The organism is Burkholderia sp. HI4860 (assembly GCF_002223045.2).
Lineage (GTDB): Bacteria > Pseudomonadota > Gammaproteobacteria > Burkholderiales > Burkholderiaceae > Burkholderia.
The window spans coordinates 168,970-226,640 of the sequence record NZ_NKFO02000003.1; the positions used below are offsets into that span (position 1 = coordinate 168,970).

The following is a 57,671-nucleotide window of genomic DNA, read 5'->3' on the forward strand; positions in this document are numbered from 1 at the left end:
TCGTGTACGTCGCGCAGGAAGCTCCTTCGCCGAAAGCGCAGGCGATCGTCGTGAAGCAGGACAGCGCGCTGCGCACGCTCGCCGACCTCAAAGGCAAGCGCATCGCGGTCACGAAGGCGGCTGGCAGCCACTACCTGCTGCTTGCCGCACTCGCACGCGCGAAGCTCACGCCCGCCGATGTGGCGATCCATTACCTGACGCCGGCGGACGGCCGTGCTGCATTCGAGCGCGGCAGCGTGGACACATGGATCACATGGGATCCCTATGTCGCATCGGTCGACCGGAATCCCGACGTGCGAATTCTGGCCGACGGCGACGGACTCGCGTCGTACCAGCGCTACTACCTCGCCTCGAGCAGCTTCGCCGTCGCGCGACCCGACGTCGTTCAGATCCTGTTCGACCAGTTGTCTCAAGCCGGCACGTGGCTGCGCGACCACCCGCAGGAAGCCGCGAACACGCTCGCGCCCATCTGGGGACTCGACGCGGCAACGATCGCACGCGCGAATGCGCGACGCAGCTATCTCGTCCGCGCCGTGGTCGCGCAAAACTTCGGCGAACAACAGAAGATCGCCGACACCTTCCTCGCGGCCGGACTGCTGCCCGCTCGCGTCGATACGGGACAGGCTCAGCGCTGGAATTTCACGGCAAGGCGCGCGGAGCCGGTCGGCGCGTGAGGGCCTGCCACGCGAGGGGCGAATATTTTTATCACTTCGGATGAAATTGTGTTGACAGACTCCGCCGACACGCTAGAATAGCGGTCTTCGCACTGCAGCAAGCGAAACGTGCCCAGGTGGCGGAATTGGTAGACGCACTAGGTTCAGGTCCTAGCGGTGGCAACATCGTGGAGGTTCGAGTCCTCTCCTGGGCACCATCTGTTTTATAAAAAGGTCGGCTTCTAGCCGGCCTTTTTTCATTTCCGGCGCCGGAATCGATACGCAAGCGCGTACACCGATATCAATGAGTCACGTTCACTGCAACGAGAGTTCGTGCGCTCTGCCCGCCCCACCCGAACGAACACGCCAGACCAATTATTTTCGTTCGCGACCTCAAATAGTGTTGACAGCCCCGAAAGACGCGCTATAATTTTCCTTCTTTGCAGCAAGCAGCTCACTGCAAAACGTGCCCAGGTGGCGGAATTGGTAGACGCACTAGGTTCAGGTCCTAGCGGTGGCAACATCGTGGAGGTTCGAGTCCTCTCCTGGGCACCATCTGTTTTATAAAAAGGTCGGCTTCTAGCCGGCCTTTTTTCATTTCCGGTTCCGGAAGCGCAACTCACCCTGCTCCCATCACGCGCACCGAGTGCCGAATGCCATCTCTTGCCATCTTCGCGTACGGACATACCGCTTCGGTTTCCGCGACCAATATGCGCACGTCATCGAGATCGACACCCGGCATGCGGACCTCGACCTCCAGTTCGAGCGCAAACAGGCCATCCGACGGATCGCGCTGAAACGTCGCGCTCGCCGAGATCGCCAGGTCCGTCGGCAAGCGAACCCGGCGCCTCATCGCAACCAGCGTCAGCGCACCGTGAAAACACGCCGCGAACCCGGCGGCAAACAACTGCTCCGGATTCGTTCCACCACCCGCGCCACCCAGTTCCACCGGCAAACGCAACGGCAGATCAAGTTCGCCGGTTGCCGAGCGCGCATGCCCTGACGATCGGCCGTGCGCCGATTCGCCGCCGGTGACGGCCACGGTCGTCGTGTAAAGCGGCAGCGGCTCGCTGCCGGTATATGGGTCGAGCAGCGACACCGAAGGCCGCGTCGTGCGTTGCATACATTTCTCCCGAAAGAAGACACGGCGCCATGCCGATTGCGCCATGCCGGATGTCCAATGAGCGATTCCGTGCCGTGCGAAAGAGCACCGTCGGGCTTCACCTCGTGCGGGCTACGCCGACACGTGCAATCCCGCGGGCAATCGTGACGCGTATGCGCATCCCGGTCCATCAGACGAATTCCAAATTTCCCGATTTCAGCGTGTTCGCGATTCGCCCCCAATTCTCCTGGCGACACCAAGTCCTCGTCACCCTCAACCGGGATTTCCCTAGGCTGACACGCCGGCGTGCGCGCGGTTAAATAAATCAACGTGATTTATTTAATGCGCTGCCCGACAGCGCACCATGGAAGGAGACGCCATGAGAAGCCCGCACTTCGGCCAGGGAAGCAACTCGGCCAACGTGCGCCGTTACAACGAGCGCCTGCTGCTGAAGACGCTGCGCCGCGCAGGCAGCGCGTCGAAGGCCGACCTCGCCCGCCTCGCGAGCATGACGGGAACGGCAGTCGGCAGCATCATCGCGTCGCTCGCCGATGCGAAACTGATCGAATTCGCCGGCCGCACCGAAGGCCAGCGCGGCCAGCCGGCCTCGCTGATCCGCCTCGACCCGCGCGGCGCGTTCGGCATCGGCGTCCATCTCGACCGCATGCGCATCGAAACGGCGCTCGTCAACTTCGCCGGCGACGTGCTCGGCCGCCGCTCGCACGACACGCTGCTGCCGCCGCCCGCCGACGTGCTCGAGATCGTCCGCCACGACATCGACGCGATGCAGGCGCTGCTCCCCGACCACGAGCGCGCCCGCCTGACCGGTATCGGCGTCGCCCAGCCCTACAACCTCGGCGCGTGGATGCGCGAACTCGGCCTCGCACCCGACACGTTCCGCGCGTGGGAAGACGTCGATTTCGCGGCCGACCTCGGTCGCACGTTGTCGCTTCCGGTGTTCGGCGAAAACGACGGCAACGCAGCCGCGATCGCCGAGCTGTTCTACGGATACGGCCGGCAATGCGACGACTTCGTCTACCTGTTCATCGGGCCGGCCATCGGCGGCGGCATCGCGATCGACGGCGATTGCCTGCGCGGCGTGACCGGCAACGCGGGCGACATCGCCGTGATTCCCGTGCCGCCGAGCCGGCTGGCTTCCGCGCCGCCGCCACGCGGCCCGTGGGACATCCTGCTCGCGCGCGCGTCGCTGCATGCGCTGGTGCGCCATCTGCGCCATCACGGCGAAACGGTCGACAACCGGGCCGATCTCGAAGCGTGCATCGCCCGCGGCCTGCCCGCCGTCGACGAATGGATCGACGATTGCGTCGACGCGCTGGCGCCGGCATTGCGCGCGGTGCTGTGCGTGGTCGACGCGCCGGTGGTCGTGCTCGACGCCGATACCGACGCGGGGCTGCTCGACGCGGTCACGACGCGTCTGCGCGCCGCGCTCGTGGCCACCGCGCCCGAAGCGCGCGGCACGCCGGTGCTCGTACGCGGCACGTTCGGCGCCGACGCCGGTGCGATCGGCGCGGCCACGCTGCCGATGTTCTTCAACTTCTCCCCGCGGGCCGGCATCCTCAAGGGCGCCCGCATCGACTCGCAGGAGGTCAACCATGTCGCGATCTGAGTCGCCCCGTCCGTTGCTCGAGATGCGCGGGATCAGCAAGACGTTCCCGGCCGTGCGCGCGCTCGACAACGTCAGCCTGACCGTCTATCCCGGCGAGATCCATTCGCTGATGGGCGAAAACGGCGCGGGCAAATCGACGCTGATGAAGATCCTGTCGGGCGCATACCGCGCGGACGCCGGCGGCGAGATCCTGATCGACGGCGCCCGCATCGACATCGACGGCCCGCTCGCCGCGCGCGATGCTGGCGTCGCGGTGATCTACCAGGAACTGTGCCTGTCGCCGAACCTCACCGTCGCGGAAAATATCTACATCGGCCGCGAACTGCGGCGCGGCAACCGGCGCTGGGGCACGATCGACCGCGCGGCGATGGCGCGCGGCTGCGAGGACGTGCTCACGCGCCTGGGCGCATCGTTCGGGCCCGACACGCTCGTCGACACGCTGTCGATCGCGGAGCAGCAGCTCGTCGAGATCGCACGCGCCGTGCACACCCGGGCGCGTATCCTCGTGATGGACGAGCCGACCACGCCGCTGTCGTCGCGCGAAACCGAGCACCTGTTCCGCCTGATCCGCCAGTTGCGCGAGGAAGGTCTCGCGATCATCTACATCAGCCACCGGATGGCGGAGATCTACGAGCTGTCCGACCGCGTGTCGGTGTTGCGCGACGGCGCGTACGTCGGCACGCTCGAACGCGCGTCGCTGTCGGCCGAGCGCCTCGTCGCAATGATGGTCGGCCGCGACATCTCCGGTTTCTACAAGAAGGAACACGCACCGTACGACCCCGGCCACCTGCTGCTGTCGGTCCGCGACATCGCCGACGGCGCACGCGTGCGCGGCTGCAGTCTCGACCTGCACGCCGGTGAAGTACTCGGCATCGCGGGGCTGGTCGGCGCAGGCCGCACCGAACTCGCGCGGCTGATCTTCGGCGCCGAACCGCGCGTGCGCGGCGACGTGAAGGTGGGCGAACGCACGTTCGGCGCGCACTCGCCGCGCGACGCGATCGACGCGGGCCTCGTCTACCTGACCGAAGACCGCAAGCGCCAGGGCCTGTTCCTTGACATGAGCGTGCGCGACAACATCAACATCTCGGTCTGCAACCGCGACGCGCGGCTCGGTGCACTCGATCTCGCGCGCGGTGCCGAGCGCGCGCAGGACGCCATTGCGTCGCTGTCGATCCGCGTGCCGAACGCGAACGTCAACGTCGGCGCGCTGTCCGGCGGCAACCAGCAGAAAGTGTTGCTGTCGCGCCTGCTCGAGACGAAGCCGCGCGTGCTGATCCTCGACGAACCGACCCGCGGCGTCGACATCGGCGCGAAATCCGAGATCTACCGGATCATCAACGAACTGGCCCGGGCCGGCGTGGGCGTGATCGTGATCTCGAGCGAACTGCCGGAGATCATCGGTGTCGCCGACCGCGTGCTCGTGATGCGCGAAGGCGAGATCGCCGGCGAACTCGGCGGCTACACGCCTACGCCCATCACGCAGGAAGCCATCATCGCGCTCGCCACCGGCTCGCAAGCCGAGCTCGCCGACGCGCACTGAGGCTCGCCCCTTTTCATTTCCTTCTTACATCCAGGTTACCGAAATGATCAACCCGACCAAGCAGCGGAACCTCGCTTCCGCGACGGCCCAGCCGGTGGCCACCCGCACGCCGCTGTTGCGCGGCGCCGATCAACGCGCCCGCATGCAGTCGCTGATCCGCACGGCCGGCATGCTGCCGGTGCTGCTGGTTCTGTGCATCGGCTTCGGCTTTCTGACCGACGGCTTCTTCACGCTGCAGAACCTGTCGATCGTCACGCAGCAGGCGTCGATCAACATCGTGCTGGCCGCCGGCATGACCTTCGTGATCCTGACGGGCGGCATCGACCTGTCGGTCGGCTCGGTGCTCGCCGCCGCGGCCGTCGCGGCACTCCTCGCGTCGACCATCCCCGGCTGGGGCTGGCTCGGCGTGCCGTTCGCGCTCGTCGTCGGCCTCGTGTTCGGCGCGATCAACGGCGGCCTGATCTCGTTCCTGCGCCTGCCGCCGTTCATCGTCACGCTCGGCGCGATGACCGCCGTGCGCGGCGTCGCGCGCCTGATCGGCAACGACACGACCGTGTTCAATCCGCAGTTGCCGTTCGCGTTCATCGGCAACGGCACGATCCTCGGCGTGCCGTGGCTCGTCGTGATCGCGTGCGCGGTGATCGCGATCTCGTGGTTCATCCTGCGCCGCACGGTGCTCGGGATGCGCATCTATTCGGTCGGCGGCAATCCGGAAGCCGCCCGCCTGTCGGGCATCAACGTGCGGGCGATCCAGCTGTTCGTGTACGCGGCGTCGGGGCTGCTCGCCGGCCTCGGTGCGGTGATGTCGGCCGCGCGGCTCTACGCGGCCAACGGCCTGCAGCTCGGCCAGTCGTACGAACTCGACGCGATCGCCGCGGTGATCCTCGGCGGCACGAGCTTCGTCGGCGGCGTCGGCTCGATCGTCGGCACGCTGATCGGTGCGCTGATCATCGCGGTGCTGACCAACGGGCTCGTGCTGCTCGGCGTGTCCGACATCTGGCAGTACATCATCAAGGGGCTCGTGATCATCGGCGCCGTCGCGCTCGACCGCTACCGCCAGCGCGATTCGGCCCGCACCTGAGCCCCTGCCCGTCCATTCAACCTGGCGGCGCAGGCCGATCCCTGCGCCCGCCCGCCAAGCCACTTCACGGAGACACCACGACATGTTCAAGCACAAAGCCGCCCTGACCGCCGTCGCCTGCGCACTCGCGTTCGGCGCTTCCGCCGCGCACGCGGCCGACAAGCCGCTCAAATCGATCGGCGTCACGGTCGGGTCGCTCGGCAACCCGTACTTCGTCACGATCGTCAAGGGCGCCGAGGCGCGCGCCAGGCAGATCAACCCGAATGCGAAGGTCACGGCCGTGTCGGCCGACTACGACCTGAACAAGCAGTTCACGCAGATCGACAACTTCATCTCCGCGCACGTCGACATGATCCTGCTCAACGCGACCGATCCGAAGGCGATCGAGCCGGCGGTGAAGAAGGCGCAGGCGGCCGGCATCACGGTCGTCGCGGTCGACGTCGCGGCCGCCGGCGCGAACGCGACCGTGCAGACCAACAACGTGAAGGCCGGCGAGCTGGCATGCGACTACATCGCGAAGAAACTCAACGGCAAGGGCAACGTGATCATCGAGAACGGCCCGCAGGTGTCGGCCGTGATCGATCGCGTCAACGGCTGCAAGACCGTGCTCGCGAAAAGCGCCGGCATCAAGGTGCTATCGAGCGACCAGGACGGCAAGGGCTCGCGTGAAGGCGGGATGAACGCGATGCAAGGCTACCTGACGCGCTTTCCGAAGCTCGACGCGGTGTTCACGATCAACGACCCGCAGGCGATCGGCAGCGATCTCGCGGCGAAGCAGCTGAACCGCCCGAACATCGTGATCACGTCGGTCGACGGCGCGCCCGATATCGAGGTCGCGCTCAAGTCGAATACGCTCGTGCAGGCGTCGTCGAGCCAGGACCCTTGGGCGATGGCGCAGCAGGCCGTCAACGTCGGCTACGGCATCATGAACGGCCAGAAGCCGGCCAACCCGATGATCCTGATCGAGCCGACACTCATCACGCGCGACAACGTGAAGAGCTACAAGGGCTGGAGCACCCCGCGCTGATCGCGCCACCTGTCCGCCCGAGCAACCGGGCGGTGCCGGGCCGCGCCGCGACGTGCGACGACCCGCACTGCCCGTCCTTTCAGATCAACCGCTGCATGGCTGCGTGCAACGCCGCCGCACAAGGTTTCGACATGACGACGACGTTTCCCCGCCTGATCGTATTCGGCGAAGCATTGACCGATTTCATCCGCGACGACGACCAGCACTGGCACAGCGTCGCCGGCGGCTCATGCTGGAACGTCGCGCGCGTCGGTGCGCGACTTGGCGTGCCGACGGCCTTCGCCGGCACGGTCAGCCGCGACACCTTCGGTGACGAGCTGATGCGCAAGAGCGCCGAGGCGGGGCTCGACCTGCGCTTCATCCGGCAGGTCGATCGCGCGCCGCTGCTCGCGATGGTCGTGTCGAAGCAGCCGCCCCACTACTTCTTCATCGGCGAGAACAGCGCCGATCTCGCGTTCGATCCGGCGGACCTGCCCGCCGGCGCACTCGACGCGGCCGAGATCGTGCACGTCGGTTCGCTCGGCGTCGTGCGCGAGCCGCTCGCGTCGCGCCTGATCGATGTGGCGCAAGCGGCGCAGGCGGCCGGCAAGCGGATCTCGTTCGACCCGAACTTCCGCGCACCGATGGCCGCGCCGTCGTATCGCGACACGCTGCGCCGGCTGGCCGGGCTCGCCGACTGGATCAAGGTATCCGACGAGGATCTGCGCGGGCTGTTTCCCGAACTCGACGAAGCCGCCGCGCTCGCGCAGCTGCGCACGTGGGCGCCGGACGCCGCGATGCTCGTCACGCGCGGCGCATCCGGCATGCAGCTCCTGCATCGCGACCTCGTGCTGTTCCAGCCCGCGTTCCCGACCGACGTGGCCGACACCGTCGGTTGCGGCGATGCGAGCATCGGCGGCTGGCTTGCGAGCCAGCTCGCGCGTCCCGACGCATCCGCCGCCGAACATCTGCGCTACGCAGCCGCGTGCGCGGCCGTCGCCTGTGCGCATGCAGGCGCTTATGCGCCGACGGCGGCCGAAGTGACCGACATGATCGATCGCTCCGCCGACGCCGTGGTGTCGCCATAGCACTCACCGGCGCGGCGCCCCCGCGCCGCCCCGTCACGCGGCGGTCGTGCCGTCGCTGCCGTCCGGCGGCATCCGGGCCTGCAGCAGTTGCAGGCTCTCGTCGACGCTCAGTTCGGACATCGCATCGTCGTGCAGCGTGTCGTCGGCCGCGCGACGCAACGCATGCAGCGCGTGCACCTTGAGCCGCACGATCGCGAGCCGCAACCCGCGCGCCGTGCATTCGGCCGCGAACGTGCGCAACGATTCGATCGTCGTGCTGTCGACATCCGGCGTTTCCTCGAGGCTCAGCATCACGGTATGCGCGTCCGGCGCGGCCTTCATCAACGCACGCACGCGGTTCAGCATCCGGTCCGCATTCGCGAAGAACAGTTGCGCCTCGGGCCGCACGATCAGCACGCCCGGCACCGGCTTCGCGTCGGCATGGCTCGCCACGTCGACGAAATCGTGACTGTCGCGCAGCCTGCCGAGCACGCTGACGTTCGGTTCGGACAGCTTGCGCAGCGTCAGCAGCAGGCTCACGCCGATGGCCGCGAGCAGCCCGTGCAGCACGCCGAGCACGAGCACCGCAAGCAGCGCGGCGATCACGACCAGGCGGTCGCGATGCCAGGCCCAGTAAGGCCGGAATACCGACGGATGCAGCGAGTGGCTGACCGCGAAGATCACGATCGCCGCGAGCACGGGCTCCGGCGTGCGCGCGAGCTGCGGCAGCAGCAGCCAGACGATCAGCGCGACCACGCCCGCCGCCCACAGGCCGGCAAAGCGCGACTGCGCGCCGGCCGCTTCGTTCGCCGAGGTCGCCGAATAGCCGGCGCCGACCGGCATGCCGTGCAGCAGGCCCGACACGAGGTTCGCGCAGCCGAGCGCGACGAGGTCGCGGTTCGGCGACACGTTGTCGCCATGCTTCAGCGCGAAGTTGCGGATCGATCCGTACGATTCCGCGTACAGGATCAGCATCAGCGCGAACGCAAGCTCGATGGTCTGCATCCACGCGTTGCGGTCGAGAGTCGGCAGGCCGAACTCGATATGCTTGAAATCGATATGGCCGACGATCGCGATCCCGTATCGCTGCCAGTCGATCGCATAGCCGGCCGCGATCGACAGCACGATCACGACGAGCGTCGCGGGCACGCGCGAGCTGCGCCCGAGCGTGAACAGCAACGCCAGCGCAATGGCGCCGAGCACGACGCTCGCGAGATTCGCGTGCGGCACGCCGGTGATCAGGTCGAGCGCGACATGCGGCGCATCGCTGTGCTGCACGGAAATCGCGAGGATCTTCGGCAACTGCTTGATGACGATCGTCAGCGCGAGGCCGAACGTGAAGCCGCGCAACACCGGCCGCGCGACGAAATCCGACATGCCGCCGAGCCGCGCGGCACCGGCCAGGATGAACAGCACGCCCGTCATCGCGACGAGTGCCGCCGCGAGCGCGAGTTGCGCGGCGAGCGCCATCCCCGACTCCGCGAGCACGGTGGCCGCGAGCACGGCGGCCGACGACGACGTCGACGACACGATCGCGAAGCGGCTGCTGCCGGTGAGCGCATAGACGACGAGCCCCGACAGCAACGCGATGAGACCGGCCTGCGGCGGCAGGTTCGCCAGCCCCGCGTACGCCACCGCCTCGGGGATCAGCAGCCCCGCGATCGACAGGCCGGCCAGCGCATCGAGGCCGATGCGTCGCGTAGGCGGCGGCGCGGCCGCGTCGAGCGCGGCGAAATGGTCGGCATGCTGCGGGCCGGCATCGGGGCGGATCGGGGCGCTCGTCATGAGGCGGTCAGGGCTTGACGGCAATGACGCCCGACCAGCCGGGCAGATAGCGTGCATCCTGCTCGTGCGCGCGATGCAGAGCGATGTCGAGCGCCTTCGCGAAGTTCTTGCGGATCTGGTCGAGCGACACGTGCTGGCGCAGGTAGTCGGCCCACAGGAATTCGCTGAACGGCGTCGCATCCTTCGCATAGCCGCCCGCCGTGCGCAGCTCGCCGGCGAGGCTGCGGTACGGATCGTCAACGAGCCCGGTCAGCGCCTTCGGCAGATTCGCGTAGTCGCGACGCGTGCCGTCCGCGCCGAACGGATGCACCCACTGGTTGTGTTCCATCATCCGCCAGAAGATCGTCTCGTCGAGCCATGACAGATCCTTCAGCAGCATCGCGTTCACGCGTGCCTCACCTTCCTCGATCAGCGCGAGGCCGAGGTGGTGGTGGTCGGTGATGTAGTGCAGCCCGTCCGGGCCGAGCACCGCCGGGAACCAGTGCGATTCGATCGCGGCCTTGCGCGCGCGCTTGCTGAGCGCCTTCCAGTGCTTGCGCTTCGCCTTGACTTCGCGATAGCCGACCGTCATCTGCGTGGGACGCAGTTCTTCAAGCTTGACGGGAATCAGGTGAACATCGTTGCCGAGAGCCATGGTCGTACCCCATGTTGCGAAATTCCGGCAACGATACTCCTGATCGCGCGAGCCGTTAATACGTCATGACCTCGATACGCGTCCGGTTGACGATCTCTGACAACCGCGCGACGCCCGCCCGCGCACGGCGCCGCGCTACGCGCGCAGATCGTTGCGCTCGAGACGATGCCGAATGTAAGGAATGCCATCGTGCACGACGCTCACGCGACGCATCCCGAGCTTGCGCGCAACATTCAGCGAGCCGCTGTTGGCCTGGGCGATATCGGCGATCACGCGCGGCAGGCGCACGGTGTCGAACGCGTGGCGCACGACGGCTGCCGCGGCTTCGCTCGCGATGCCGCGCCCCCAGGTCGCACGCACCAGCCGCCAGCCGATCTCGACGTCGCGCGCGCCATCCGCATAGTCGGGAATCAGCAGGATCCAGCCGATGAACGCATCGGGCGCGGCCTTCTCGAAGATCGACCAGTAGCCGAGGCCCGGCGGATAGTCGCACGTGATCCGGTGCGTGACGAAACGCCGATGCTCGACGGGATCGTGCCACGGGCCCGCGATATGGCGCGTGACCTCGGGATCGCGATCCATCGCGAGGCATGCGTCGAGATCGGCCAGCACACGCGGACGCAGCCACAGCCGCGCCGTCTCGAGCACGGGCAGCGTGGCGGCGGAACGTTCGGTCATCGGGACTCCTGATTCGGTGACGATGTGCATCGGGCGCATTACAAAACAGATACAAACAGCCTTCCAGAATGATACAGATGCCTGTCGCCGGTTTCGTGCGACGGCATTGCCATTTCCGAAACAGTTCATTTCCTAGGGATTATTCCCGATTCGACGTTATCGCGCCCCACATCGTCGGGCGCCGCCGCCTACACTCGATCCATGCCCCCGCACCGCGCGCAAGCCGGGCCGGCATCCGCATCCACAACGTGAGCGCGCAAGCCAACGAGGAGACCTCGGACATGAGCTGGACCCGCGAACAACGCAACGTCACGATCGCCGCCTACCTCGGCTGGACACTCGATGCGTTCGATTTCTTCCTGATGGTGTTCGTGCTGAAGGACATCGCCGCCGAATTCGGGTCGACGATTCCCGCCGTCGCGTTCGCGCTCACCCTGACGCTCGCGATGCGCCCGCTCGGCGCCCTGATCTTCGGCCGGCTCGCCGATCGCTTCGGCCGCCGCCCGACGCTGATGGTCAACATCGCATGCTACTCGCTGCTCGAACTCGCTTCGGGTTTCGCACCGAGCCTGACCGCGCTGCTCGTGCTGCGCGCGTTGTTCGGCATCGCGATGGGCGGCGAATGGGGAGTCGGCTCGGCTCTGACGATGGAAACCGTGCCGACCCATGCGCGCGGCTTCGTTTCAGGGCTGCTGCAGGCCGGCTATCCGAGCGGCTACCTGCTCGCGTCCGTCGTGTTCGGCCTGTTCTACCAGTACATCGGCTGGCGCGGCATGTTCATGGTGGGCGTGCTGCCCGCGCTGCTCGTGCTGTACGTGCGTGCACACGTACCCGAATCGCCGGCATGGAAGCAGATGGAAAAGCGCCCGCGCCCGAGCCTTGGCTCCACGTTGAAGCAGAACTGGAAGCTCACGATCTACGCGATCGTGCTGATGACCGCGTTCAACTTCTTCTCGCACGGCACGCAGGATCTGTATCCGACGTTCCTGCGCGAACAGCATCACTTCGATCCGCATACCGTGTCGTGGATCACGATCGTGCTGAACATCGGCGCCATCGTCGGCGGCCTGTCGTTCGGCGCGATCTCGGAACGGACCGGCCGGCGTCGCGCCATCTTCATCGCCGCGTTGATCGCCCTGCCCGTGCTGCCGCTGTGGGCGTTCTCGAGCGGCCCGGTTGCCCTCGCCGCGGGGGCGTTCCTGATGCAGATCTCGGTGCAGGGTGCGTGGGGGGTGATCCCGGTTCACCTGAACGAGATCTCGCCCGACGAGATCCGCGCGACCTTCCCCGGCGTCGTCTACCAGCTCGGCAACCTGCTCGCGTCGGGCAACGCGACGATGCAGGCGTCGCTCGCCGTGTCGAACAACAACAATTACGGCTTCGCGCTCGCGCTCGTGGCCGGCATCGTCGCCGTCGTGATCGCCGTGCTGATCCTGTTCAGCCGCGAGCGGCGCGGCATCGACATGACGCAATCGGTCAATACGCGTAGCACGGTCGGCTGATCCCGCGCATTGCCGCACCGCATCATCACGCGTGCCCCGTCCCGTCGAGGGCACGCTCGATACTTTCCGCATTCGCACATCGAACTAGAGGAATTTGTCCAGATTCCCCGCTTGCCCGCTCCGTGCGCGATTTTTTATCTTAATAAAAACGGCTGTTTGAATCAGACAAACAAATCACCAGTTCGCGGCCGGGCGACCGGCATGGGAGGCGGGACATGGCAGTAAGTCAGGAGGGGCGGCCATCCGCGGGACGGCCGTCCGGGGCACGGTCATCCGGCACGCGGCAGACCGGCGGGACGAAGGCGCGCATCCTCGATGCGGCCGAGGACCTGTTCATCGAGCATGGCTTCGAGGCGATGTCGATGCGCCAGATCACCTCGCGCGCGGCGGTCAATCTCGCCGCGGTCAACTACCACTTCGGCAGCAAGGAAGCGCTGATCCACGCGATGCTGTCGCGCCGGCTCGACCAGCTCAACCAGGAACGCCTCGGCATCCTCGACCGCTTCGATGCGCAACTCGGCACGCACATCACCTGCGAGCACGTGCTCGGCGCGATGTTCATTCCGGCGCTGAAGGCCTCGCGCAATCCCGAACGCGGCGGGCCCGGCTTCCTGCGCCTGATCGGCCGTGCGTACACCGATCCGTCGCCGTTCGTGCGCAACTTCCTGACCGCGCACTACGCGAGCGTCGCGGGCCGCTTCTTCGACGCGTTCCAGCGCGCGTTGCCGCACCTGCCGCGCACGGAGCTCGGCTGGCGGCTGCACTTCGCGATCGGCGCGCTGTCCGGCGCGCTCGCGGGCGCCGAAACGGAAAGCCTGATCGACGAGTTCTCGCAAGGCCGCACGATGAACGACGTGCAGATGATCGCGCGACTGTCGTCGCTGATCGTCGCCGCGCTGAAAGCGCCGATGCCCGACAGCGCGCAGTTGTCGATCTTCGCGGCCGTGCTCGACGATGCGGGAGCCAGCGAAGCATTCGGGCTGCCGCAGTCGGCGGCGCCCCTCGTCGACACAGCGACGCTGCATTCCACGAACTGAGCGCGCGAGGCCACGCGCGGCTTCCTGTTCACGATTTGATTGAAACGCGCGGTCGTGCGGGGCGTCGAAGCGCCCTGTCGATCGACCGTGCGGCACGGGGCACGGGCCGGCGCCGAAGCGCCCGCCCTCGCCGAGAGCAAAGACCGGAGACTCGTCATGTCATCTTCCGCAGCAACCGCAGCGGCCCAGGTTCCGCCGAACACCGACGGCATCTGGTACGCGTCGTACCCGCCCGGCGTCCCGCACGAGATCGACGTCACGCAATACGCGTCGCTCGTGCAGTTCTTCGACGAATGCACGAGCCGCTTCGCCGAGCGCGTCGCCTACGTGAGCGCAGGCGCATCGATGACCTATCGCACGCTCGCGCAGAAAGTCGACGCGTTCGCGTCGTACCTGCAAGGCATCGGCATCAAGCCCGGCGACCGCGTCGCGATCATGCTGCCGAACACGTTCCAGTACCCGGTCGCGCTGTTCGGCACGCTGAAGGCCGGCGCGATCGTCGTCAACGTCAATCCGCTCTACACCGTGCGCGAACTCGCGCATCAGCTGAAGGACAGCGGCGCGCAGACGATCGTCGTGTTCGAGAACTTCGCGCGCACGCTGCAGGACGCGCTGCCGGAAACGCAGGTGAAGAACATCGTCGTCACCGCGCTCGGCGACCTGCTCGCCGACGGCTTCAACGCGAAAGGACGCCTGATCAATTTCGTGCTGAAGCACGTGAAGAAGCTCGTGCCGGCCTACCACCTGCCGCAGGCCATCCGGTTGCGCTCGGCGCTGGCGCTCGGGGCGCGCGGCAAGCCGCAACCGGTGCAGACCACGCGCGACGACCTCGCGTTCCTGCAATACACGGGCGGCACGACCGGCGTCGCGAAAGGCGCGATGCTCACGCACGGCAACCTGATCGCGAACCTGCTGCAGGCGAAGGCCTGGATCGCCGACCAGGTCTCGGGCGACGTCGAAACCGTACTCACGCCGCTGCCGCTGTATCACATCTATTCGTTGACGGTGAACGCATTCATCTTCATGGGGCTCGGCGGGCGCAACATCCTGATCGCGAACCCGCGCGACATGACGATGGTGATGAAGATCATCCGCAACGAGACGTTCACCGGGATCACCGGCATCAACACGCTGTACAACGCGTTCCTCGACAACGAGGAATTCCGCAAGCGCGATTTCTCGAAGCTGAAGCTCGCGATGGCCGGCGGGATGGCGATGCAGCGCGCGGTGGCGGAGCGCTTCCAGCAGGTGACGGGCCGGCCGGTCGTCGAAGGCTACGGCCTGACCGAGTGCTCGCCGATCGTCACGATGAACCCCGTGGACCTGAACGACATGGCCGCGTTCAGCGGTTCGATCGGCCTGCCCGCGCCGTCCACCCTCGTGCGCTTTCGTCGCGAGGACGGCACTTGGGCGCCCGTCGGCGAACCGGGCGAGCTGTGCGTGCGTGGCCCGCAGGTGATGCGCGGCTACTGGCAGCGCCCCGACGAGACGGCCAAGGTGATCGACGCCGACGGCTGGCTCGGCACCGGCGACATCGGCGTGATGGACGAACGCGGCTTCATCCGCCTGATCGACCGCAAGAAGGACATGATCCTCGTGTCGGGCTTCAACGTGTATCCGAACGAGATCGAGGAAGTGCTGGTGATGCATCCGGGCATCAGCGAAGCCGCGGCGATCGGCATTCCTGACGAGATACAGGGCGAACGGATCAAGGTGTTCGTCGTGCGCCGCGACCCGGCGCTGACGGTCGACGACGTGCTCGCGCACTGCCGCAAGAACCTGACCGGCTACAAGATGCCGAAATTCGTCGAGTTCCGCGACGCGCTGCCGCAGACGAACGTCGGCAAGATCCTGCGCCGTGCGTTGCGCGACGAGGAACTCGCCAAAATCAAGGCCGCGAAGCAAAGCTGAACACACCATCGCCCCGGGAGACGCCGTCGATGAACGAAGGAAAGAAGCGCCACGCGCGGCATGCCGCCGCTATGGCAGTCGCGTGCATGCTGTCGCTCGCCCAGACTGGCCTGCATGCGCAGGAAGCCGCCAGTGCCGTGAGCGCGGCGCAGGAGGTCGCCCTGCCGCCCGATCTCGCGAAAGTCACCCGCGAGCCGGTCGCGCAACAGGCACGCTGGCTGCGCACGGCCGCGCAGCGCGGCACGCTCGCGCAACTCGATGACGCCACGCTCACGGCGCTCTTCAAGGCGCTCGATCCGCTCGCCGTGCCGCTCTATATCCGGAATGGCCCCAACGGCTATCCGTCCTACCAGTTCACGATGGTGCGCCAGGAACGCATCAGCGGAAAATGGTCCGATACGCCCGACCGCATGCTGGTGAAGACCACCCGCGAGCCGCTGCGCGTCTATGCGAAATGGCTGCCGGGCGGCGCGCACGCCGGGCAGGAAACCATCTACGACACGACGCAGCGCAAGGACGAGATGTACGGCCACCTCGGCGGCCTGCTCGGCAAGATTCCGCTGTGGACGGCTATCGACGGTACACTCGCGCGCGCCCAGTCGAATCACCAGGTGAAGGATCTCGGCACCGAATTCATCACGAACCTGTACCTGACCGAAGGGAAGAAATACCTGGAAGCCGGCGTGCAGCGGCCGACCGATGTGGAAGCCAGAACCATCAACGGCGTGCGCGTCGTTGCGCTCACCTACGAAACACCGACCGGCCGGCCGCAGTTCTACGCGAAGAAGGAAGTCCTCGGGCTCGACCTGCACGCACCCTATTTCCGGACCGTCGAGTCCTATGACAACGACGGCAAGATCTTCGAGCGGATCGTCATCGAGAAAATCGCCCCGACGACGCTCGACGACACCGCATTCGACCCGAAAAACCCCGACTACGCGTTCTGATGCGCGCCGGCGGGGCTGGCCTGGGGCTCAATCGTCATCGTCGTCGCCGTGGTGCCGGTGCCAATGCTTGTCATAGTGCCTGCGCCACTTGCGATAGCGATCGTCGTCGTCATCGCCGTAGTAGCCATATCCGTAGCCCGGATAGGCGACCACGGCCGGTTGCGGCGCCACATAGACCGGGGCCGGCTCGACATAGACCGGTGCGACCGGTGCGACCGGTACGCCGATGCCGACCGACAGGTCGACATGCCCCGCCATCGCACTGCCCGAAGCCAGCAACGCCACGCTCCCGACCCACCCTGCCCATCGTCTCTTGTTCATGTTCTGAATCCCTGATATGCCGGCCCGCCCGGCTCGCGCGACTAAAGTAAACGTTCGCGCGCGAACCCAGGTGATACGGCCTTGCGAGAGTCGTAACGCGACGTAACGAAATGGCATTAGCCGTTTGGCCGAATCGCGAAATCGCGCTGGAACGTCTATAGTGGGTTACGGTTCGACACAATCACGACTACGCGCTCCCCGATTGAACAGGGTAGAATCCCGCCAAACACCTTGTGGACGAACACGCCACACACACGCACAACATATTCTCTGACGCAGGCTCCTGCCGCACCTCAATGGCCAATCCCGCAGAATCCCATCCGCAAAACGACTTCATCAATTCGGCGCGCAAGGAACGTAAGCGCGTTGAAATCTATCTCGTCAACGGCATTCGTCTGACGGGGTGCATCGAGTCGTTCGACCAGTACCTGGTGATGCTGCGCACCCCCGTGGGTCTGCAAGGCATCTACAAGCGCGCGATTTCCACGATCCAGCTCGACACGGGCGGCTCGCGCCCGGGCGGCAGCGGCCCCCGCGGGCCGCGCACCGGCGGGCGCCCCGGCGGCCGTGAAGGCGGCGGTCACAGCCCGTACGGCTCGCACGGCGGCTCGCGTGAATCGCGCGGCGACGGCGGCTACGGCTCCCGCGAACCACGTGAAGGCTATGGCTCGCGCGAACCGCGCGAAGGCTACGGTGCCCCGCGCGAACCCCGTGAACCGCGCGAAAGCTACGGCGCACCGCGCGACACCGGCGACGCATCCGGCAACGCCTCGTCGTCGGATTCCCGCGGCGGCAGCGGGCCGGTCATCGTGACGCGCCGCCGGCGAATCGTGCCGGACGGCCAGTAAAGCAAAAGGGCAAGCCAACCGGCTTGCCCTTTTTACTTGTGCGGCCGGCGCGGCATGTCGCCGCACCGCCGCCGGGTTCAGCGTGCCGTCGTCGGCAGGCCCGCATCGGCCTCACGCTGCAACGAACGCACCTGCTGCTGCAACGCGCGCAGTTGCGACTGAAGCTCGGCCTGCTGCGCCTGCAATGCGGCCGTCTCGTTGCGTACGCTCTTCTGGCGATCCGCGACCGCCGCCTGCTGCTGGCGGGCGATCGAGATATCGGCCTGCAGACGCCGCGCGCGATCCTGCGTGACCTCGATCTGCTTGTCCATCTGCGCCTTCTGCGATTCCAGCTTCGCCGCCCGCAGTTCGTTCACGGCCAGCCGCTCCGCCTGGCGCGAGAAATCGCGATAGATCGCTTCCGCACGCGTTTCGTCGTAAGTCTTGATGACGCGCCAGAACGCCTTCTGCTGGAACAACGCGACGAAGTACGCCCCGTCCTTCACGTTGAACAGCAGGCTCGCGCCGTAGCTGCCGTTGTAGCTCGTGCGCATTTCGGTCAGCGAGTGCGCCTGGATCTGGCGCTGCAAGTCGTCGACCGTGCTCGGCCCCGTCGACTCGCCCGCCTGCGGCTGCAACGACGTCTGCGAATCGATCACCGGAATCGCCGCCACCGGCGCCGATGCCTGCTGTACGGCCGGCGAACCGCTGTCCGCCAGACTTTGCGCGTATGCGCCCTGAATGCCTCCCGCCAGGGCGAACAATACGCACGCCCTTCCCAACCCCGTCATATGGCTCATGAAGTTCTATTCCCGCCCGAGTCGTTGTAATTCAGCGCGATTTTATCTCATTAATTACTCGCTTTCGCGGGTCTCGGGTTCCTCGTCGAAGATCTGGTATTTGCGCATTTTTTCCCACAGTACCTTGCGGCTGATGCCGAGCTGCTGCGCCGTATCCTGACGCCGCCAGCCGTTTGCGTCGAGCGCCGCAATGACGCGGTTGCGCTCGTTCATGTCCCACTTGCTGCGATCGACGAACACCTCGGCCGCACTCTCTGCCGGGACCGGCTGGGCCGAACTGCGCGCGTGCGCGATCAGCCGCTGCAGCCGCGCGGCATCCCACCCGCCCGTCTGCCGCACCGTCACGCCGACACGCTCGGCGAGGTTGCGCAGTTCACGCACGTTGCCGGGGAAATAGCTGTCCGCGACGGAATCCGTCAGCCAGTACGGCAGATCGGACAACTGAGCGAGCCGCTCCTCGCCGACGACCTGTGCGACGAACGACTTGAACAGCGCGATCTTGTCGACGGCGCCGCGCTCTTCCAGCGACGGAATGCTCAGCTCGATCACCGCGAGCCGGTAGTAGAGATCGGCGCGGAACAGGCCATCCTTCACGAGCTGCGGCAGCTTCTTGTTGCTCGCCGCGACCAGCCGGAAATCGACCTTGACCGGCGACGTCGCGCCGACGCGCAGCACCGCGCCATCCTCGAGCACGCGCAGCAGCTTGACCTGCTGGTACAGCGGCAGATCGCCGACTTCGTCGAGGAACAGCGTGCCGCCGGCCGCCTGCTCGAAATAGCCTTTATGCGCAACAACCGCGCCCGTGAACGAACCCTTCGCGTGACCGAAGAACAGCGACTCGAACAGGCCGTCGGGAATCGCGCCGCAGTTCACGGGCACGAATTCGCCATGCCGGTAGCGCGAATGTTTTTCGTGCAGCAGTTGCGCGATGCGCTCCTTGCCGACGCCGGTTTCGCCGTGCAGCAACACGTTGGTGTCGCAATCGGCGAACGTATCGACTTCGTGCAGCAGGGCCTGCATCGATTCCGAGTGCGCGACGAGTTCGGTCGGATGCGACGTTTCGGCCGTATGCGCCCGCAGCTGCGTGACGAGCTTGCCGATCATGCCGCGCAGCTCGGCACACGTGAAGTCGAGCGGCAGGATGTGCGAATACTCGGGCGGATACTGCGACGCGTCGTGATCGCGCGCCGCGCCGACCCAGACGACCGGCATGCCGATGTTGGCCTGCCAGTCGCGCAGGAACGCGGCGCCGATTTCGATCATCGTCACGCTGATGATTGCCAGCGACGGCCGCAAGGCGGCGCGCTCGGGCGAGATCTCCGCGTTGTCGGCGCGGATCACTTCGACGTCGAAGCTCGCCATGCACCGGGCGACGCGGTCGACAATGTCCGCCTTGCCTTCCCAGACGTACAGGTCGAGCTCTTCGATTGCGGGCGTGGTTCTCATGATTCGGGTGCGGCTTCAGTGATTGACGAGTTGCTTTGCATTGCAGATCAGCGATCTGTCGCAGGCAGCAGCGACGCTGCCCGCATTGATGACTGAACGTTCAGGCATTTATTGAACCAGCATGGGGTTGCCGCATTTGATCGAGTCCGGTGTGTTCGTGACATAGGCGTTCCCCAGGCTCAATCCGAGCAGGCCCGTGACGGAGGTCAGCAGCGAGTCGATTGGTTGCAGGAGCAGCGGAACGAGTGTGCTTCCGAGCGCGGTCAGAAGCGGCCCGGTCAGGATATCCAGCAAGGGATTCAGGATGCCGGCCAGCACCCCCACCAACCCGCCGCTCGCCGACACCGAAACCGACAGGCCGCTACCGACGATACCCTGAACCGCGGGCGCCAGGAATTGGTCCGTTCCCGTGCCCAGGGTGTACGGTGACGCCGGGCTCGGCGAAGCGGATGACCCGGGGCCGGGATACGTGAACGTCAGCGCAGTCGGCGTTTGATTAGCCACGGGAACCGTCAGTTGTCCGGGCTTCAGGCTGATATTGACGGATATCTGATTCAGGTTGATCAACCCCAGCGTCAGCACATTGAGCGCTGAAATCACGGTATTGAGCCCCAGTAGACTGAGCAGGCTCTGCAGGTTGACGGCTACCAGCGTGATCGGGGTTCCACTGCCGGGGGTGTACCCGGATGGCGCGTTCAGGTTGATCGGTGTATTCGCCGAACCGCCGATGTACACGGCTACCACTCCAGTCTGCACGTTCACCTGAGCGGTCTTCGTGCCGTTCGCGGTACAGGTGACCGATGCGAGGCCCGCCGTCGCGGGTGCCACATAGGCGGTAATCGGCAGTTGCACCGCGGCAAGCGGCGTGGGACTACCCGACGGGCACGTACCTCCCGGATAGACCAGCCCGCCGGTCGGACAGGTCGACAGCAACGATATCGACGTATTGAGGAACACGTTCCCCTGCGCAGTCGACGTGTTGGTCGTGCAATTGGAGGTTCCGCAATTCGTCGGCCCGGCCGGACCGCTCGCGGTGGACGGCGGCGTCCCCGCGAGCGACACCGAGCCCGATACGGTTGCGTTCAGCAGCGGCGCCAGCGCGGTCGGCGTCTGAACCGTGATGCTGGGAATGGCGACCGAATTCGTGCCGTTCGCGATCTGCAATGCCGTCGACAGCAGTCCGAGAGCATTGACGCTGGCGTTGACGGCGGAGGTTCCGGTAGCGGTAGCGGCAGAAACCAGCTGACCAAGCGCGATCTGCGGACCGCCGCAGACGGTGCCGGAACAGAGCGAGGCAACGATCGCGTTCAGCACGTTCAGGTTGGCTCCGACCAGATTCTGCTGCGTCGCTGCCTGAACTGCGGCGTAGGCCAGTTGCCCGAGCGTCACGGTACCGTTCAATACGCCCGTGGTCGTGCCGACCGGCAGATTGGCAAGAATACCTGCCAGTTTCAGGTTAACTTGCGCCAGCCCCTGGTAGTCGAGGACCTGCAGGCTCAACGCGTTGGGCGACCCCGTCAGCACCTGGAGCAACTGATTGGCCAACCCGCCGTTCAACGCCGCCAGCGACGTGGTCAGCGTAAAGGTATCGGTCGGCACGCTCTTGGCGATAGCCGACGCACTGATCGTTACGTCGTTGATAAAAATCCCGCTCACCGGCTCCGAAACGGTCACGCACACGGCGTTGACCGATTGCCCGGCGCCGACCGCGCCGCCTGACAAGCCGGCGCACTGGTTATTGGCCGGCAGCGCTGCTCCCGAGGTGCGTGTGAACTGGGCACTCGCGCCGCTGGTTGCCGGTGGGCTCCAGATCCCGCACGTCACGGCTGCCGTGGCCTTTCCCGACAGCAGGCTTGCCGGCACGTTCGTGACTTGATTAACCGCAGTCGTTGCGGCCGCACAAGTGGCATCGCTGGCGACCTGCGTCACGGCAGACAGCGCGGCCGTATCGGCGGCCGCCTGCATATGGCGTCGTTCGGCATAGAAGCGACCTATATCAGTCGCGCCCAACACGATGACCGCGATCGCCAGGAAGATCGTCGCCATGATCGCTGCACCACCACGCTGGCGACGCCCCCCCGGGCAGCCGACGCGGCGCCGCCGAGCCACGTGTGATTGATCTGTGCGCATCGCCGTCTCGCTTACTGCGCGCTTAGACCGCCACCCGACATACCGCTGGCAGAGCCGAGCTGCGAATTCATCGTGTCGGGAATCTTGTTCTTGAACGAGTCGAGATAGCGTTGATAGACCAGCGACGCAACGTCGCCGAGCACCGGTTGCGCCGGCGCTGCAGCACGATTGTCGCGCTGCATGGCGAGCCATTCCTTCGCGGAGCGCTCGACGTCGGACGCGCGCGGCGCACCGGCATCCTGTGCATAGGTGACAGCCGAGCCGACCGCGATCCACACGATCGCACCGAGTACCGCGATCCGGCCCACGCGCACGTTTCGATGATATTTATTGTTCATGTCGTTTTCCCGATGTCTGTTCATTGTGCGAAGCGCTGCAACAGTGGCACGGTCTGGTCATAACCGAAATTGTTCGCCATCGGTGTAATCGGCGCTGCAGCAGCGCGACGCGACACCACCGATGGTGTCGCGACCGCACGCTGCTGCGCACGTGCCGCCGCGACGATCTTCGCCGCGTCGCCGGCGATGTCCTTGCGGATATCCGCCGGCAGATGTTGCTGATTCATCAACCGTTGAGCATCCTGTGTACGCCCCGCCGCGATCAGGTAAAGCGCAAGATTGCTGACGATCTTGGGATTGCGCTGATCCAATTCGGCCGCCTTCATCAACGGCACCCGCGCACCGACGACGTCGCCGCTGCGCAACTTCGCATATGCGAGATCGGACAACAGCGACGCATCGGTCGGCGCAAGATCCGACGCCTGCGCAAGTACCTGCGCCGCACGATCGAAATCGCCTGCCGCGCCCGCGATCAACCCGAGCCCGCGATAGCCTCGCGCGGCAAGCGGTGTTTTCAGCAGTTGCGTATAGACGGCCGCACTGGCCACCGGCTGGTCGGTCATCCGCAGTGCGTCCGCGCGCAACAGGATCGACTCCGGAATCGCGCCGAAGGTCTTGTCGTACGCATCGATGTGCGCAAGCGAAGCAAAGTAAAGCCCCTGCCCCTGCATCCGCTGGATCAGGCCGAGGTACATCCCGGGCGTATCCGGAACGGACTGCTTCTGATCGGCCGCCTGCATCAGCGCCGCACGCTCGGTCTGCGCGCTGACGCCATACCCGTTTTCCTTGGTTGCGCACGCACCAAGCAGCAGCACCACTGCCGCAGCCACACCCATTTGCGATGCCATCCCGCTGATCCGCTTCATCGTCTTTCCTTCCACCGTCAATGGCGCGCCGACAATGCGTGCGTCACCGCCAGCAAACCCGGCCCGGCTGTCACGATCAGCAAGGCGGGCAGCAACGTCAACACCATCACGCCTGTCATCTTCACGGTCAATCGGCCAATCCGTTCACGCAACATCGCACGGCGCGTCTCGCGCAACCGGTCGCCGAACTGCTTGAGCGGCTCCTGCACCGCACCGCCATGTTTGTCGACCTGGACCATCAATCGCACGATTGCGCGCAGATCCTCGTTGTCGAATCCACCGGACAGACGCTGCAACGACTGCTCGCGCGTCCGGCCTGCCGCGAACTGGCGCTGCGCGATCCCCATTTCCGAGGACAGTACCGGCATCATTCCGCGAAAATCGTTTGTCACGACCTGCAGGCTCTGATCGAGCGACAACCCGACGCCTTGCAGCAGACGCAGCATGTCGACGAGCAACGGCAGTTCGTCGATCACGCTTTGACGCCGCGCCGCCGCGCGGCGCTGTACGTATAGCTTCGGCAACATGAAGCCGAGCCCGAAAGCGGCAAACATGCCGACCATCCACATGCTGCCCTTCATATGCCCGCTCGCGAAAATCGCGAACAGCAGCGGCAGCCCAATCCCACACGCGACCCGCGCGCTCAGGAACAGCCCGCGCGTGCGCGTGTCGACGTAACCGCATTGCTCGAGCAAGCGGCGATCCTCTTCCGCGACAGCGTATTTGCCGAGCCCGGTATCGAGCCAGCGCACACCGGCCGCCGACAGACGATCGAGAATACGTTCGACGCGCTGCCCCCGCCGGACGTCGGGCTTGGCTGGCGCATCGCCGCCGTCCGGCGCGGTCCGCGCTTTCGCTGCTTCGAGCGTGGCCATGCGCCGGTCGAGCGCATCGACAAGCGCGCGCTCGGCACGCGTCGCGGCACTTGCGCGTAACAATGCGATCACGCCGAACAGCAGCACGCCGAGTGCGCCGCTCGCCAGGGCAATCGCTCCGATCTGAGTCGCTGTCATAGCATCACCTGAGCCGAGCCATTCGATACAGCCACACACTGCCGGCCAATTGCAACAGGAACGCGAACATCAGGAGCGTCCGCCCGCCCGGGTCGTTCCACATCCCGTGCAGATACTTCGGATTGGTCACGACGATAAAGCTGCCGATCCCGATCGGCAACATCACGAGCACGAACGCCGACAACCGCGTTTCTGCCGACATTGCTGTCAACTCGCGCTCCGCCTGTTCGAGGTCGCGCATGAACACGGCCATGCGCTCGAGCATCACGTCCGCGCGGCCGCCGTACTTGACCGACAGTCGCAACACGGAACCGACGAGTTCGAACTCCTCGGTTCGGTAGATTTTCGCGATGTGCACCATTGCGCGATCGATTTCGACACCGCCTCGCAGCATCCTCGACACGTGGTCGAGACAGCCGCGAAGCGGCTCCTCGGTCGTCAGCAGCGCGGACTGGAATGCCGCCGGCACGCTATTGCCAAGCGTCACGAGACGCACGATGCCGTCGAGGAACGACGGGATCTGCCGGACAATCTTCAGCCTGCGCCGCTGGATTCGCGACGCGAGCCAGACGCCGAAAATCGAGCATCCGCACGCAAGCGCGGCAAAGCACGCGAGCGCGCCACCGCGGTTGCCCGCGAACGTCGCGACCGCAACCAGCACGGCGAGCGCGACGAGCGTCTTGCCGCGCGCATCCTCGATCCCCGCGCGACTCGCAAGGTTCGTCAGATATTCGGATGCGACCGCATACTGGTGCTTCCAGAACGTAACGGACGATGCGCTCCGTGCAGTGCCCGGTTGCGGCGACACCGCACGCGCGGCGCCTGCCGTGGACGGCCGTGCTGCCTGCGTGGCAACCCCGGCACGTGCACCCAGTTCGAGCCGGCTGTCGATAAATCGCTTCGCATCGGTCCGTATGCGCCGGTTCTCCGCGTGACGCCACAGCATCACCGCTGCCGCAACGCACAGCATCGCGAAAGCCAGCACCCACGCCATCGCGCTATACATTGAAGCCCCCGCCGCCGCGGCCGAACCCGCCGCCGAAGCCCCCGCCAAACCCGCCATCGCCGAACCCACCGCTCGTCAGCGTCTGACGGAAGCGCGCTAGCTTCGGCGAATGCGGATGAATGCCCAGCGTCTCCCAATGGTCGACTTCCTCGCCCTCAGGCGTCACGCGCGCTTCATAGCGGTAAAGTTCCTGCGTCGCGATGATGTTGTCGGACAACCCGGTCACTTCCGTGATCGACAGGATCCGCCGCCGTCCGTTCGACAGGCGCCCGATCTGCACGATGAAGTCAATCGCGTTCGCGATTTGCCGACGCAGGCTCGACTCAGTGCCCTGGAAGCCGGCAAAGCCGGCAAGCATCTCGAGACGGTACAGACACTCACGCGGCGAACTCGCATGCACGGTGCCCATTGAGCCGTCGTGACCGGTATTCATCGCCTGCAGCATTTCCAGCACTTCGCCGCCCCGCACTTCGCCGACGATGATCCGGTCCGGACGCATCCGCAGCGTATTGCGCAACAGGTCCCGAATCGACACGACCCCGGTGCCGTCGAAACCGCCCGGTCGGCTCTCGAGCCGTACGACGTGCGGGTGGTTCAGCGACAGTTCCGCCGTGTCCTCGATCGTTACGACACGCTCGATCTCGGGAATGTGGAATGCGAGCGCGTTGAGCAACGACGTCTTGCCGGAACTCGTGCCGCCCGACACGAGAATGTTGCAGCGCGCCTCGACCGCAGCCTGCAGGAGCGTGTTGATCTCTTCGTTGAAGGTCCCGTTGCCGAGCAGGTCGGACGGTTTCAACGGATCCTTGCGGAATTTCCGGATCGATACCACCGGGCCGTCGATCGACAGCGGTTCGATCACGACGTTCACGCGGCCACCGTCGGGCAGCCGCGCGTCGACCATCGGGTTCGACTCGTCGAGACGTCGGCCGATCGGTGCGAGGATCCGGCGCACGATTCGCAGCAGGTGCGCGTTGTCGGTAAAACGCACCGGCAGCTTCGCGAGTATCCCGTGACGCGACACATACACGTCGTTGTACCCGTTGATCAGGATGTCCTCGACGGCCGGGTCCGCAAGCAGGTCCTCGATCGGCCCGAAGCCCGCAAGCTCCTTGGTAAGAGCCTCGGCGATCGCACGCACCTCGTTCTCGTTGAGCGGAATGCGGCGCAGGCGCACGAAGCTGTCGATCTCGAGATCGACGAACTGGTTGATCGCCTGGCGAGACCATCGGCCGAACTCGGCGCCCAGTTCTTCGATGCGCGTCAGCAGATGTTCATGCGCGGCATTCTTGATATCGTGGAATTGCTGCGTCTGGGAGAACGGCGCTGCGCCGTCGGCGAATTGAATGTCGTGTGCCATCGCTTACGACCGCTTGGACGAGGGTTGAATGAAGCGCTTCAGCGCAGACAGGCCGGATGCCGGTCGCGTGACGGTCGACCTGACCGACACACCCGGCAGCCGCGCGGCAAGCGACTCGAGCGCGCGCACGTACGGGTCGCGCTCCGTCATGTCGACGATGAGCCGGCCCTGGTTTGCCGCATGACCGATCGCGACGCGGCGCGACGGCAACGTCCCCACCAGCGCCAGACCGAGACGCTCGGCAATCTGCGCAGGCGTCAGGTCGAGTGCGGGATCGTACTGGTTGACGACGAGCCGTACGCGATCGGTGTCGACACCCGCGTCGCGCAGCCCGGTGAGCAGATCGGCTGCGGACACGATCGACGCGACGCCCTGATCGCAGACGAGCCACGCCTCATCGGCCGAAGTCGTCATCTGGGCAACGAACTCGCGATTCGAAAAACCACCGAGATCGACGATCTGCTGATCGAAGAAGGCACGAAATCGGTTCAGCAATCCCGCACACGACGCATACGAGACATCGCGCAGCCCGCCGAGATCGGCTGGAAGCGTCGTCAATGCGACACCGCTCTCATGCCGGGTCAGTGCGGTATTCACAAAGGTTCGGTCGATGCGGCGCAGGTTGTGAACCGCATCGATGAAATGGAATTCGCAGCGGGTATTCAGGAACAACGCGCCATCGCCTGCCGGCAGCCCCAGGTCGACCAGCGCTGTCTGGCGGCCGGCCGGCGTGCCGCCATTCGACTCACCGCTCCCCCCGGGACTCACTGCGTGCTTCTGCAGCCATACGGCGAGATTCGCAGCGAGCGTGCTCACGCCCATGCCGGCGCGCGCGCCAAGCAACGCGACCACCTTGCCATGGCGGCTCGCCGGCTCGCCGACGTTCGCAAGCAGTCCGCGTGTCGTCCGCAATGCCTCCTCTGCCGGCGCCGATACGTCGATGAAATCGCGCACGCCGGCACGCAATGCGGCAAGCGTGCTTTCCGGCTGGGCAAGTGAGCCGAGCGCGACAATCGGCAGGCCCGGATGGGATGCGCGTACCGCTGCAGCCGCCACGCTCGCCGCCGGGCTACCACCGGAAAAATCAATGAATACGAGCGCAGGGTTGAGACCCGTAATGCGCTGCGCGAGCACGCCCGGCTCAAGGGACGCAGCCTCGACCGCACCGGCCGATACGAGCGTATCGGCCAGCCAGCGGACATGCGCCTCCTGTCGCGATGCGCAAACGAAATAGTCGGTCACGGCGGGTTCACACAATGATTGGATTCGCGCGTTCATGCTGAACACCCCCGATTACACAAGGCGTGGCGAGGCGTCGCAATCCGCGATGCATCGCACTCATTTCGAGAAACCCGGAGCTGCATCTGGTGATGCCGCTCCGCCCAGATACGATTTCCAGACCGGCCCGTCACGCTGCTCCGACAGTTCGCCAGGCGTCGCGGGCAATACCGCGCCCTTCGCGATCGGTGCGACGAGATGCGGCGTCACGATGAACAGCAATTCCTTGTCGTTCTGCTGATAGTTCAGATTCTTGAAGAACGTCCCGATGATCGGCAAATCGCCGAGCAGCGGCACCTTGTTGACGTTGGACATCGTCTGGCGATCGATCAGGCCACCGATCACGAAGCTCTCGCCGTCGCCGAGCTCGACCGTCGTGTCGGCTCGGCGCGTCGTGATCCCCGGCACCGCAACACCGCTGATCGTCACGCTGTTCACGTAATCGAGCTGGCTCGATTCGGGCGCAACCTTCAACGCGATCCGCTGCGGGCTCAGCACCGTGGGCGTCAGCGACAGTCCGACACCGTACTGCTTCCACTGGATCGCGGTCGAGCCGAGCCCTTGCGGCGACGGCACCGGAATCTCACCGCCAGCGAGGAAGCTCGCGCTCTGGCCCGACAACGCAACGAGCGTCGGCTCCGCAAGCACACGGGCGAGATTGTTCGCCTCGAGCAGCGATAGGTCGGCGAAGATCCCACGGCCCGCGGCATTCACGACCAGATTGAACGCGGACGAGACAGGCGAGCCGAGCGTCGGAACGTACCCCGCGGTGCCGGGTGACCCACCGCTATACGATTGCACGCCGCCGGGCGAAAACGAGCCGAACGAAAAGCCGTTGCTCTGCTTGAAGAAATTGAACCCGACCTGCTTGAGCACCGATCGGCTGAATTCGACGACCCGCACATCGACCTGCACGACGCTCTTGCCCGCGACCGTCGAGCGATCGATCACGGCGCCCTTCCCGCTCATGTTTTTGCCGACTGCCGCCGCACGAGCATGCGCATCGAGCGACGTCGACGAGCCCTGCAGCACCGCGGTGCCACCGTATGCATTCACGCGCGGCGTGGAGTTGTCGAGCACCGCTTGCGCAGCTGCGTCGACGACTTCGACGTTCCAGACCGTCGGTTCCTCGTGACCGCGCTCCCACAGCATCACATTTGTCGCGCCAGGCGCCTTCGCCGTCAGCAACACGGAACCCGAGCGGCTGCCCTTCATGATCAGGACGTCGGCGATGGCCGGATCGCCGACCGCAACACGCTGCAGCGCGCGGCCCGCCGAAAGCTGCCGCTGCGCGCCAACCGCCAGTTCGATCGTGCCGCTCGCGCTCGCAAACGATGCGAAAGTCATGGTGCAGATAGCAATCGCGAATGCAATCAGTGTGTTTTTCATTGTTTGGTAGACCGTCACGCGGCCCTTTATTTGTCGTCGCTGAAATCGATAGCCTTCGATGTCGTTCAATAGGCAACCGTTTCCGACCGGCCGCCGCGGATCACTTCGATGCCGCCGCCGCCCCCGCCGCCCGCCCGCACCACCGGCGGCAGATGCGATGGCAGTGGCGGCACGTTCGGGTTGGCCACCGGGGTTCTCGGTGTGCCGGACAGTTGTTGCAGCGAGACGCCCGCGGCGGCGAGCGCCGACGGCGACAGCTTGTTGTCCGTCCGCACCGCGACCGTCTGGATCGCAAGCTCGTCATCGCGCGGGTTACGCAACGCGAAAGTCAGGCGACCACTCGACTCGCCAAGCGTCAGCGCATCGACTTGCGCGGTCGGCACCGCAAGCACCGCGATGCGGACACTGGACGGTTGACCGTTGTTGCCATTGGTGGTGTTGCCGCTGTCTCGATCGGGTGTCGCGTCGCCAAACGACAACACACGCACCTTCGACAACAACAGCCGCGCCTGAGTCTGCGAAATTTCGCCGTCAAGCATCGTGCCCCCGCCTTCGCGCTTCAGATTGAGAAATATGTCGACGTAGTTGCCGGGCCGCAACCGGTTGCCGACCGCATTGGTTTCGTCGACTCGGACAGCGACCGCACGCTCGCCCGGCTGGACATCCTCGGCAAGCCCCGACACCAGCGCCCCCGCGACAACCGGCGACGAAGCCGGAATATCCGCTGCCGGCACCCGGCCAACGAGCACGGACGGATCGGCAAATGCGCCAGTCGGCACCGGCGCGGTCTGCCGGACCTTCAGTGCGTCGGCCGTGATCGGCTGGCCGGCCGGCAACACGCGCGTCGCAATCACGACCGGAACCGGGTTTGCCGCAACGGTTTGCTGGACTGGCACGGCATTCTGCGTGCTGCGCCCGAGCATCCACGCATAAATTCCGAGCAATACGGCGATTGCAATCAGCAGTCCCGCGATGATCTTCGTCAAATTGTTGGCCATGTTGTCGTGTGGATGCCGGATTGAAAGTCCGATAGGTTTCTGCCCGATTCGCGCGCCAGCTTGCTGGTCGCGTCACGATACGCACTTCAAAGGATCGACTGCGGAATCTGCACGACCGCCGTACTCGTCAATGGTTGACTCAGTATGCTTCCCAGAAATGGCATGGTCGTAATCCAGTCTTTGGGGGTGTAGTTCACCGTGACGGACAGGCAGTACAGCGACGGTGGAACCGACGTGTCGTAACTGCACTGCGGCGCCGCAACTTGCGGCGTACCGACATTCAGCCAGGCGACGACGCTCTGCGCGGTCGTTGTTGCGTTCGTAATACGCGCAGCGAGGCTGGGGGCGTAAGCCAGCCCGGCCCGTGCACCTTCGCTGGCGGCAAACGTCAGGCTCTGCTGAATCGCGAATATCATCCCGAAAGTGACGATGCCGTAGAAAATCACGAACAATAACGGAAACACGATCGCAAACTCGACGGCCGTCGCGCCGCGCTGCCGGCGGCGTTCACGCCGCTGCATCTGTCGTTTCATCGCAAGCTCCCCGTGGCGACAAGAAAGACAACCCATGCGGCAGCCGGTGCCGCGAGGCATGCCGCATAGGGTGTTGCCCGGTATTTCCCGAGCGCCATCGCCGGCTGGCCCGGTTGCCGCAACGCGCCGATCGACGTGCGCGACAGCAGCATCACGGCCAGTGCATGAATACCGGCGGCAAGACTGGCGGCAATCCAGATCCACAGCAGCGCATATGCGCCGCACCACACGCCGATCACGGCAAAGATCTTGACGTCCGCCGCGCCCATGACGCGCAGCAAAAAGAGCGGGAAAAAGGCGGCCAGCCCGACCAGCAGGCCGATCATCGCCTGCGCCGGGAGAATGCCAAACGGACCGGCGTTGAAATACGCTCCGCCTAGGCCACTGACCAACCCGGCCAGGACGAGCGAATTCGAAACACGCCGAAAACGGATGTCGCTGGTCGCGACGAACGCAGCCCAGACCAGGAACATCCCGCTGAATATGAAATGTGCCATCGCAACACAACCTGCCGCAAATGTCGCAGAGAGCGGACTGCCAAAGGCAATCCGCTCGCCGCAACATCAAGACGACTCAATGTTTCGAGGTCGTACCAACTAACGTCAGGTGTATTACGTAAAGATCTTGGCAGCCGAGCAGTTCGCGCCGCCCGGGGTGGTGAGACACGTCCCGAGATTCGTGAACATATTGCCGAGATTAGTGCCGAGCGTTGAGGCACCCGCCAAGATCGCGACAGCGATAAGACCCGCAATCAGCCCATACTCGATCGCGGTAACCCCGTCATTTTCCCGAAGGAAACGCTTGATGATTGCTTTCATTTTATTCCTCGTGCCTGTATTTACGTTCTTTGGCCTTTTATACGTATACGTCCCCGCATATCTGGCCGGTTGCCCCACGCTGTTCGCCACATCTGCTGTAACGACAACCGGGTGCGCTTTCTTTATAGGTCGCCCCGAGGGGCATGGCTCAACATTTGATGCAAGTTAACATTCGCGATAGTCACCTCCTCGAACGTTGTGTACCGAACCGTACATTTGCTTACATCTGCTGCCGATTCTATATCCGATCCCATTTAAATTCCAACCTCTTTTAACAACACGGATCGAAAAAATGACCAGGAGCACCATGTATTTGTACGGCGTTTCGGTACGACTTACACATAGGATTTACGATAGGTTAGATGTGCACACCTAATCCACCAGTAAAACAATTGCCTCGTCCACCAAGCCTGCGCGGCCCCACGTTACGCCGCACGCGTAACGCCAATGTTGTGACGTTACGTTACGAAACGCGCGAAACCGTTCTCATTCGCCTGCCCTTAAACAGATTCAACAATCTTTCAATTTCCATAACTTCCTTTTCCGACAAGGAATTGCCTCGTTTAAAACCTGTTGTCGAACCGTCGAGCATCGAAATGGCACGACAGTTGCAGAGTAGTGCGCGCACCACTCAACACAACGAAGTTCACAACACATTTTTAATGCGAGGACAAAATGGACATTAAGGTTATCCCTCATGGCGTGTTCCGGACGACTCTGATCGCGGCCACCGTTGCAGCCATGCTTTCCCTCTCCGCGTGCGGCGGTTCCGGCTCCATCAGCCAGGGGCTCGGCGGCGGTTCGAGCTCGGGCGGCGGCGATACGATCTCCACCTCCGGCACGAGCGGTACTTCGGGCACGAGCGGCACCAGCGGTACCTCGGGCACCAGCGGTACGTCCGGTACGAGCGGTACATCCGGCACCAGCGGCACCTCGGGCACGAGCGGCACCTCCGGCACCAGCGGCACCAGCGGTACGTCGGGCACGAGCGGCACCTCGGGGGTGTCGTCGAACCCAGTGGGAACTGTCCTCGCAAGCAGCAGCAACATCATCACGAGCGCCGGTGGGACCGTCTCGGGCCTCGGCTCCGTCATCGCCAACCAGTCGCTGCCGGGCGTCAACCCGGCCACCACGCAAGCCGCGGGCGGCATCGTGCAGAGCGTTGGCGGCGCCGTGACCGCACTCGGCAACGGCCTTGGCAACGGTCTCGGCCAGCTTGGCGCGACGAAGGATCCGCTCGGCACCACGCTCGCCAGCACGGGCGGCGTGGTCAACCAGCTCGGCGGCGCGGTCACGCAGACGGGCAACCTGGTCTCGAGCCTCGGCAGCGGTCCGCTGACGCCGCTCGCACCGGTCACGGGCGCCGTCGGCGGCCTCGTGTCGACGCTCGGCGGCGCCGTATCGAACGGCGGCACCACCCTCACCAATGCACTGTCGACCGGCCCGATCCAGCAAGTCACGCAGACGGTCAGCTCGGCCATCACGCCGATCACGACGATGGTCGGCCAGACGACCCAGACGATCGGCACCGCGACCGGCCTCGGCGCGCCCGTCAACACGCTGCTCGGCACGGTCGGCAACGGCCTGAACCAGGCCGGCGCCCTGCTCGCGTCGGCGGGCGGCAACCCTGTCACGACCGGTCTTGGCAACACGGTCTCGTCGACGGGCAACACCGTGAAGGCCGTCGGCGGCCTGCTCACGGGCGGCACCGGCGGCGTGACCAACCCGCTCGCCCCGCTCACGGGCCTCCTAACGACGGTCACGGGTACGCTCGGCGGCGCAACGGGCGGCGCCAGCAGCCCGCTCGCCCCGGTCACCGGCCTCGTCTCGACGGTCACGGGTGCGCTCGGCGGCGCAGCCGGCGGCGGCAGCGGCCCGCTCGCTCCGGTCACCGGCCTCGTCTCGACGGTCACGGGCGCACTCGGCGGCGCAGCGGGCGGCGGCAGCGGCCCGCTCGCCCCGGTTACCGGCCTCGTCTCGACGGTCACGGGTGCGCTCGGCGGCGCAGCAGGCGGCAGCGGCGGCCCGCTCGCCCCGGTTACCGGCCTCGTCTCGACGGTCACGGGTGCGCTCGGCGGCGCAGCAGGCGGCAGCGGAGGCCCGCTCGCGCCGGTTACCGGCCTCGTCTCGACGGTCACGGGCGCGCTCGGCGGCGCAACGGGCGGCACGAGCGGTGGCCCGCTCGCCCCGGTCACGGGTCTCCTCGGCGCGGTCACGGGCGCACTCGGCGGCGCGACGGGCGGTGCAGGCGGCAGCAGCCCGCTCGCTCCGGTGACGAACGTCGTGTCCACGGTGACCAGCACGGTCGGCGCACCGGCATTGACCGGCGGTACGGGCGCCGTCACGAACTCGGGTTCGTCGTCGAATCCGCTCGCGCCCGTCACGTCGCTGATCGGCGGCCTGCTCGGCGGCACGCACGGCAAGTAAACCAACATCCATCAATCGACAAGACAGCGAGGAGTCCATCATGTCCCAGCAACGTTCTCTCACGACAGCCGCCCTGCGCCAGTGGCGCGCGCCCCTCACGGCCTTCGCCGCCGCCTGCCTGCTGGCCGCCTGCGGCGGCGGTGGCGTCAGCTCGCCGCCGACCAGCAGCAACAACAATAACAACCCGAGCACGAGCGGTACGCCAAGCACGAGCGGCACCAGCGGTACGTCCACCGGCACCAAGGGCGTAGTCAGCACGGTCGGCCAGACGGCCACCGACCTCGGCAGCACGGTCGGCAACATCAGCTTGCCGGGCCTCGGCGACGGCGTGACGAAGGGTGTCGGCAGCACGCTCTCGAGCACCGGCACGATCGTCGGCGCCGCCGCCGACGCGGTGAGCAACGGGCTGGGGCAGATCGGCACGGCGAAGGATCCGGTCGGCACGACCGTCGCGGGCCTCGGCAACGTGGTCGGCGCGACGAGCAACACGGTGTCCGGCCTGAGCTCGACGGTCAAGGCGCTCGGCACCGGCCAGCTCGCACCGCTCGCGCCCGTCACGACGCCGGTCGGCACCGTCCTCGACACGGTGGCCAACGGCTTGACGGCCGCCGGCACGACGATCGGCTCGACGCTGTCGTCGGGCGCCGTGCAGCAGGTCACGCAACCGCTCAGCTCGGCAATCACGCCGCTCGTGATCACCGCCGGCCAGGTCACGCAACAGGTCGGCACGACGACCGGCCTCGGCCAACCCGTCTCGGGCCTGCTCGGCCAGGTCGGCGGCGCGATCAGCTCGGCCGGCAAGCAGGTGGGCGGCACGTCGAGCCAGCCGCTCGTCGGCGACGTCGGTCAGCTCGTCACGGCGGTCGGCAACACCGTCACCAACGCCGGCGGCCTCGTCAACCCGAACGGCCCGAACGGCGCGGCACCGATCCCCGGCCTGATCACGAGCCTCGTCGGCGGCTCGACGGCGACCGTACAGAACGGCACGTCGTCGGGTTCCGGCTCGACGAATCCGCTCAGCGGCCTGCTGTCGGGTCTCGGCTCGACGCCGCTCGGCTCGCTCACGGGCGCACTCGGCGGCGCGACCGGCGGCTCGGGCAGCAGCCCGCTCGCGCCCGTCACCGGCCTCGTCTCCACCGTCACCGGCGCACTGAGCGGTGCGGCGGGCGGCAGCGGCGGCCCGCTCGCCCCCGTCACGAATCTCGTGTCGACGGTCACGGGCACGCTCGGTGGCGCGACGGGTGGCGCAGGCAGTGCAAACCCTCTCGCGCCTGTCACCGGTTTGCTGAATACTGTCACCGGAGCAGTCGGCGGCGCAGCAGGATCCGGGGGATCGAGCCCGCTCGCACCGGTCACGTCGCTGGTTGGCGGCGTCACGGGTACGGCAACGTCGGGCGGCAGCTCGACGGGGCTGCTGGCACCGGTAACGGGGTTGCTGGGTACGCTGGGTAGCGTTGGCAAGTAAGGAGGACGGTCGCACCGTCGCAGCCGGAGCGAATGGCGCGGCCGTACAAACACAACCGGCATTGCGGCACGCGGCGCGCGGCACCCTGGTGTCGCGCGCCGGCATTACAAAGAAGACGAAGAGCAAGGCCAACGAGGAAGAACAATGAAATCCAGACTCGACAGATGGATGATGCTGCTCGCCATCGCGGCAGCAGGCACGGCACATGCACAAACGCGCGTCGGCGGTAACCCGCTCGACTCCCTGCCCCAGATCAACGCGCCGAAAACCGGCCCGAACGTGACCGTGCAGGTCGCACCGCAAGCACCGCAATTGCAGGAGTTGCTGTCGCGTCACCTGACACCGACCACATTCCAGGTCGAAGGCGTGAAATCCGTTCCGTTCGAAGAGATCTCGCGTCGCTTCACCCCGCTCGTCGGCAAGGACATCACGATCGGCGACCTGATCGAAACCGCCAACGGCGTGACGAAGCTGTACCAGGATCGCGGCTTCGCGCTGTCGTTCGCGTTCGTTCCGGCGCAGACGTTCGAGAACGGCGTCGTGCGCATCACGGTTGTCGAAGGCTATGTGTCGGACGTCAAGGTCACCGGCAAGCCCGGTGCGATGGAATCGAAGATTCGTGCGATCGCCGCGCATATCACTGCCGATCGCCCGCTGCGCCGCGCGACGTTCGAACGCTACGTGAACACCTTCGGCCTGTTGCCCGGCCTCACGGTCAAGGCGAACGTACCGCCGCCGCAAACCACCGACGGTGCCACGACGCTCGAACTTGCGGTCGACCGCAAGCCGTTCAACGTCAGCACCGGTATCGACTTCAACCATCCGGGCGTCCAGGGTCTCATCACCGCGACCGAAAACGGCCTCACGTCGTTCGGCGAGCAACTGAGCATTTCCGCGCTGGCGCCGCCGGGGCGCGACAAGCAAACCTATTTCGCATTCAGCGGTGCGGTACCCGTGGGCAGCAGCGGCCTGATCACGCGCCTCGACGCGAGCACCTATCGCGGCAAGCCGACCGACAACCCGGGGCTGCCATCGTACGTGCAGCGCACGGTCAAGAACGAGAAGCTGGGTCTTTCGGCATCCTATCCGATCCTGCTGAACAACCAGCGCAGCCTGCTCGGCACGGTGTCGGGCTACGCGGCCCACAACGAGGACAACTACCAGAACCAGATCAATGGCGCGACGCTCAACAATCGGTCGCAGGTCCGCGTGCTGCAACTGCAACTTGACTACACCAACGTCCAACCGAAGCAAGTGCGAAAGTTGAGCGTCAACGTAGCCAAGGCGTTCGACATCCTCGGCGCGTCGAAATCGCAGGTCGCCCAGGCCAACGGCTCGACGATCACATACGCCGACCCGACATCACTGACCTTCGTCCGGACCGGCGCGACCTTCACGCAAACCAACGAGTGGCCGTTCCGGATCGGCACGTCGGTTTCGCTGACCGGACAATACAGCCCCGACTCGCTGCCGACATCCGAGCAGATCTCGTTCGGCTCGACGCGTTACGCGCTCGGCTATCAGCCGGGCGAAGCGTCGGGTGACTCGGGATGGGGGATGTCGCTGGAGGTCAACCGCGGCTTCACGCCGGGCTGGACGTACATGAAATCCGTAACGCCGTACATCGCCTACGACATGGCGCGTGTGTACCTGCACGCGGGCACGCCGTCGCCGAACCGCATGTCGTCGGTCGGTATCGGCGTGCGTTTCACCGACAGCCGCTTCTACAGCCTCGACCTGAACGTTGCGAAGCCGGTGGGTGACGCTCCCGTCGAAAGTGCGTCACGCAGCCCGCGCATCAACGCCGCATTCTCGTATCAGCTCAACTGATCGGGCACCCAACAGCCCGCGCCAGCGGGCTGTTTCGATTAGAGTCCCCTCTATCAAACGTGACACGCGGTTTCACGTATTCTGGCGAAGCTCGCAACATGCCCGCCCCATGCAGACGGTCGTGCGGGCAAATCGAACAGGACATGCAAAACAAGGAGGACGACAATGATTCAACTGACCCACCCGTTTCGTGCCATCGCCGTCGCCGGCGTACTGCTCGCTTGCGCCGCGCCCACGTTCGCACAAGCAGACAGCCCCATCGGCATGTGGCAAACGATCGACGACAACACGCATCAGCCGAAGGCACTCGTACAGATCGCCGAGGACGGCGACGGTGCGCTGACCGGCAAGGTCGTGAAGGGCCTCGGCGCGAACGATACGCCTGATCGCCGCTGCACCGCCTGCACGGACGAGCGCAAGGATCAGCTCATCAAGGGCATGACGATCATCAAGGCCATGAAGAAGGATGGCGACCACTGGGACGGCGGCAACATTCTCGACCCGGAGAACGGCAAGGTCTACAAGTGCAAGATGACGCTTGAAGACGGCGGCCAGAAACTCGTCGTGCGCGGTTACATCGGCGTGTCGCTGCTCGGTCGTTCGCAGACCTGGGTTCGCCAGCAATAATGCGGCTCGCGCTTAAACGCGCGGCTCAATGAAAAAATCGGCCTGCGACGAAGTCGTCAGGCCGATTTTGTTTTGGTGCATGCGTGGCGGGAACTGATGAACATCACGCTGCATGCTTCAGCGTGTCCGACGCATAGCTGCCCAGTGCGCGATATGCGGGCGCCGCATTGCTGCGTGCTTCCGCCGCCTTCGATTGCGTATGCTTGCGCATCCGCGTGGACAACTCGTTGCACAAATTCACGCCTGCGTCGCCATAGAGTTCACGCATGACACTCATCAACGTGCCCGTCTCGTGCCATACCTTGAAGCGACGATGGCAAGTCTGGTACGAAGGGTAACGACGCGGCATGGCCGACCACGTTGCGCCGCTGTAGATCACCCAGAGCACGCCGTTCAGGACGGCACGCGTATTGGCCAACGGGCGGCCGCGCAACTCGGTGCGCGGCTGCATTTCGGGCAGAAGCGACGCAACGCAGCGCCACTCTTGATCGGTCAGATCGCGATACGGTGTCATGGACATCTCCAGCCTTAGTAACCATGGCACAACGATATCGGCTCACCTCAACAATGAATATAAGACAAATCCGAAATTACCCCGAGATTGCTTTAATTTGACCGGAATTGACGATTGAATCCCGTCAATTGCCGGAAATCGCACTCAGGTCAGCGACGTATCGACGATGCGGCGCGGCGTTTCGATGTATTCCTTCGACTGCATCTCGACGATTCGCGAGACCGTACGCGCAAACTCGTTGGCCATCGGGCCTTCGATGTACAACTGCTCCGCCGGCACCGCCGCAGACATCAGCAGCTTGACCTTGTGGTCGTACAGCACGTCGATGAGCCACGTGAAGCGCCGCGCCTCGGACGCCATGCGCGGCGACATCTGCGGTACTTCGGACAGCACGATCGCGTGGAAGCGGCTCGCCAGCTCGAGATAGTCGTTCTGCGAGCGCGGGCCGCCGCACAGCGTCGCGAAGTCGAACCATACGACGCCGTCCGCCTTGCGCAGTGCCTTCAGTTCGCGCTTCTCGATATGCAGGAGCGGGCTTTCGTCGGGAACGGCCGCGAGCTTCTGGAACGCATGCCGCAATTCGCGATCGGCATCCGCGCCGAGCGGCGTGTGATACATCTTCACCTGCGCGAGCGTGCGCTGGCGATAATCGACGCCCGCGTCGACGTTGAGTACGTCGAGCTTGGACTTGATCAGCGCGATTGCCGGCAACATGCGGTCGCGATGCAGGCCGTCCGGATACAGGTCGTCGGGATCGTAGTTGGACGTCATCACGAACTGCACGCCGTTGTTGAACAGGCGGTCGAGCAGGCGGTACAGGATCATCGCATCGGCAATGTCCGACACGTGGAACTCGTCGAAGCAGATCAACCGGTAGCGCTTCGCGATGCGCCGCGCGAGTTCGTCGAGCGGATCGGCCTGCCCTTTCAGTTCCTCGAGCTCGCGGTGCACTTCGCGCATGAATTCGTGGAAATGCAGGCGCGTCTTGCGCTGGACGGGCACGACCGCGTAGAAGCTGTCCATCAGGAAGCTCTTGCCGCGACCGACGCCGCCCCACATGTACACGCCGCGCGGGAGGTCGGGATGATTGATGAGCTTCTTGAATGCGTTCGAGCGGCGCGCCTTGTACTCGACCCATTCGTCGAAACATTGCTGCAGGCGATCGACGGCCGCGCGCTGTGCGGGATCGGACTGATAGCCGCGCGTGGTCAGTTCGCGCGTGTAGTATTCGGTGACGTTCATCGGGCAAACCGGAAAAAACGAAGGCGGACGGGAAACCCCGCCCGCCCTCGTCATGAGACGGCTGCGCCGGCCGATGGCCGGCCGGCGCTACACCGCGCTCAGCTGTTCAGCGAGCGCTTGTCGACGGCGAGCGCCGCTTCGCGCATCACTTCCGACATCGACGGGTGCGGATGGCAGATGCGGGCGATGTCTTCCGACGCCGCCTTGAATTCCATCGCCACCACGGCTTCCGCGATCAGGTCCGACGCGTTCGCCGCGATCACGTGCACGCCGAGCAGTTCGTCGGTCTTCGCGTCCGCGATCATCTTCACGAAGCCGTCCGGCGCGTTCATGCCGAGCGCGCGGCCGTTGATCGAGAACGGGAACTTGCCCGACTTGATCTCGCGGCCTTCCGCCTTCAGCTGCTGCTCCGTCTTGCCGACCCATGCGATTTCCGGGTACGTGTAGATCACCCACGGAATGCAGTTGTAGTCGATGTGCGGCTTCTGGCCGTCGATCACTTCCGCGACCAGCACGCCTTCGTCTTCCGCCTTGTGCGCGAGCATCGGGCCACGCACCACGTCGCCGATCGCGTACACGTTCGGCACCGCCGTGCGGCAGTGGTCGTCCACGTCGATGAAGCCGCGCTCGTTCGCCTTCAGGCCGATTGCCTCGAGGCCGAGGTTGTCGGTGTTCGGCACGCGGCCGACCGACACGATCAGGCGGTCGGCGTCGAGCGTCTGCGCGTTGCCGTCCTTGTCCGTGTAGGCGATCGACACGCCATTCGCGGTCGTCTTCACTTCGCCGATCTTCACGCCGAGGTTGATGTCGAGGCCCTGCTTCTTGAACAGCTTAGCCGCTTCCTTCGCGAGCGCTTCGTCGGCTGCGCCGAGGAAGGCCGGCAGCGCTTCGAGCACCGTCACTTCGGCACCGAGGCGACGCCACACCGAGCCGAGCTCGAGGCCGATCACGCCTGCGCCGATCACGGCGAGCTTCTTCGGCACCGAGTCGAACGTCAGCGCACCTTCGTTGTCCGACACGATCTTGTTGTCGACCGGGATGCCCGGCAGGTGACGCGCCTTCGAGCCCGTCGCGATGATCACGTTCTTTGCGGTGACGACTTCGGTTTCACCTTCGCCGCTCACTTCGATCTGCACGCCGGCGTCGGTCTTGCCGGTGAACTTGCCATGGCCCTTCAGCCAGGTGATCTTGTTCTTCTTGAACAGGAACTCGATCCCGCTCGTCATCTTCTCGACGATCGCGTCCTTGCGGCCGAGCATCTTCGCGACGTCGATCTTCACGCCGTCGACCGTGATGCCGTGGTCGGCCAGGTGGTGCGACGTGTTCTCGAACTCTTCCGACGATGCAAGCAGCGCCTTCGACGGGATGCAGCCGACGTTCAGGCACGTACCGCCGAGCTTCAGCGCGCCGGCCGGGTTCTTCCACTTCTCGATACAGGCAACGGTCTTGCCGAGCTGCGCGGCGCGGATCGCGGCGATGTAGCCACCGGGGCCGGCGCCGATCACGACGACGTCAAATTCCTTGGACATGACAATCCTTTCTTCTTGTGCAGCCGCACGGGCCGCGCGTGTCGCGCGCCCGTGCGGTGCGGGTCAATGCGGTGAAACTCGGCTTACAGGTCGAGCAGCAGGCGTGCCGGATCTTCCAGCGCATCCTTCATCGCGACGAGCGACAGCACGGCTTCGCGGCCGTCGATGATGCGGTGGTCGTACGACAGCGCGAGGTAGTTGATCGGACGGATCACGATCTGGCCGTTTTCGACGACCGGACGCTCCTTCGTCGCGTGCACGCCGAGGATTGCCGATTGCGGCGGGTTGATGATCGGGGTCGACAGCATCGAGCCGAACACGCCGCCGTTCGAGATCGAGAACGTACCGCCCGTCATTTCCTCGATCGACAGCTTGCCGTCCTTCGCCTTCTGGCCGAACTCGGCGATCTTCTTTTCGATCTCGGCGAGGCTCAGTTGATCCGCGTTGCGCAGGATCGGCACGACGAGGCCGCGCGGCGAGCCGACAGCGATACCGATGTCGAAGTAGCCGTGGTAGACGATGTCGTTACCGTCGATCGACGCGTTCACGAGCGGGAACTTCTTCAGCGCGTGGACGGCCGCCTTCACGAAGAACGACATGAAGCCGAGCTTCACGCCATGTTCCTTCTCGAACTTGTCCTTGTACTTGTTGCGCAGCTCCATGACCGGGGCCATGTTCACTTCGTTGAACGTGGTCAGGATCGCGTTGGTCTGCTGCGACTCGAGCAGACGCTCGGCGATACGCGCGCGCAGGCGCGACATCGGCACGCGCTGTTCCGGACGGTCGTTCAGCCAGGTCGCGGCCGATGCCGGCACCTTCACTTCCGGCAGCGACGGCTTCGCAGCGGCGGTCTTCGCCTGTGCGGCAGCCGGTGCGGCCTTCGGTGCGCTGCCTGCTGCCAGCGCGTCGCCCTTCGTGACGCGGCCGTCGCGGCCCGAACCCGCGACGTCGCCTGCCGACAGGCCCTTCTCGGCCAGCAGCTTCGATGCGGCCGGCGATGCGGTGGTCGACGATGCGGCTGCAGCGACCGGCTGTGCTGCCGGTGCGGCTGCAGCAGGCGCTGCTGCCGGCTTGACTTCGGCGGCGCCTGCCGCGGCTTCGGCTGCACCTGCCTTCGCTTCGGTGTCGATCGTTGCGATCAGCTGATCGGCAACGACGGTGTCACCGTCGTTCTGCAGCACTTGCGCGAGCACGCCCGCAGCCGGTGCCGGCACTTCGAGCACGACCTTGTCGGTCTCGAGTTCGATCAGGATTTCGTCTTGAGCGACTGCTTCGCCCGGCTTCTTCTTCCACTGCAGCATGGTGGCTTCCGAAACCGACTCCGAAAGCTGGGGGACTTTGACTTCTACGATAGCCATGTGATTTTCCTGGATGCTTAATCTGGGGTGTGACGAGGTTCGTGCGATTCCTTCGGCCGGTGCGGCGCGCAACGCGCCCGGCGGGCCAAAAGAGACGGGAAAGCGCATGGCGCCTTCCCGTTTCGCTTCCGTCGGTTATTTCGCGATCGATGCGCTCTTCAGGCGGCCGAACGCACCTTCGATGAGGGCCTTCTGCTGCTCGTAGTGCTTCGCGTAGTAGCCAACCGCCGGCGAGGCCGAAGCCGGACGGCCGCTGTATGCCAGCTTCTGCCCTTCCTTCATGCCTTCCTTCAGATGGTGCTCGACGTAGAACCAGGGGCCCTGGTTCTGCGGCTCGTCCTGCACCCAGACCACTTCAGTCGCGTTCTCGTACTTCTTCATTTCGGCTTCGAACTGCTTGTGCGCGAACGGATACAGCTGCTCGATACGGATGATCGCGACGTCGTTCGCCTTCGCTTCGCGGCGATGGGCGACGAGGTCGTAATACACGCGGCCCGAGCATGCCAGCACGCGCTTGACCTTCTTCGCGTCGATGCCGCCGTCGGTTTCGCCCAGCACCGGCTGGAACGAACCCTTCGCGAGTTCCGACAGGTCCGACACCGCTTCCTTGTGACGCAGCAGCGACTTCGGCGTTGCGACGATCAGCGGCTTGCGGAACAGGCGGATCATCTGGCGACGCAGCAGGTGGAAAATCTGTGCCGGCGTCGTCGGTTGAACGACCTGCATGTTGTGATCGGCGCACAGTTGCAGGAAACGCTCGATACGCGTCGACGAGTGCTCCGGACCCTGGCCTTCGTAGCCGTGCGGCAGCAGCATCGTCAGACCCGACACGCGGCCCCACTTCACTTCGCCCGACGAGATGAACTGGTCGATCACGACCTGCGCGCCGTTGACGAAGTCGCCGAACTGCGCTTCCCACAGCACGAGCGTGTTCGGCTCGGCGGTCGAGTAACCGTATTCGAAGCCCAGCACCGCTTCTTCCGACAGCACCGAGTCGATCACCGTGAACTTCGCCTGGCCTTCGGCGATGTTCTGCAGCGGCACGTACGTGCCGTCGTTCCAGCGCTCGCGGTTCTGGTCGTGCAGCACCGCGTGACGGTGCGTGAACGTGCCGCGGCCCGAGTCCTGGCCGGTCAGGCGCACCGAGTAACCCGATGCGACGAGCGACGCGAACGCGAGGTGTTCGCCCATGCCCCAGTCGAGCGGCTGGTCGCCACGCGCCATGTTGCGGCGGTCGTTGATCACGCGCTCGACGAGCGGGTGGACCTTGAAGTTTTCCGGGACCGTCGTGATGCGTTCGCCGAGGCGCTTCAGTTCTGCGAGCGGCACGGCCGTGTCGGCTGCATCCGTCCACTTGCGGTTCAGGAACGGGACCCAGTCGACCGCGTACTTGCTCTTGTAGTTCGACAGGACCGGGTCGACCGTGTGGTGACCGTCGTCCATCGCCTTGCGGTACGCCTTCACGTAGTTGTCGGCGTCTTCCGCGGTGATCACGCCCTGCTGCACGAGCTTCTCGGCGTACAGCGCACGGGTGCCCGGGTGCTGCGCGATCTTCTTGTACATCAGCGGCTGCGTGACCGCCGGCGTGTCCTGCTCGTTGTGACCCAGCTTGCGGAAGCAGACGATGTCGATCACGACATCCTTGTGGAACTGCATCCGGTAGTCGATCGCGATCTGGATCGCGAGCACGACAGCTTCCGGATCGTCACCGTTCACGTGCAGCACCGGCGCTTCGATCATCTTGACGACGTCGGTACAGTACAGCGTCGAGCGCGCATCGCGCGGGTCGGACGTCGTGAAGCCGATCTGGTTGTTGATGACGATGTGCAGCGTGCCGTGCGTGCCGTAGCCGCGCGTCTGCGCGAGGTTCAGCGTTTCCATCACGACGCCCTGGCCAGCGAAGGCCGCGTCACCGTGGATCTGCACCGGCAGCACTTGCAGGCCGTCTTCGTCGCCGCGACGGTCCATCCGCGCCTTCGCGGAACCTTCGACCACCGGGTTCACGATTTCGAGGTGCGACGGGTTGAACGCGAGCGACAGGTGGACCGGGCCGCCTTCCGTCGACACGTCCGACGAGAAGCCCTTGTGGTACTTCACGTCACCGGCCGGCAGGTCGTCGACGTGCTTGCCTTCGAATTCGGCGAACAGATCGGCCGGCATCTTGCCCAGCGTGTTGACCAGCACGTTCAGACGGCCACGGTGGGCCATGCCGATGATGATTTCCTGCACGCCGCGCTTGCCCGCGTGCTGGACGACTTCGTCCATCGCCGCGATGAAGCTTTCGCCGCCTTCGAGCGAGAAGCGCTTCTGGCCGACGTACTTGGTATGCAGGTAACGCTCGAGGCCTTCGGCGGCCGTCAGGCGATTCAGGATGTGCTTCTTCTCGTCGGCCGAGAAGTTCGGCGTCGCGCGGGTCGACTCCAGGCGCTCCTGCCACCAGCGTTTCTGTTCCGGGTCGCTGATGTACATGTACTCGGCGCCGATCGTGCCGCAGTACGTGTCGCGCAGGCCCTTGACGATGTCACGCAGCGAAGCCTGGTCGAAACCGAAGTACAGGTTGCTTGCGCTGTACGTCTGGTCGAGGTCGCCTTCGGAGAAATCGTAGAACGCGGGTTCGAGCTCGGGAATGGCGGGACGTTCGCGACGCTTCAGGGGATCCAGATTGGCCCATTGCGAGCCGAGGAAGCGATACGCGCTGATGAGAGACTGGACGTGCACCTGCTTGCGTGCCGCAGCCAGGTTGGTCGTGCTTTCGCGCGGGATGAAGGCATTGGCCTTCGCGCGCTCGGCGAACGATTCGACGATCGGAAAATGGGCGACGTCATTGGCATTCGAACCGTCCGTTGCAGGCACATTCTGCAGCGCGTCGAAATACTCTCGCCAGTTCTCCGGCACCGATGCCGGATTGTTGAGGTATGCATCGTACAGTTCTTCAACGTACGAAGCATTGCCGCCGAACAGATAGGAGTTCAGCTGAAACTGCTTCATTACATCTGACATTTTACGCTCACCTTTCTTCGAGCTTCTCGAGAAATAGCGGGTTACTCAACCTTCCGCGACACGGCCTGACCGTTTAGCGGATTGCGAATCAAGTCTTGCTTGGAAGGACCTAAAACTTGCGTGCGCGCAGCATATCACAGAACCGATACCGGAGTTCACGGCGAAATGTGCCTGAAAGCACCGCGCGACGGGGTTTTGCCGGATTGCCACGACCCGCAGGAACAGTGTTTTGCAGACAATCCGATTGCACGCTGCGCAGATGCAAAAAAGGCTGCCCGCAAGCAGCCTTTTCCGTGATGCAGCGAACGACCGGAACGCTTAGTCGACCGCGCCTTCGCGGCTCGCGCGGCGACGCTCGTGCTCCTTCAGGAAGCGCTTGCGCAGGCGGATCGATTGCGGCGTCACTTCGACGAGCTCGTCGTCGTCGATGAATTCGACCGCGTATTCCAGCGACATCTGGACCGGCGGCACGAGGCGCACCGCTTCGTCGGTACCCGACGCGCGCACGTTGGTCAGCTGCTTGCCCTTGATCGGGTTCACGACGAGGTCGTTGTCGCGGCTGTGGATACCGATGATCATGCCCTCATAGAGCGCGTCGCCCGGCTTCACGAACATGCGGCCGCGATCCTGCAGCTTCCACAGTGCGTAGGCCACGGCAGCGCCGTCGTCCTGCGAGATCAGCACGCCGTTGCGGCGCTCGAACACCGAGCCGTCCTTGACCGGTGCGTACGAGTCGAAGATGTGGCTCATCAGGCCCGTGCCGCGCGTGAGCGTCAGGAATTCGCTCTGGAAGCCGATCAGGCCACGCGCCGAGATCTTGTATTCCAGACGCGTGCGGCCGCGGCCGTCCGACGCCATGTCGAGCATCTCGCCCTTGCGGCGGCCGAGCTCTTCCATCACGCCACCCTGATGTTCGTCCTCGACGTCGACGGTCAGCAGTTCGTACGGCTCGTGACGGACACCGTCGATTTCCTGCATCACGACGCGCGGACGCGACACGGCCAGCTCGTAGCCTTCACGACGCATGTTCTCGACGAGAATCGTCAGGTGCAGCTCACCACGACCCGACACTTCGAACACCGTTTCGTCGCCGGTGTCCTTCACGCGCAGCGCGACGTTGTGGTTCAGCTCCTTCATCAGGCGGTCGCGGATCTGGCGGCTCGTGACGAACTTGCCTTCGCGGCCGGCGAGCGGCGACGAGTTGACGAGGAAGTTCATCGTCAGCGTCGGTTCGTCGACGGTGATCATCGGCAGCGCTTCCGGCGTATCCACCGCGCAGATCGTCGCGCCGATGCCGACGTCTTCAATACCGTTGATCAGCACGATGTCGCCTGCTTCGGCCGATTCGACCTGCACGCGCTCGAGACCCGTGAACGACAGCACCTGGTTGATCTTGCGGTTCAGCACTTCGCCTTCCGGGCCGAAGCGCATCGCGACCGGCTGGCCCGGCTTGATGCGACCGCGCGTGATGCGGCCGACGCCGATCCGGCCGACGTACGTCGAATAATCGAGCGACGTGATCTGCAACTGCAGCGGTGCGTCCGGATCCGCCGGGCGGACCGGCACGTGCTCGAGGACTGCCTCGAACAGCGGGCGCATGTCGCCTTCGCGCGCGGCCGGGTCGAGCGACGCATAGCCGTTCAGGCCCGATGCGTAGACGATCGGGAAATCGAGCTGCTCTTCGGTTGCGCCGAGCTTGTCGAACAGGTCGAAGGTCTGGTTGATCACCCAGTCGATCCGCGCACCCGGGCGGTCGATCTTGTTGACGATGACGATCGGCTTCAGGCCGAGCGCGAGCGCCTTCTTCGTGACGAAACGGGTCTGCGGCATCGGGCCCTCGACCGCGTCGACGAGCAGCAGCACCGAGTCGACCATCGACAGCACACGCTCCACCTCGCCACCGAAGTCCGCGTGCCCCGGCGTGTCGACGATGTTGATGTGCGTGCCTTCGTACTCGACCGCGCAGTTCTTCGCGAGAATCGTGATCCCGCGCTCTTTTTCGATGTCGTTCGAGTCCATCACCCGCTCGGCAATCTGCTGGTTCTCGCGGAAGGTGCCGGACTGGCGAAGCAGTTGGTCGACGAGCGTGGTCTTGCCGTGGTCGACGTGGGCGATGATGGCGATATTGCGAAGGGCGCGGGTCATAGAAACCTGGAAATCGTTTGAACGCGCAAAAGCGCCCGCTCGTTTTTCACGGGCGCGCGCATTGCAGCTTGGAAAGCCACAAATTATAGCACGTGCGGATGTCGGGAGCTGACCGGCACGTTGCGACGCAACACCAGACGACCGCACACCCTCCCCTCGAACCCGCCGGTCGGCCGAAGCCCGCGCCATTGGCAAGCCCCAAAAACCTTATTGGGATAGTGGATTTATGGGACACAAAGCGCGCCCTTTGCCGTTCGATTAACATTTGCCGCGGCAAGCAACTGTGCCTATACTGCTGCCTAGTCAACTATTGCAGCTTCAGGGTTTTATGTCGGATTCTTCTACCCAACCGCCCGTCTCGCCGCTGTCCTCGTATCAGATGAACGACAGCGTCGGTTATCTGATGTCGCGCGTGAAGTCCGTGATGACCAATCTCGTCACGCAACGCACGCAGGAGGAGCTCGGCATCACGGGCACGCAGGCGAGCATGCTGTTCATGATCGCGGTCGGCAAATGCTCGACGGCCGCCGAGCTCGCGCGCGAGTACGGGATCGACGCGAGCGCGGTCACGCGCCTGCTTGACCGGGTCGAGAAACGCGGCCTGCTTTCTCGCGTCCGCAGCGTCGAGGATCGGCGTGTCGTGCGCCTCGAGCTGACCGACGAAGGCCGTGCACTCGCCGAACGGCTGCCGCCGATTTTCCGCAGCGTGCTCGACCAGGTGCTGGACGGGTTTACGCCGGAGGAAGTCGGGTTTCTGAAGAGCATGCTGCGCCGCATTCTCAGCAACTACTGCGAGACCGCCGGCGGCAGCATCACGTAATAGTTGCCATAACAATTACTTTTGACAGATTAATGTAAGGAAATCCTTGCAGTGTCCATCATTCATTCCGAGTCAGGGATCAGCGCGATGAAATCCTCCCCGTTGTCCGTGCGCGCCGGGTCGTGCCGCGCCGCCGTCGCCGCCGCGGTCGCCGCACTGGCACTGGCGGGCTGCGCGAACTACATCGGCATCAAGAGCGACAAGCAGATCGCCCCCGCGTCGCAATTCGAATCCGCCCAGAGCCTGCCGGCCCAGGGCGGCCAGTGGCCGGCGCTCGACTGGGCCAGCCAGTTCGGCGATCCGCAACTACCGAAGCTGATCGACGAAGCCCTGCAGGGCAATCCGTCTATCGCGCAGGCGCAGGCGCGCATCGCAAAGGCGTCGTCATACATCGAATCGTCGCGCTCGAACCTGATGCCGAAGGCGGAAGCCAGCTATTCGTGGACGCGCGAGCTGTATTCGTCGAACGCGCTGTTCCCGCCCCCGTACGGCGGCCAGTGGTACAGCGAAAACAACGCGCTCGCGAGCGCGTCGTGGGAACTCGACCTGTGGGGCAAGAACCGCGAGCGCCTGCATACCGCCGTGTCGCAGGAAAAGGCGGCCGAAGCCGACATGCAGCAGGCACGCATCACGCTCGCGTCGTCGGTCGCACGCACCTACAACTCGCTCGCGCAACTCTATGCGCTGCGCGATATTGCGCAGCGCGAGATCACCAACCGCGAGACGGTCGGCAAGATCACCGACGGCCGCGTGTCGGCCGGCCTCGACACCAACGTCGAACGCCAGACGGCGCGCGGCAATATCGCGACGACCCAGGCTTCGCTGTCCGATCTCGATGGCCAGATCACGACGGTGCGCTACCAGCTTGCCGCGCTGCTCGGCAAGGGCCCGGACCGCGGGCTGCAGATCGCCGCGCCCGTGGTGAACCCGAGCGGTGAAGTCGCCCTGCCCGGCAACCTGCCGGCCGATCTCGTCTCGCGCCGCCCCGACATCGTCGCCGCGCGCTGGCAGGTCGAAGCCGCGATGCACGACGTGAAGGAAGCGAAGGCCGAGTTCTATCCCGACGTGAACCTCGCGGCCGGCTTCGGCTTCGATGCGTTCGGCTGGGGCAAATTCCTGAACTTCGCGAGCCGTCAGGCGCAGTTCGGCCCGGCGATCCACCTGCCGATTTTCGACGCCGGCGCGCTGCGCGCGCAGCTCAAGGGCCGCTACGCGGACTTCGACCTGTCGGTGGCGAACTACAACCAGGCGCTGATCAGTGCGCTGAACGACGTCGCGACGCAGGTCGCATCGATCCGCGCGGTCGATCGCCAGATGGGCGATGCGCAACGCGCACTCGACGCATCGACGCGCGCCTATGACCTCGCGGTCATCCGCTACAAGGCCGGCCTGTCGCCGCAACTGCAGGTGCTGACCGCGGACAGCAACCGCCTCGCATCGGAGCAGACGGTGACCAACCTGAAGATGCGCCGCCGCGACATGCAGCTCGCGCTGATCAAGGCGCTGGGTGGCGGGTTCGACGCGACCGGCACGCCGCTCGCCGCACCCGATGCCGACAAGCCGACAAAACAGGCCGCCAACTGATCCGGCGCCACCACTACGCAGACACTCGAAATAACGGACGGAGAAAATCGCCATGAGCGACCAACAAAACGCCGCCAGCGCGCAGCCGCAGAACAACGGCAAGCGCAAGCGAATGATGACGCTGCTCGTCGCGGTCATCGTGATCGCAGCCATTGCGTACGGCCTGTATTACTTCCTCGTCGCCCGCTTCCATGAAGGGACCGACGACGCGTACGTGAACGGCAACGTCGTGCAGATCACGCCGCAAGTCACCGGCACCGTGATCGCGGTGAAGGCCGACGATACGCAGACCGTCAAGGCCGGCGATCCGCTCGTCGTGCTCGACCCGGCCGACTCGCAGGTCGCGCTGCAGCAGGCGGAAGCCAATCTCGCGCAAACGGTGCGCCAGGTGCGCGGCCTGTTCGTCAACGACGACCAGTACCGCGCGCAAGTCGCGCTGCGCCAGTCCGACCTGTCGAAGGCGCAGGACGACCTGCGTCGCCGCCTCGCCGTCGCGCAGACGGGCGCCGTGTCGCAGGAAGAGATCTCGCATGCCCGCGACGCAGTGAAGGCCGCGCAGGCGTCGGTCGACGCCGCGCAGCAGCAGCTCGCATCGAATCGCGCATTGACCGCGAACACGACGATCGCATCGCACCCGAACGTGATGGCCGCCGCCGCGAAGGTGCGCGACGCGTACCTCGCGAACGCACGTAACGTGCTGCCCGCGCCGGTCACTGGTTACGTCGCGAAGCGCTCGGTGCAGGTCGGCCAGCGCGTGTCGCCCGGCAACCCGCTGATGTCGGTGGTGCCGCTCAATGCCGTGTGGGTCGACGCGAACTTCAAGGAAGTCCAGCTGAAGCACATGCGCATCGGCCAGCCGGTCGAGATGACGGCCGACATCTATGGCTCGTCGGTCACGTACCACGGCAAGGTGGTCGGCTTCTCGGCCGGTACGGGCTCGGCGTTCTCGCTGCTGCCGGCGCAGAACGCGACGGGTAACTGGATCAAGGTCGTGCAGCGCCTGCCGGTGCGGATCGAACTCGATCCGAAGGATCTCGACAAGCACCCGCTGCGCATCGGCCTGTCGATGCAGGTCGACGTGGACATCAAGGACGAACGCGGCGACCAGCTCGTGAACGCACCGAACACCGTCTACGAGACCAACGTGTTCGCGAAGTACGGCGACGAAGCCGATGCCGAAATCGCCCGCATCATCGCCGAGAACGCAGGCGGCAACGCATCCGCGCCGGCCGCGGCGAAGTCGAATGCCGTCGCGAAGATGATGTAACCGTTCCGACTCCGGAAAAAGCAACCGACATGGCACAGGCTCCTGTCTCTCACCCGCCCTTGCAGGGCGGGCAACTCGTGATCGGGACGATCGCGGTATCGCTCGCGGTGTTCATGAACGTGCTCGACACGTCCATCGCGAACGTCGCGATCCCGACCATCTCGGGCGACCTCGGCGTGTCGTCCGACCAGGGCACGTGGGTCATCACGTCGTTCGCGGTCGCGAACGCGATCTCGGTGCCCCTGACCGGCTGGCTGACCGACCGCTTCGGGCAAGTGCGACTGTTCCTCGCGTCGATCATCCTGTTCGTGATTTCGTCGTGGATGTGCGGTCTCTCGCCCAACCTGCCGTTCCTGCTCGGGTCGCGCGTGCTGCAAGGCGCGGTGGCCGGCCCGATGATTCCGCTGTCGCAAGCGCTCCTGCTGTCGAGCTATCCACGCGCCAAGGCACCGATGGCGCTCGCGCTATGGGCGATGACGACGCTGATCGCGCCCGTCGCCGGCCCGATCCTCGGCGGCTGGATCTCGGACAACTACTCGTGGCCGTGGATCTTCTACGTCAACATCCCGGTCGGCATCGCCGCCGCCGCCGCGACGTGGGCAATCTATCGCAACCGGGAGTCGGCCGTGCGCCGCGCGCCGATCGACGGCGTAGGCCTCGCGCTGCTGGTCGTCTGGGTCGGATCGCTGCAGATCATGCTCGACAAGGGCAAGGATCTCGACTGGTTCGCGTCGACGACCATCATCGTGCTCGCGCTGACCGCCGTCATTGCGTTCGCGTTCTTCGTCATCTGGGAATTGACTGCCGAGCACCCGGTCGTCGACCTGTCGCTGTTCCGCATGCGGAACTTCACCGGCGGCACGGTTGCGCTGTCGATCGGGTACGGCCTGTACTTCGGCAACCTCGTGCTGTTGCCGCTGTGGCTGCAGACGCAGATCGGCTACACCGCGACCGACGCCGGTCTCGTGATGGCGCCGGTCGGGCTGTTCGCGATCCTGCTGTCGCCGCTCACCGGGAAGTATCTGCCGCGCACCGATCCGCGCTTCATCTCGACGGCGTCGTTCCTGACGTTTGCGCTGTGCTTCTGGATGCGCTCGCGCTACACGACGGGCGTCGACGAATGGTCGCTGACGCTGCCGACGCTCGTGCAGGGCATCGCGATGGCCGGCTTCTTCATCCCGCTGGTGTCGATCACGCTGTCCGGCCTGCCCGGCCACCGCATCCCCGCGGCATCGGGCTTGTCGAACTTCGTGCGGATCATGTGCGGCGGCATCGGCACGTCGATCTTCCAGACCGCCTGGGACCATCGCAACAACTTCCATCACGCGCAACTGGTCGAGCAGGCGAACGTCTACAACCCGACGTTCAACCAGGCCGTCACGCAGATGGGCAACCTCGGGCTGACGCAGGACCAGGCGCACGGGCTGATCAACAACATGGCCACGCAGCAGGCCGCGCAGCTCGGCGTGAACGACCTGTTCTACATCTCGGCGGCAATCTTCGTGCTGCTGATCGGGCTGATCTGGATCACGAAACCCGAGCGCTCGGGCGGCGGCGATGCAGGTGCCGCGGCATCGGCTGCACACTGAACACGCATCCTGGACGCAAACAAAAAGCCCGGTCGACATCGACCGGGCTTTTTCATTCGAGCGGGAGCGTTCGCGCGGCTGCGTCAGGCCGCCGTGACGACAAGCCGTTCCGGCGCCAGTACGCCGTTCGCCTTGCGCGCCACGCCGAGCAGCCGAGTGGCGTCATAGACGCGCACACGCTCGCCTTCGGCCGCGTCGATCGGATCGAGCGCCGACAGCGGCAGGCGCTGGCCGTGCAGGAACCGTTTCGCGCTGGTTTCATCGAGACGAACCAGCGGAAACGTCGACAGCAACGCGTCGACCGGCTGGAGCCATGCATCGCGCGACGCTTCGTCTGCATCGGACAGCGCATCGAGCGTCACCGCATGCTCGAGTGTCAGCGCGCCGACGCCCGTGCGACGCAGCATCGTCAGATGCGCGCCGCAACCGAGCGCCTCGCCGATATCCTCCGCCAGCGTACGCACGTAAGTGCCCTTGCTGCAGGTCACGCGAAACGTCACGTCAGGCAGGTTGCACGCGAGCAGGTCGAGTGCGAGGATCGTCACGTTGCGGCCCTCGCGCTCGACGGTCTGCCCCGCCCGCGCATATTCGTACAGCGGCTTGCCGTCACGCTTGAGCGCCGAATACATCGGCGGCACCTGCACGATCTCGCCGGTGAAGCGCACGAGTGCGGCTCCCACCGCCGCGCGGTCGCATTCGACGGGCCGCGTCTCGATCACTTCGCCTTCCGCGTCGCCGGTGGCCGTACGCTGACCGAGACGCATCGTCGCCTCGTAGGTCTTGTCCGCTTCGAGCAGATCCTGCGAGAACTTCGTCGCCTCGCCGAAGCACAGCGGCAGCAGGCCGGAAGCCAATGGATCGAGCGTGCCGGTGTGACCGGCTTTTTTCGCGAGCAGCAGACGCTTCGCGCGAATCAGCGCATCGTTGCTCGACAGGCCGACCGGCTTGTCGAGCAGGAGGACACCGTCCAGCACGCGCCGGGGCACGCGCGGACGTTGGGGTGCTGCAGTCGTCATAGGCCGGTCGAGCTCAGTCGTCCTTGGCGGCCGAATCGGCCTCGTCGTCGTCCTTCGCGCGCGTCGAGTTCGCTTCCTTGATCAGGCGCGACATTTCCACGGCCTTCTCGATCGTCTGGTCGTAGTGGAAATGCAGCGTCGGCACCGTATGGATGTGCAGGCGCTTGAACAACAGGTTGTGCAAGTGACCCGACGCGTGGTTCAGCGCTTCCTGCGTCTTGTCCGGATCGCCGGTCAACGCGGTGAAGTAGACCTTCGCGTGTGCGTAATCCGGTGTGAGCTCCACGCTCTGGATGGTCACGATGCCGATGCGCGGGTCTTTGACCTCGCGCATGATGAGTTCGGACAGATCGCGCTGAATCTGGTCAGCGATCTGCACGTTGCGATTGGGGGAAGTACGTTTCCTGGACATGATCGATCCGTGATCCGTTTATCAGGATAAAGCGGCGGCCAGTGTTGGCACGCCACCATGAAAATGGGCGGGACAGGCCCAAAGCCTGCCCCGCCCATGAGCCGATGCGCGAGGGTTACAGCGTACGCGCGACTTCGGTCACTTCGAAGACTTCGAACTGGTCGCCTTCGACGATGTCGTTGAAGTTCTTCACCGACATACCGCACTCGAAGCCTTGCTTCACTTCCTTCACGTCGTCCTTGAAGCGCTTCAGCGATTCGAGTTCGCCCGTGAAGATCACGACGTTGTTGCGCAGCACGCGCACCGACGACGAGCGCTTGACGACGCCGTCCGTCACCATACAGCCGGCGACTGCACCGATCTTCGGTACCTTGAAGACCTGGCGCACCTCGACCATGCCGGTGATGACTTCGCGCTTCTCCGGCGCCAGCATGCCCGACATCGCCGCCTTCACCTCATCCACTGCGTCATAGATGATGTTGTAGTAGCGGATGTCGATACCGTTCGACTCGGCCAGCTTGCGCGCCTGTGCATCTGCACGCGTGTTGAAGCCGATGATGACAGCCTTCGATGCCGTTGCGAGGTTGACGTCGTTTTCGCTGATGCCACCCACCGCGCTGTGCACGATCTGCACGCGCACTTCGTCGGTCGACAGCTTGAGCAGCGATTGCACGAGTGCTTCCTGCGAGCCCTGCACGTCCGCCTTGATGATGAGCGGCAGGTTCTGCACTTCGCCTTCGCCCATCTGCTCGAGCATGCTTTCCAGCTTCGCGGCCTGCTGCTTCGCCAGCTTGACGTCGCGGAACTTGCCCTGACGGAACAGCGCGATTTCACGCGCCTTGCGCTCGTCCGGCAGCACGATCACTTCTTCGCCCGCACCCGGCACTTCCGACAGACCCTGGATTTCGACCGGGATCGACGGGCCGGCTTCCTTCGTCGGCTTGCCGTTTTCGTCGAGCATCGCGCGCACGCGGCCATAGGCCGTACCCGCCAGCACGACGTCGCCTCGGTTCAGCGTACCGGACTGCACCAGGATCGTCGCGACCGGGCCCTTGCCCTTGTCGAGCTTCGCTTCGATCACGATGCCCTTGGCCGGCGCCTCGACCGGTGCCTTCAGTTCCAGCACTTCGGCTTGCAGCAGCACGTTCTCGAGCAGATCGTCGATACCCGCGCCCGTCTTCGCCGAAACCGGCACGAACGGCGAATCGCCGCCGTACTCTTCCGGCACGACGCCTTCCGCGACCAGCTCCTGCTTGACGCGATCGAGATTCGCGTCCGGCTTGTCGATCTTGTTGATCGCGACGACGATCGGCACACCGCCTGCCTTCGCGTGGGCGATGGCTTCCTTCGTCTGCGGCATCACGCCGTCGTCGGCTGCCACCACAAGCACCACGATGTCGGTCGCCTTCGCGCCGCGTGCACGCATTGCCGTGAACGCTTCGTGACCCGGCGTATCGAGGAACGTGATGACGCCGCGCGGCGTTTCGACGTGGTATGCGCCGATGTGCTGCGTAATGCCGCCCGCTTCGCCCGCTGCAACCTTCGCGCGGCGGATGTGGTCGAGCAGCGAGGTCTTGCCGTGGTCGACGTGACCCATGACCGTGACGACCGGCGGACGCGGCAGTTGCTCCGCATCGGTACCAGTTTCGCCTTCGACGAGCAGCGCTTCCGGATCGTCCAGCTTCGCGGCAACCGCGCGGTGGCCCAGTTCTTCGACGATGATCATCGCCGTTTCCTGGTCCAGCACCTGGTTGATCGTGACCATCTGGCCCATCTTCATCATCACCTTGATGACTTCGGAGGCCTTGACCGACATCTTGTGCGCGAGGTCGGCAACCGACACGGTTTCCGGCACGTGCACTTCACGAACGATCGGCTCGGTCGGCGCCTGGAACGTCGAGCTGTCCTGGTGACGGCCGCGACCCTTCGGGCCGCCGCGCCAGCCGCGGTCGACACCGCCGCTGGAATCGCCGCGCGTCTTGATGCCGCGACGCTTCGACGCGTCGTCCTGCCAGCCGCCCTTGCCTGCGCCCGGCTTCTTGTTACGGTCGCCCGCACCTGCCGGCGCAGTCGTGGCCGGCGCTGCCGCACCGGCCGGCTTCTTCACGGCCGGACGCGCCTGCGCACCTTCCGGCTTCGCCGGCTTGTGCAGCGTGCCCTTCGCTTCGGCTGGCTTCGGCGGCTCGACCGGCTTCGGCGGCTCGACTGCCTTGACCACGGCCTTGCGCGGCGTGTTCATCATTTCGCGGATCGCACGCGCTTCGGCTTCTGCCGCTGCACGACGCTTGCTGATCTCTTCCTGCTCGGCGCGCGCCTTGTCCGCCGCCTCGCGGGCAGCGTCTTCAGCCTTCTTCGCCGCTTCGCGCTGAGCCGCACGTTCGGCGGCTGCGCGTGCTTCGTCCTGCGCGGACTGCGTGCTGGCCGTTTCCTGCTGCTCGGCTGCCGCAGCCTGCTGCGCGGCCGCCTGCTGCTGCGCCGCCGCTTCGGCCGCGGCACGCTTCACTGCGGCCTCTTCCTCGGCGCGACGACGCTCGGCTTCAGCCGCTTCCTCGCGGGCGCGGCGCTCTGCTTCCTCGCGCTCGAGGCGTTCCTGGCGCTCGCGAAGCTCCTGCGCCTGCTTCTCGAGCAGCTCGGCCTCACGGCGCGCTTCTTCTTCGCGACGCTTCAGTTCCGCATCGTCGTCCGCCTCGGCAACCTGCGCCTGACCCTGTTCCGCACCCTCGCTCACGTCGTCGCGCTTGACGAACGTACGCTTCTTGCGGACCTCGACCTGAATGGTGCGAGCCTTGCCCGTCGCGTCAGATTGCTTGATCTCCGACGTATGCTTGCGGGTCAGCGTGATCTTGCGCTTGTCGCCGTCGGTTGCGCCGTGCGACTTGCGCAAATGATCGAGCAGACGCGCCTTGTCCGTTTCGGACAGCGCATCGTCTTCACTCGCTTTCTGGACGCCCGCTGCCTGCAGCTGTTCGAGCAGCACACCAGCAGGCATTTTCAGTTCCGCGGCAAATTGGGCTACGTTGTTACTCGCCATTCATTCCTCTTAGTGCAAGGACCGATTCCTTGCGGTTAGCATCGGGTCAGGCCATACGGCCGCCATCAAATCAGTGCGCCATGGTCATTTCTCACTGGAACCAATGTTCACGTGCTTTCATG

At 65.1% G+C, this 57,671-nt stretch carries 49 protein-coding genes and 2 tRNA genes (2 of these 51 only partly in view); 22 read left to right on the forward strand and 29 right to left on the reverse strand.

The features are described from left to right. The 3 genes from CFB34_RS15865 to CFB34_RS15875 all read left to right on the forward strand — a co-directional run. Window positions 1-674, forward strand: the 3' portion of a protein-coding gene (locus tag CFB34_RS15865; RefSeq protein WP_071334395.1) for an aliphatic sulfonate ABC transporter substrate-binding protein. Its footprint begins 316 nt before the window's first position; the window shows 674 of its 990 coding nt (coding positions 317-990); the start codon falls outside the window, past its left edge; it ends in the stop codon at window positions 672-674. A gap of 110 nt (window positions 675-784) precedes the next feature. After that, window positions 785-871 (forward strand) — tRNA-Leu (locus tag CFB34_RS15870). 250 nt (window positions 872-1,121) lie between these two features. Beyond that, window positions 1,122-1,208 (forward strand) — tRNA-Leu (locus CFB34_RS15875). Window positions 1,209-1,272: 64 nt separating this feature from the next. On the opposite strand, the gene CFB34_RS15880 is transcribed toward CFB34_RS15875, so the two are convergent. Further along, entirely contained in the window at window positions 1,273-1,776 is a 504-nt protein-coding gene (locus CFB34_RS15880) for an Ohr family peroxiredoxin (RefSeq protein ID WP_089439987.1), read from the reverse strand. Window positions 1,777-2,134: 358 nt separating this feature from the next. Between CFB34_RS15880 and CFB34_RS15885 the strand changes: the two genes are divergently transcribed. The 5 genes from CFB34_RS15885 to CFB34_RS15905 all read left to right on the forward strand — a co-directional run bounded on the left by CFB34_RS15885 (window position 2,135) and on the right by CFB34_RS15905 (window position 8,097). After that, window positions 2,135-3,382 carry an ROK family protein gene (locus CFB34_RS15885; RefSeq protein WP_089439986.1) on the forward strand — a complete coding sequence of 416 codons (1,248 nt, stop codon included), beginning with the start codon at window positions 2,135-2,137 and terminating at the stop codon, window positions 3,380-3,382. Continuing rightward, complete coding sequence (locus CFB34_RS15890; protein ID WP_089439985.1) at window positions 3,369-4,922, forward strand: sugar ABC transporter ATP-binding protein; 1,554 nt, start codon at window positions 3,369-3,371, stop codon at window positions 4,920-4,922. Before CFB34_RS15885 ends, CFB34_RS15890 begins: the two co-directional genes overlap by 14 nt. Before the next feature lie 43 nt (window positions 4,923-4,965). Further along, window positions 4,966-6,003: a ribose ABC transporter permease gene (locus CFB34_RS15895; protein ID WP_089439984.1), complete on the forward strand. Its 1,038-nt coding sequence runs from the start codon at window positions 4,966-4,968 to the stop codon at window positions 6,001-6,003. Window positions 6,004-6,085: 82 nt separating this feature from the next. Next, window positions 6,086-7,030 carry an ABC transporter substrate-binding protein gene (locus tag CFB34_RS15900; protein ID WP_089425243.1) on the forward strand — a complete coding sequence of 315 codons (945 nt, stop codon included), beginning with the start codon at window positions 6,086-6,088 and terminating at the stop codon, window positions 7,028-7,030. Window positions 7,031-7,161: 131 nt separating this feature from the next. After that, window positions 7,162-8,097: a carbohydrate kinase gene (locus tag CFB34_RS15905; protein WP_089440393.1), complete on the forward strand. Its 936-nt coding sequence runs from the start codon at window positions 7,162-7,164 to the stop codon at window positions 8,095-8,097. 33 nt (window positions 8,098-8,130) lie between these two features. On the opposite strand, the gene CFB34_RS15910 is transcribed toward CFB34_RS15905, so the two are convergent. From CFB34_RS15910 to CFB34_RS15920, 3 genes are all read right to left on the reverse strand, one after another. Beyond that, the gene (locus CFB34_RS15910) at window positions 8,131-9,861 is read right to left on the reverse strand and encodes a SulP family inorganic anion transporter (protein ID WP_089439983.1); all 1,731 of its coding nucleotides are present in this window, start codon (window positions 9,859-9,861) and stop codon (window positions 8,131-8,133) included. Between the two features lie 7 nt (window positions 9,862-9,868). Further along, window positions 9,869-10,495 (reverse strand): ParB-like protein, encoded by a 627-nt coding sequence (locus CFB34_RS15915; RefSeq protein WP_089439982.1) that lies wholly within the window; start codon window positions 10,493-10,495, stop codon window positions 9,869-9,871. A gap of 135 nt (window positions 10,496-10,630) precedes the next feature. After that, window positions 10,631-11,173: a GNAT family N-acetyltransferase gene (locus CFB34_RS15920; RefSeq protein ID WP_089439981.1), complete on the reverse strand. Its 543-nt coding sequence runs from the start codon at window positions 11,171-11,173 to the stop codon at window positions 10,631-10,633. Between the two features lie 281 nt (window positions 11,174-11,454). Here CFB34_RS15920 and CFB34_RS15925 point away from each other — a divergent pair, with 281 nt between their 5' ends. From CFB34_RS15925 to CFB34_RS15940, 4 genes are all read left to right on the forward strand, one after another. Further along, entirely contained in the window at window positions 11,455-12,675 is a 1,221-nt protein-coding gene (locus tag CFB34_RS15925) for an MFS transporter (RefSeq protein WP_089439980.1), read from the forward strand. Between the two features lie 215 nt (window positions 12,676-12,890). Beyond that, window positions 12,891-13,712 carry a TetR/AcrR family transcriptional regulator gene (locus CFB34_RS15930; RefSeq protein ID WP_089439979.1) on the forward strand — a complete coding sequence of 274 codons (822 nt, stop codon included), beginning with the start codon at window positions 12,891-12,893 and terminating at the stop codon, window positions 13,710-13,712. A 156-nt stretch (window positions 13,713-13,868) separates the two neighbouring features. Next, the gene (locus CFB34_RS15935; RefSeq protein WP_089439978.1) at window positions 13,869-15,623 is read left to right on the forward strand and encodes an AMP-binding protein; all 1,755 of its coding nucleotides are present in this window, start codon (window positions 13,869-13,871) and stop codon (window positions 15,621-15,623) included. A 29-nt stretch (window positions 15,624-15,652) separates the two neighbouring features. Next, window positions 15,653-16,570, forward strand: coding sequence for a DUF1571 domain-containing protein (locus CFB34_RS15940; protein WP_089439977.1), 918 nt, complete (start codon window positions 15,653-15,655; stop codon window positions 16,568-16,570). A 27-nt stretch (window positions 16,571-16,597) separates the two neighbouring features. On the opposite strand, the gene CFB34_RS15945 is transcribed toward CFB34_RS15940, so the two are convergent. Beyond that, window positions 16,598-16,891 carry a hypothetical protein gene (locus tag CFB34_RS15945; protein ID WP_089439976.1) on the reverse strand — a complete coding sequence of 98 codons (294 nt, stop codon included), beginning with the start codon at window positions 16,889-16,891 and terminating at the stop codon, window positions 16,598-16,600. A 296-nt stretch (window positions 16,892-17,187) separates the two neighbouring features. On the opposite strand from CFB34_RS15945, the gene hfq reads away from it, so the two are divergent. Continuing rightward, on the forward strand, window positions 17,188-17,739 hold the full coding sequence (gene hfq, locus CFB34_RS15950; RefSeq protein ID WP_089439975.1) for an RNA chaperone Hfq: 552 nt from the start codon (window positions 17,188-17,190) through the stop codon (window positions 17,737-17,739). A gap of 77 nt (window positions 17,740-17,816) precedes the next feature. Here the strand turns inward: hfq and CFB34_RS15955 are convergent, their stop codons facing one another. From CFB34_RS15955 to CFB34_RS16020, 14 genes are all read right to left on the reverse strand, one after another. After that, window positions 17,817-18,518 carry a DUF2968 domain-containing protein gene (locus tag CFB34_RS15955; protein WP_089439974.1) on the reverse strand — a complete coding sequence of 234 codons (702 nt, stop codon included), beginning with the start codon at window positions 18,516-18,518 and terminating at the stop codon, window positions 17,817-17,819. A 54-nt stretch (window positions 18,519-18,572) separates the two neighbouring features. Then, window positions 18,573-19,964 carry a sigma-54 dependent transcriptional regulator gene (locus CFB34_RS15960; RefSeq protein WP_089439973.1) on the reverse strand — a complete coding sequence of 464 codons (1,392 nt, stop codon included), beginning with the start codon at window positions 19,962-19,964 and terminating at the stop codon, window positions 18,573-18,575. 108 nt (window positions 19,965-20,072) lie between these two features. After that, the gene (locus CFB34_RS15965; RefSeq protein ID WP_278190118.1) at window positions 20,073-22,094 is read right to left on the reverse strand and encodes a pilus assembly protein TadG-related protein; all 2,022 of its coding nucleotides are present in this window, start codon (window positions 22,092-22,094) and stop codon (window positions 20,073-20,075) included. An 11-nt stretch (window positions 22,095-22,105) separates the two neighbouring features. Further along, the gene (locus tag CFB34_RS15970; RefSeq protein WP_089439971.1) at window positions 22,106-22,432 is read right to left on the reverse strand and encodes a DUF3613 domain-containing protein; all 327 of its coding nucleotides are present in this window, start codon (window positions 22,430-22,432) and stop codon (window positions 22,106-22,108) included. A 20-nt stretch (window positions 22,433-22,452) separates the two neighbouring features. Beyond that, complete coding sequence (locus CFB34_RS15975) at window positions 22,453-23,298, reverse strand: tetratricopeptide repeat protein (RefSeq protein WP_089439970.1); 846 nt, start codon at window positions 23,296-23,298, stop codon at window positions 22,453-22,455. A 17-nt stretch (window positions 23,299-23,315) separates the two neighbouring features. Continuing rightward, window positions 23,316-24,311 (reverse strand): type II secretion system F family protein, encoded by a 996-nt coding sequence (locus tag CFB34_RS15980; protein WP_089439969.1) that lies wholly within the window; start codon window positions 24,309-24,311, stop codon window positions 23,316-23,318. Between the two features lie 4 nt (window positions 24,312-24,315). Next, the gene (locus CFB34_RS15985) at window positions 24,316-25,317 is read right to left on the reverse strand and encodes a type II secretion system F family protein (protein WP_089439968.1); all 1,002 of its coding nucleotides are present in this window, start codon (window positions 25,315-25,317) and stop codon (window positions 24,316-24,318) included. Beyond that, entirely contained in the window at window positions 25,310-26,677 is a 1,368-nt protein-coding gene (locus CFB34_RS15990) for a CpaF family protein (RefSeq protein WP_089439967.1), read from the reverse strand. The genes CFB34_RS15985 and CFB34_RS15990 overlap by 8 nt, the downstream gene beginning before the upstream one ends. 3 nt (window positions 26,678-26,680) lie before the next feature. Then, window positions 26,681-27,955, reverse strand: coding sequence for a fimbrial protein (locus CFB34_RS15995; protein WP_089440391.1), 1,275 nt, complete (start codon window positions 27,953-27,955; stop codon window positions 26,681-26,683). A gap of 60 nt (window positions 27,956-28,015) precedes the next feature. After that, window positions 28,016-29,344 carry a type II and III secretion system protein family protein gene (locus tag CFB34_RS16000; RefSeq protein WP_089439966.1) on the reverse strand — a complete coding sequence of 443 codons (1,329 nt, stop codon included), beginning with the start codon at window positions 29,342-29,344 and terminating at the stop codon, window positions 28,016-28,018. A 65-nt stretch (window positions 29,345-29,409) separates the two neighbouring features. Continuing rightward, window positions 29,410-30,342, reverse strand: coding sequence for a Flp pilus assembly protein CpaB (gene cpaB, locus CFB34_RS16005; RefSeq protein WP_089439965.1), 933 nt, complete (start codon window positions 30,340-30,342; stop codon window positions 29,410-29,412). A gap of 86 nt (window positions 30,343-30,428) precedes the next feature. Next, the gene (locus CFB34_RS16010) at window positions 30,429-30,875 is read right to left on the reverse strand and encodes a TadE family protein (protein WP_089439964.1); all 447 of its coding nucleotides are present in this window, start codon (window positions 30,873-30,875) and stop codon (window positions 30,429-30,431) included. Beyond that, complete coding sequence (locus CFB34_RS16015) at window positions 30,872-31,372, reverse strand: prepilin peptidase (RefSeq protein ID WP_089439963.1); 501 nt, start codon at window positions 31,370-31,372, stop codon at window positions 30,872-30,874. The genes CFB34_RS16010 and CFB34_RS16015 overlap by 4 nt, the downstream gene beginning before the upstream one ends. Window positions 31,373-31,486: 114 nt before the next feature. Beyond that, a complete protein-coding gene (locus tag CFB34_RS16020) occupies window positions 31,487-31,693 on the reverse strand; it encodes a Flp family type IVb pilin (RefSeq protein ID WP_089439962.1) in 207 nt (68 codons plus the stop codon). 362 nt (window positions 31,694-32,055) lie between these two features. On the opposite strand from CFB34_RS16020, the gene CFB34_RS16025 reads away from it, so the two are divergent. The 5 genes from CFB34_RS16025 to CFB34_RS16045 all read left to right on the forward strand — a co-directional run bounded on the left by CFB34_RS16025 (window position 32,056) and on the right by CFB34_RS16045 (window position 38,042). Next, window positions 32,056-32,379: a hypothetical protein gene (locus CFB34_RS16025; RefSeq protein WP_242808665.1), complete on the forward strand. Its 324-nt coding sequence runs from the start codon at window positions 32,056-32,058 to the stop codon at window positions 32,377-32,379. Then, entirely contained in the window at window positions 32,369-34,120 is a 1,752-nt protein-coding gene (locus tag CFB34_RS16030; protein WP_089439960.1) for a collagen-like triple helix repeat-containing protein, read from the forward strand. Before CFB34_RS16025 ends, CFB34_RS16030 begins: the two co-directional genes overlap by 11 nt. Before the next feature lie 40 nt (window positions 34,121-34,160). Beyond that, the gene (locus tag CFB34_RS16035) at window positions 34,161-35,585 is read left to right on the forward strand and encodes a collagen-like triple helix repeat-containing protein (RefSeq protein ID WP_089439959.1); all 1,425 of its coding nucleotides are present in this window, start codon (window positions 34,161-34,163) and stop codon (window positions 35,583-35,585) included. A 144-nt stretch (window positions 35,586-35,729) separates the two neighbouring features. Continuing rightward, the gene (locus CFB34_RS16040) at window positions 35,730-37,415 is read left to right on the forward strand and encodes a POTRA domain-containing protein (RefSeq protein ID WP_089439958.1); all 1,686 of its coding nucleotides are present in this window, start codon (window positions 35,730-35,732) and stop codon (window positions 37,413-37,415) included. A 165-nt stretch (window positions 37,416-37,580) separates the two neighbouring features. Further along, entirely contained in the window at window positions 37,581-38,042 is a 462-nt protein-coding gene (locus tag CFB34_RS16045; RefSeq protein ID WP_089439957.1) for a DUF2147 domain-containing protein, read from the forward strand. A 103-nt stretch (window positions 38,043-38,145) separates the two neighbouring features. On the opposite strand, the gene CFB34_RS16050 is transcribed toward CFB34_RS16045, so the two are convergent. The 6 genes from CFB34_RS16050 to typA form a co-directional block, all read right to left on the reverse strand. Then, window positions 38,146-38,556, reverse strand: a complete 411-nt coding sequence (locus CFB34_RS16050) for a transposase (protein ID WP_179243630.1) — start codon at window positions 38,554-38,556, stop codon at window positions 38,146-38,148. Between the two features lie 144 nt (window positions 38,557-38,700). Beyond that, window positions 38,701-39,798, reverse strand: coding sequence for a cell division protein ZapE (gene zapE / locus CFB34_RS16055; protein ID WP_089439955.1), 1,098 nt, complete (start codon window positions 39,796-39,798; stop codon window positions 38,701-38,703). Between the two features lie 98 nt (window positions 39,799-39,896). Next, window positions 39,897-41,327, reverse strand: coding sequence for a dihydrolipoyl dehydrogenase (gene lpdA / locus CFB34_RS16060; protein WP_089425219.1), 1,431 nt, complete (start codon window positions 41,325-41,327; stop codon window positions 39,897-39,899). An 83-nt stretch (window positions 41,328-41,410) separates the two neighbouring features. Then, window positions 41,411-42,685, reverse strand: coding sequence for a 2-oxoglutarate dehydrogenase complex dihydrolipoyllysine-residue succinyltransferase (gene odhB / locus CFB34_RS16065; protein WP_089439954.1), 1,275 nt, complete (start codon window positions 42,683-42,685; stop codon window positions 41,411-41,413). Window positions 42,686-42,820: 135 nt separating this feature from the next. After that, on the reverse strand, window positions 42,821-45,685 hold the full coding sequence (locus CFB34_RS16070; RefSeq protein WP_069247825.1) for a 2-oxoglutarate dehydrogenase E1 component: 2,865 nt from the start codon (window positions 45,683-45,685) through the stop codon (window positions 42,821-42,823). A 318-nt stretch (window positions 45,686-46,003) separates the two neighbouring features. Next, window positions 46,004-47,830, reverse strand: coding sequence for a translational GTPase TypA (gene typA / locus CFB34_RS16075; protein ID WP_021162397.1), 1,827 nt, complete (start codon window positions 47,828-47,830; stop codon window positions 46,004-46,006). A 328-nt stretch (window positions 47,831-48,158) separates the two neighbouring features. On the opposite strand from typA, the gene CFB34_RS16080 reads away from it, so the two are divergent. The 4 genes from CFB34_RS16080 (at window position 48,159) to CFB34_RS16095 (ending at window position 53,090) form a co-directional block, all read left to right on the forward strand. Further along, window positions 48,159-48,650 (forward strand): MarR family transcriptional regulator, encoded by a 492-nt coding sequence (locus tag CFB34_RS16080; RefSeq protein ID WP_069247824.1) that lies wholly within the window; start codon window positions 48,159-48,161, stop codon window positions 48,648-48,650. 87 nt (window positions 48,651-48,737) lie between these two features. After that, entirely contained in the window at window positions 48,738-50,234 is a 1,497-nt protein-coding gene (locus tag CFB34_RS16085; RefSeq protein ID WP_089439952.1) for an efflux transporter outer membrane subunit, read from the forward strand. A 52-nt stretch (window positions 50,235-50,286) separates the two neighbouring features. Beyond that, window positions 50,287-51,501 carry an HlyD family secretion protein gene (locus tag CFB34_RS16090; protein ID WP_089439951.1) on the forward strand — a complete coding sequence of 405 codons (1,215 nt, stop codon included), beginning with the start codon at window positions 50,287-50,289 and terminating at the stop codon, window positions 51,499-51,501. Between the two features lie 29 nt (window positions 51,502-51,530). After that, window positions 51,531-53,090: a DHA2 family efflux MFS transporter permease subunit gene (locus tag CFB34_RS16095; protein WP_071334374.1), complete on the forward strand. Its 1,560-nt coding sequence runs from the start codon at window positions 51,531-51,533 to the stop codon at window positions 53,088-53,090. An 83-nt stretch (window positions 53,091-53,173) separates the two neighbouring features. Here the strand turns inward: CFB34_RS16095 and truB are convergent, their stop codons facing one another. The 4 genes from truB to nusA form a co-directional block, all read right to left on the reverse strand. Beyond that, window positions 53,174-54,106, reverse strand: a complete 933-nt coding sequence (gene truB / locus CFB34_RS16100) for a tRNA pseudouridine(55) synthase TruB (RefSeq protein WP_089439950.1) — start codon at window positions 54,104-54,106, stop codon at window positions 53,174-53,176. Window positions 54,107-54,119: 13 nt separating this feature from the next. Continuing rightward, window positions 54,120-54,518: a 30S ribosome-binding factor RbfA gene (gene rbfA / locus CFB34_RS16105; RefSeq protein ID WP_089425212.1), complete on the reverse strand. Its 399-nt coding sequence runs from the start codon at window positions 54,516-54,518 to the stop codon at window positions 54,120-54,122. Window positions 54,519-54,633: 115 nt separating this feature from the next. Further along, window positions 54,634-57,549, reverse strand: coding sequence for a translation initiation factor IF-2 (gene infB, locus CFB34_RS16110; protein ID WP_089439949.1), 2,916 nt, complete (start codon window positions 57,547-57,549; stop codon window positions 54,634-54,636). 91 nt (window positions 57,550-57,640) lie between these two features. Then, window positions 57,641-57,671 carry the end of a transcription termination factor NusA gene (gene nusA, locus CFB34_RS16115; RefSeq protein WP_006476166.1) on the reverse strand. It continues 1,445 nt past the right edge of the window, so 31 of the gene's 1,476 nt are visible here — the last part of the coding sequence; its start codon lies beyond the right edge, outside the window; it ends in the stop codon at window positions 57,641-57,643.

Bases quoted from the DNA above. Each gene is read 5' to 3' on its own strand.
- CFB34_RS16025 (WP_242808665.1), top strand. From the start codon at position 32,056: ATGTGCACACCTAATCCACCAGTAAAACAATTGCCTCGTCCACCAAGC.
- CFB34_RS15955 (WP_089439974.1), bottom strand. From the start codon at position 18,518: ATGAGCCATATGACGGGGTTGGGAAGGGCGTGCGTATTGTTCGCCCTG.
- CFB34_RS15960 (WP_089439973.1), bottom strand. From the start codon at position 19,964: ATGAGAACCACGCCCGCAATCGAAGAGCTCGACCTGTACGTCTGGGAA.
- cpaB (WP_089439965.1), bottom strand. From the start codon at position 30,342: ATGGCCAACAATTTGACGAAGATCATCGCGGGACTGCTGATTGCAATC.
- CFB34_RS16070 (WP_069247825.1), bottom strand. From the start codon at position 45,685: ATGTCAGATGTAATGAAGCAGTTTCAGCTGAACTCCTATCTGTTCGGC.
- CFB34_RS15895 (WP_089439984.1), top strand. From the start codon at position 4,966: ATGATCAACCCGACCAAGCAGCGGAACCTCGCTTCCGCGACGGCCCAG.
- zapE (WP_089439955.1), bottom strand. From the start codon at position 39,798: ATGAACGTCACCGAATACTACACGCGCGAACTGACCACGCGCGGCTAT.
- CFB34_RS16090 (WP_089439951.1), top strand. From the start codon at position 50,287: ATGAGCGACCAACAAAACGCCGCCAGCGCGCAGCCGCAGAACAACGGC.
- truB (WP_089439950.1), bottom strand. From the start codon at position 54,106: ATGACGACTGCAGCACCCCAACGTCCGCGCGTGCCCCGGCGCGTGCTG.
- CFB34_RS15910 (WP_089439983.1), bottom strand. From the start codon at position 9,861: ATGACGAGCGCCCCGATCCGCCCCGATGCCGGCCCGCAGCATGCCGAC.
- CFB34_RS16000 (WP_089439966.1), bottom strand. From the start codon at position 29,344: ATGAAAAACACACTGATTGCATTCGCGATTGCTATCTGCACCATGACT.
- CFB34_RS15945 (WP_089439976.1), bottom strand. From the start codon at position 16,891: ATGAACAAGAGACGATGGGCAGGGTGGGTCGGGAGCGTGGCGTTGCTG.
- CFB34_RS15885 (WP_089439986.1), top strand. From the start codon at position 2,135: ATGAGAAGCCCGCACTTCGGCCAGGGAAGCAACTCGGCCAACGTGCGC.
- CFB34_RS15900 (WP_089425243.1), top strand. From the start codon at position 6,086: ATGTTCAAGCACAAAGCCGCCCTGACCGCCGTCGCCTGCGCACTCGCG.
- hfq (WP_089439975.1), top strand. From the start codon at position 17,188: ATGGCCAATCCCGCAGAATCCCATCCGCAAAACGACTTCATCAATTCG.
- CFB34_RS16010 (WP_089439964.1), bottom strand. From the start codon at position 30,875: ATGAAACGACAGATGCAGCGGCGTGAACGCCGCCGGCAGCGCGGCGCG.
- CFB34_RS15925 (WP_089439980.1), top strand. From the start codon at position 11,455: ATGAGCTGGACCCGCGAACAACGCAACGTCACGATCGCCGCCTACCTC.
- CFB34_RS15880 (WP_089439987.1), bottom strand. From the start codon at position 1,776: ATGCAACGCACGACGCGGCCTTCGGTGTCGCTGCTCGACCCATATACC.
- CFB34_RS16035 (WP_089439959.1), top strand. From the start codon at position 34,161: ATGTCCCAGCAACGTTCTCTCACGACAGCCGCCCTGCGCCAGTGGCGC.
- CFB34_RS15890 (WP_089439985.1), top strand. From the start codon at position 3,369: ATGTCGCGATCTGAGTCGCCCCGTCCGTTGCTCGAGATGCGCGGGATC.
- CFB34_RS15940 (WP_089439977.1), top strand. From the start codon at position 15,653: ATGAACGAAGGAAAGAAGCGCCACGCGCGGCATGCCGCCGCTATGGCA.
- CFB34_RS16080 (WP_069247824.1), top strand. From the start codon at position 48,159: ATGTCGGATTCTTCTACCCAACCGCCCGTCTCGCCGCTGTCCTCGTAT.
- CFB34_RS15970 (WP_089439971.1), bottom strand. From the start codon at position 22,432: ATGAACAATAAATATCATCGAAACGTGCGCGTGGGCCGGATCGCGGTA.
- CFB34_RS15985 (WP_089439968.1), bottom strand. From the start codon at position 25,317: ATGTATAGCGCGATGGCGTGGGTGCTGGCTTTCGCGATGCTGTGCGTT.
- CFB34_RS15995 (WP_089440391.1), bottom strand. From the start codon at position 27,955: ATGAACGCGCGAATCCAATCATTGTGTGAACCCGCCGTGACCGACTAT.
- CFB34_RS16020 (WP_089439962.1), bottom strand. From the start codon at position 31,693: ATGAAAGCAATCATCAAGCGTTTCCTTCGGGAAAATGACGGGGTTACC.
- CFB34_RS16085 (WP_089439952.1), top strand. From the start codon at position 48,738: ATGAAATCCTCCCCGTTGTCCGTGCGCGCCGGGTCGTGCCGCGCCGCC.
- CFB34_RS15990 (WP_089439967.1), bottom strand. From the start codon at position 26,677: ATGGCACACGACATTCAATTCGCCGACGGCGCAGCGCCGTTCTCCCAG.
- CFB34_RS15975 (WP_089439970.1), bottom strand. From the start codon at position 23,298: ATGAAGCGGATCAGCGGGATGGCATCGCAAATGGGTGTGGCTGCGGCA.
- CFB34_RS16040 (WP_089439958.1), top strand. From the start codon at position 35,730: ATGAAATCCAGACTCGACAGATGGATGATGCTGCTCGCCATCGCGGCA.
- CFB34_RS15905 (WP_089440393.1), top strand. From the start codon at position 7,162: ATGACGACGACGTTTCCCCGCCTGATCGTATTCGGCGAAGCATTGACC.
- typA (WP_021162397.1), bottom strand. From the start codon at position 47,830: ATGACCCGCGCCCTTCGCAATATCGCCATCATCGCCCACGTCGACCAC.
- CFB34_RS16050 (WP_179243630.1), bottom strand. From the start codon at position 38,556: ATGACACCGTATCGCGATCTGACCGATCAAGAGTGGCGCTGCGTTGCG.
- CFB34_RS16015 (WP_089439963.1), bottom strand. From the start codon at position 31,372: ATGGCACATTTCATATTCAGCGGGATGTTCCTGGTCTGGGCTGCGTTC.
- CFB34_RS15965 (WP_278190118.1), bottom strand. From the start codon at position 22,094: ATGCGCACAGATCAATCACACGTGGCTCGGCGGCGCCGCGTCGGCTGC.
- infB (WP_089439949.1), bottom strand. From the start codon at position 57,549: ATGGCGAGTAACAACGTAGCCCAATTTGCCGCGGAACTGAAAATGCCT.
- CFB34_RS15920 (WP_089439981.1), bottom strand. From the start codon at position 11,173: ATGACCGAACGTTCCGCCGCCACGCTGCCCGTGCTCGAGACGGCGCGG.
- CFB34_RS16095 (WP_071334374.1), top strand. From the start codon at position 51,531: ATGGCACAGGCTCCTGTCTCTCACCCGCCCTTGCAGGGCGGGCAACTC.
- CFB34_RS15915 (WP_089439982.1), bottom strand. From the start codon at position 10,495: ATGGCTCTCGGCAACGATGTTCACCTGATTCCCGTCAAGCTTGAAGAA.
- CFB34_RS16030 (WP_089439960.1), top strand. From the start codon at position 32,369: ATGGACATTAAGGTTATCCCTCATGGCGTGTTCCGGACGACTCTGATC.
- CFB34_RS15930 (WP_089439979.1), top strand. From the start codon at position 12,891: ATGGCAGTAAGTCAGGAGGGGCGGCCATCCGCGGGACGGCCGTCCGGG.
- lpdA (WP_089425219.1), bottom strand. From the start codon at position 41,327: ATGTCCAAGGAATTTGACGTCGTCGTGATCGGCGCCGGCCCCGGTGGC.
- odhB (WP_089439954.1), bottom strand. From the start codon at position 42,685: ATGGCTATCGTAGAAGTCAAAGTCCCCCAGCTTTCGGAGTCGGTTTCG.
- rbfA (WP_089425212.1), bottom strand. From the start codon at position 54,518: ATGTCCAGGAAACGTACTTCCCCCAATCGCAACGTGCAGATCGCTGAC.
- CFB34_RS15980 (WP_089439969.1), bottom strand. From the start codon at position 24,311: ATGACAGCGACTCAGATCGGAGCGATTGCCCTGGCGAGCGGCGCACTC.
- CFB34_RS15935 (WP_089439978.1), top strand. From the start codon at position 13,869: ATGTCATCTTCCGCAGCAACCGCAGCGGCCCAGGTTCCGCCGAACACC.
- CFB34_RS16045 (WP_089439957.1), top strand. From the start codon at position 37,581: ATGATTCAACTGACCCACCCGTTTCGTGCCATCGCCGTCGCCGGCGTA.